Annotated in this window: 30 protein-coding genes and 3 pseudogenes (1 of these 33 running past the window's edge); 29 read left to right on the forward strand and 4 right to left on the reverse strand. The window is 49.1% G+C overall.

Annotated elements, in window-relative coordinates; translation table 11 throughout:
• The 4 genes and pseudogenes from AC0LWN_RS28900 to AC0LWN_RS28915 all read left to right on the forward strand — a co-directional run.
• Positions 1–383: pseudogene (locus AC0LWN_RS28900) on the forward strand (TetR/AcrR family transcriptional regulator); the annotation flags it as partial.
• Positions 384–407: 24 nt separating this feature from the next.
• Entirely contained in the window at positions 408–1,112 is a 705-nt protein-coding gene (locus AC0LWN_RS28905; protein ID WP_474671492.1) for an NAD-dependent epimerase/dehydratase family protein, read from the forward strand.
• Positions 1,113–1,141: 29 nt separating this feature from the next.
• Positions 1,142–1,975, forward strand: coding sequence for an SDR family oxidoreductase (locus tag AC0LWN_RS28910; RefSeq protein WP_474671494.1), 834 nt, complete (start codon positions 1,142–1,144; stop codon positions 1,973–1,975).
• A gap of 74 nt (positions 1,976–2,049) precedes the next feature.
• Positions 2,050–2,853 (forward strand): SDR family NAD(P)-dependent oxidoreductase, encoded by an 804-nt coding sequence (locus AC0LWN_RS28915; protein WP_474671496.1) that lies wholly within the window; start codon positions 2,050–2,052, stop codon positions 2,851–2,853.
• 241 nt (positions 2,854–3,094) lie between these two features.
• Here AC0LWN_RS28915 and AC0LWN_RS28920 read toward each other — a convergent pair whose 3' ends face one another.
• Entirely contained in the window at positions 3,095–4,105 is a 1,011-nt protein-coding gene (locus AC0LWN_RS28920; protein WP_474671498.1) for an AraC family transcriptional regulator, read from the reverse strand.
• Positions 4,106–4,398: 293 nt separating this feature from the next.
• Here AC0LWN_RS28920 and AC0LWN_RS28925 point away from each other — a divergent pair, with 293 nt between their 5' ends.
• From AC0LWN_RS28925 to AC0LWN_RS28955, 7 genes and pseudogenes are all read left to right on the forward strand, one after another.
• Positions 4,399–7,092, forward strand: coding sequence for a glycoside hydrolase (locus AC0LWN_RS28925; protein WP_474671500.1), 2,694 nt, complete (start codon positions 4,399–4,401; stop codon positions 7,090–7,092).
• A gap of 91 nt (positions 7,093–7,183) precedes the next feature.
• Positions 7,184–9,157: a beta-glucoside-specific PTS transporter subunit IIABC gene (locus tag AC0LWN_RS28930; RefSeq protein WP_474671502.1), complete on the forward strand. Its 1,974-nt coding sequence runs from the start codon at positions 7,184–7,186 to the stop codon at positions 9,155–9,157.
• A 34-nt stretch (positions 9,158–9,191) separates the two neighbouring features.
• Positions 9,192–10,652: a glycoside hydrolase family 1 protein gene (locus AC0LWN_RS28935; RefSeq protein WP_474671504.1), complete on the forward strand. Its 1,461-nt coding sequence runs from the start codon at positions 9,192–9,194 to the stop codon at positions 10,650–10,652.
• Between the two features lie 385 nt (positions 10,653–11,037).
• Positions 11,038–18,882, forward strand: coding sequence for an endo-1,4-beta-xylanase (locus AC0LWN_RS28940; RefSeq protein WP_474671506.1), 7,845 nt, complete (start codon positions 11,038–11,040; stop codon positions 18,880–18,882).
• A gap of 546 nt (positions 18,883–19,428) precedes the next feature.
• A pseudogene (locus AC0LWN_RS28945) lies at positions 19,429–19,815 on the forward strand (carbohydrate-binding protein); the annotation flags it as partial.
• A gap of 18 nt (positions 19,816–19,833) precedes the next feature.
• Positions 19,834–21,093 (forward strand): annotated as a pseudogene (locus tag AC0LWN_RS28950) (carbohydrate-binding protein); the annotation flags it as partial.
• Between the two features lie 195 nt (positions 21,094–21,288).
• On the forward strand, positions 21,289–28,002 hold the full coding sequence (locus AC0LWN_RS28955; RefSeq protein WP_474671563.1) for an endo-1,4-beta-xylanase: 6,714 nt from the start codon (positions 21,289–21,291) through the stop codon (positions 28,000–28,002).
• Positions 28,003–28,038: 36 nt separating this feature from the next.
• Here the strand turns inward: AC0LWN_RS28955 and AC0LWN_RS28960 are convergent, their stop codons facing one another.
• Positions 28,039–28,920, reverse strand: a complete 882-nt coding sequence (locus AC0LWN_RS28960) for an AraC family transcriptional regulator (RefSeq protein WP_474671508.1) — start codon at positions 28,918–28,920, stop codon at positions 28,039–28,041.
• Between the two features lie 147 nt (positions 28,921–29,067).
• Between AC0LWN_RS28960 and AC0LWN_RS28965 the strand changes: the two genes are divergently transcribed.
• The 18 genes from AC0LWN_RS28965 (at position 29,068) to AC0LWN_RS29050 (ending at position 56,115) form a co-directional block, all read left to right on the forward strand.
• A complete protein-coding gene (locus AC0LWN_RS28965) occupies positions 29,068–31,965 on the forward strand; it encodes a glycosyl hydrolase 115 family protein (RefSeq protein ID WP_474671510.1) in 2,898 nt (965 codons plus the stop codon).
• The gene (locus AC0LWN_RS28970; RefSeq protein ID WP_474671512.1) at positions 31,965–33,434 is read left to right on the forward strand and encodes a glycoside hydrolase family 43 protein; all 1,470 of its coding nucleotides are present in this window, start codon (positions 31,965–31,967) and stop codon (positions 33,432–33,434) included. Before AC0LWN_RS28965 ends, AC0LWN_RS28970 begins: the two co-directional genes overlap by 1 nt.
• Positions 33,435–33,497: 63 nt before the next feature.
• Positions 33,498–35,093, forward strand: a complete 1,596-nt coding sequence (locus AC0LWN_RS28975; RefSeq protein ID WP_474671514.1) for a response regulator transcription factor — start codon at positions 33,498–33,500, stop codon at positions 35,091–35,093.
• 12 nt (positions 35,094–35,105) lie between these two features.
• Positions 35,106–36,845: a sensor histidine kinase gene (locus AC0LWN_RS28980; protein ID WP_474671516.1), complete on the forward strand. Its 1,740-nt coding sequence runs from the start codon at positions 35,106–35,108 to the stop codon at positions 36,843–36,845.
• Between the two features lie 116 nt (positions 36,846–36,961).
• The gene (locus AC0LWN_RS28985; RefSeq protein ID WP_474671518.1) at positions 36,962–38,659 is read left to right on the forward strand and encodes an ABC transporter substrate-binding protein; all 1,698 of its coding nucleotides are present in this window, start codon (positions 36,962–36,964) and stop codon (positions 38,657–38,659) included.
• Between the two features lie 101 nt (positions 38,660–38,760).
• Positions 38,761–39,732, forward strand: coding sequence for an ABC transporter permease (locus AC0LWN_RS28990; RefSeq protein WP_474671520.1), 972 nt, complete (start codon positions 38,761–38,763; stop codon positions 39,730–39,732).
• A 17-nt stretch (positions 39,733–39,749) separates the two neighbouring features.
• On the forward strand, positions 39,750–40,670 hold the full coding sequence (locus tag AC0LWN_RS28995) for a carbohydrate ABC transporter permease (RefSeq protein ID WP_474671522.1): 921 nt from the start codon (positions 39,750–39,752) through the stop codon (positions 40,668–40,670).
• Between the two features lie 134 nt (positions 40,671–40,804).
• The gene (locus AC0LWN_RS29000) at positions 40,805–43,132 is read left to right on the forward strand and encodes a glycoside hydrolase family 95 protein (RefSeq protein ID WP_474671524.1); all 2,328 of its coding nucleotides are present in this window, start codon (positions 40,805–40,807) and stop codon (positions 43,130–43,132) included.
• Between the two features lie 232 nt (positions 43,133–43,364).
• On the forward strand, positions 43,365–44,834 hold the full coding sequence (gtfA, locus tag AC0LWN_RS29005; RefSeq protein WP_474671526.1) for a sucrose phosphorylase: 1,470 nt from the start codon (positions 43,365–43,367) through the stop codon (positions 44,832–44,834).
• Between the two features lie 29 nt (positions 44,835–44,863).
• Positions 44,864–46,393: a glycoside hydrolase family 43 protein gene (locus AC0LWN_RS29010; protein WP_474671528.1), complete on the forward strand. Its 1,530-nt coding sequence runs from the start codon at positions 44,864–44,866 to the stop codon at positions 46,391–46,393.
• A gap of 99 nt (positions 46,394–46,492) precedes the next feature.
• The gene (locus AC0LWN_RS29015; protein ID WP_474671530.1) at positions 46,493–47,449 is read left to right on the forward strand and encodes a carbohydrate kinase family protein; all 957 of its coding nucleotides are present in this window, start codon (positions 46,493–46,495) and stop codon (positions 47,447–47,449) included.
• Between the two features lie 26 nt (positions 47,450–47,475).
• Complete coding sequence (locus tag AC0LWN_RS29020; RefSeq protein ID WP_474671532.1) at positions 47,476–48,291, forward strand: alpha/beta hydrolase; 816 nt, start codon at positions 47,476–47,478, stop codon at positions 48,289–48,291.
• 97 nt (positions 48,292–48,388) lie between these two features.
• Positions 48,389–50,122 carry a sensor histidine kinase gene (locus tag AC0LWN_RS29025; protein ID WP_474671534.1) on the forward strand — a complete coding sequence of 578 codons (1,734 nt, stop codon included), beginning with the start codon at positions 48,389–48,391 and terminating at the stop codon, positions 50,120–50,122.
• The gene (locus AC0LWN_RS29030; protein ID WP_474671536.1) at positions 50,103–51,698 is read left to right on the forward strand and encodes a response regulator transcription factor; all 1,596 of its coding nucleotides are present in this window, start codon (positions 50,103–50,105) and stop codon (positions 51,696–51,698) included. Before AC0LWN_RS29025 ends, AC0LWN_RS29030 begins: the two co-directional genes overlap by 20 nt.
• 140 nt (positions 51,699–51,838) lie before the next feature.
• Positions 51,839–53,383 carry an ABC transporter substrate-binding protein gene (locus AC0LWN_RS29035; RefSeq protein ID WP_474671538.1) on the forward strand — a complete coding sequence of 515 codons (1,545 nt, stop codon included), beginning with the start codon at positions 51,839–51,841 and terminating at the stop codon, positions 53,381–53,383.
• Positions 53,384–53,451: 68 nt separating this feature from the next.
• Positions 53,452–54,375 carry an ABC transporter permease gene (locus AC0LWN_RS29040; protein WP_474671540.1) on the forward strand — a complete coding sequence of 308 codons (924 nt, stop codon included), beginning with the start codon at positions 53,452–53,454 and terminating at the stop codon, positions 54,373–54,375.
• Between the two features lie 12 nt (positions 54,376–54,387).
• Positions 54,388–55,281: a carbohydrate ABC transporter permease gene (locus AC0LWN_RS29045; RefSeq protein WP_458963448.1), complete on the forward strand. Its 894-nt coding sequence runs from the start codon at positions 54,388–54,390 to the stop codon at positions 55,279–55,281.
• A gap of 27 nt (positions 55,282–55,308) precedes the next feature.
• Complete coding sequence (locus AC0LWN_RS29050; protein WP_474671543.1) at positions 55,309–56,115, forward strand: Nif3-like dinuclear metal center hexameric protein; 807 nt, start codon at positions 55,309–55,311, stop codon at positions 56,113–56,115.
• A 57-nt stretch (positions 56,116–56,172) separates the two neighbouring features.
• On the opposite strand, the gene AC0LWN_RS29055 is transcribed toward AC0LWN_RS29050, so the two are convergent.
• The gene (locus AC0LWN_RS29055) at positions 56,173–56,844 is read right to left on the reverse strand and encodes a LutC/YkgG family protein (protein ID WP_474671545.1); all 672 of its coding nucleotides are present in this window, start codon (positions 56,842–56,844) and stop codon (positions 56,173–56,175) included.
• Positions 56,844–57,671, reverse strand: the 3' portion of a protein-coding gene (locus AC0LWN_RS29060) for a LutB/LldF family L-lactate oxidation iron-sulfur protein (protein WP_474671547.1). The gene runs 597 nt beyond the window's last position; the window shows 828 of its 1,425 coding nt (coding positions 598–1,425); its start codon lies off the right edge, out of view — the gene reads right to left on this strand; its stop codon occupies positions 56,844–56,846. Before AC0LWN_RS29060 ends, AC0LWN_RS29055 begins: the two co-directional genes overlap by 1 nt.

Raw genomic sequence — 57,671 nt, forward strand, 5'->3', positions numbered from 1 at the left:
TCATGGAATTGGTTGACCAGAATCCTCTTTACGTCAAGCTGGAATCCATGCGCACAGCGGTTTTCGAGAAGAATGTGGATGCGGAAACCATGCTAAACCAGAAAATCAATTTGTACAAACTAATGTCAGAGTTAGTGACCAATATTTGCGAATCTCAAGCAATAACCCCGGAAGATGTAATGGAGATTCTTCAGGCTGAGGCCTCCATTATAACCGGCTGCAAACTATCAGCCACATTGCCCAAGGAAGTTATGGATATCATCGAGCAGAATGATCTGGATGGACTTCAGCGTGATTTTAAAGAAGATGTCCGGAAAACGATGATTTGTTATCTGGATGGGTATCATAAAAATTATATCGTTATTCGTACAACCGGACAATAGGTCGTGGGAGAAACGGAGGTCAGGATGACAAACAGAAAACAGACTGCCACAGCTGTTGTAGCTGGTGCTACAGGAATGATGGGAAGGCAGCTTGTACAGCTCTTGCTTAAGGACCCGGCATATCGGAAAGTCATCGTACTAGTACGTCGGAGGATGGGCATATCCCACCCGAAGCTGGTAGAGAAACAGGTTTCTTTTGACAGGCTGGAAAGCGAATTGGATGCTACTGTGCTTAAAGACGCCGATGTCTTTTGCACCTTAGGAACGACAATGCAGCAAGCAGGCTCAAAGGAAGCCTTCCGCAAAGTAGATCATGATTATCCGTTGGCTCTGGCTAAAGCCGCTCTTCAGCATGGTGCTGCCAGTTATGTCATTGTTACCGCAATGTGGGCCTCAAAGAAGTCATGGATGTTTTATACACGTGTCAAAGGGGAATTGGAGCAAAAACTATTGTCCCTCGGACTACCGCGTCTTGCCATCCTGCGTCCCTCGCTCTTGATAGGGGATCGTGAGGATGAAAGCTTTGGGGATCGGGCTACGAACATGATTTTTCGCTGGATTGACCCCTTATTGATGGGACCGCTAACCAGAATGAAAGCCATCCCTTGTAAGGATGTGGCTCAGGCTATGATTATGTTGGCGCATGAATCAGGTCCGGCAGTTGAAGTGCTGGAGTCTGAAGTGATCTCACGAACCATTAAGAAGAGCTCTCGGATCAAGAGACAATAAGAACTTTTATCATCTGGAGGAGGATTTATATGAAAACATGGTTTATTACTGGAACTTCAAGTGGTTTTGGACGGAGTCTGACGGAGCTTTTATTGGAACGGGGGGATCGGGTTGCCGCTACAGTTCGCAAAGAACACGTATTGAATGATTTGAAAGAGCGATATGGCGAGCAATTATGGGTTGCTACATTGGATGTAACGGATAGTCAGGCTATTCGAAGCGTTGTCGGTCAGGCATTCAAGGATTTAGGGAAGATTGACGTTGTGGTTAACAATGCAGGCTATGGATTGTTTGGAGCCGCAGAGGAAGTGAGTGATGAACAAATTACGCATCAATTCAATACGAATGTCATCGGGTCCATTCAAGTTATTCGTGCGGCTCTTCCTTATCTGCGTACTCAAGGCGGCGGGCGGATCATACAGCTATCCAGTATGGGAGGGCAAGTGGCATTTCCAGCTCTGAGCATCTATCATGCAACGAAGTGGGCAATGGAAGGCTTTATTGAATCTCTCGTTCAGGAAGTAGCTCCCTTCAATATCCAGGCTACACTCGTTGAACCTGGTAGCGCAAGAACCAACTTCAGCGGAAGCAGTATGATCGCCGGCGAGCCGATGAGCGAATATGAGACTACTCCTGTAGGCTACATTCGACAAATGTCCCAGCAAGCGGGGGCTGAGAACTTCCCTGGCGATCCGGCCAAAATGGCTCAGGCCATCATTGTTGCCGCAGATTCTGACAAAGCTCCACTTCGGCTAACACTGGGAAGTGACGCTTACGATCTCGTTCATAAGAGCTTGAGTTCACGCATAGCTGCATTAGAAGAACAAAAAGAGGTAGCTTATTCCACGGACTATAAGGATTAACGGGGACTTAATTTCCCATGAACAACAGTATAGTAAAAACCAAACACAAATTTTAGAAAGAAGAGGTATAAAAAATGAGTAAATCAAAAAAGACAGCACTAATAACAGGATCTTACGGCGGACTCGGAACACGCTTTGCAGATATTCATGCGGCATCAGGTGGAGATCTGATCCTAGTAGGCAGAACTCAGACGAAACTTGATGCACAAGCAAAGGAAATGGAGAAAAAATATCATGTGACAGCACACACGATTGCAGCAGATCTTTCATCTCCAGATGCAGCACAGCAGATTTATAACACATGTAAAGAAAACGGATGGAATGTAGATTATCTGATCAATAACGCAGGCTATGGTGGACAGGGTGATTTTGCCCGTGAGCGTACCATGGAACAGGATCTCTCTATGATTGCGGTGAATGTAGAAACTCCTACAAGGCTTTGCAAACTCTTCCTTCCAGATATGATAAAGAGAGGAAGTGGGAAAGTTCTGAATGTCAGCTCAACGGCAGCTACCATGCCAGGACCACTTCAGGCATGTTATTACGCAACAAAAGCCTATGTGACAAGCTGGTCAAATGCAGTATCGAGAGAATTGAAAGACACAGGAGTAACGATGACATGTCTTATGCCAGGGGCTATGAGCACTGGATTCGCAAATGCTGGTGGACTTTCCGATACAGCACTTTTTGCCAATGCAACTGATCCAACACCTGTTGCGCAGGCAGGATATGATGCAATGATGAAGGGGCAAATGAATATCACAGCAGGACTTGTAGGAATTCAGAAGATTTTTATGAAGTTGACACCAATCCTTCCTAAGAAAATGCTGATGAACAATGTTTATAATATGCAGATGAGAGGAAGTGCAAAGAAATAACGCCAGAGAAAAAATGAAAATAAAAAACTAGAGAATGATGATAAGATAAATGATTTTATTACAATACACGGAGCTACGTTGTAGACATGGCTTATAATTTCTTTCATCGAAGTACGAAAAAATCAAGATATACGATATAGCCAAGTAGATGGGCATGTCAAACGGTTATATGTTTTTTATTTTGGAGCTTTCCCAACTGGGCGAGCTCTTTTTGTTTGATGAATTATCGAGCAATTCCAGTTCAATCGTACCCGTTGCCACCAGACATATGCTGGTCGCGATATTGCTGCGGCGTTTGGCCGAAGCGTTCCTGAAATTTTTTATAGAAAAAACTAAGGTTATTCTGCCCTGTGGTACTGGCAATGTCGTAGATTGGATGATCGGTATTCACCAGCAGGAAGGAGGCATATTTTAACTTTTCGCTGAGCACCAGATCCTTGAAGGTGTGACCGGTGGATTTTTTTATCAGGGTGGACAGGTAGTTGGGATTGAAGTTGAAATGCTCTGCCGTGGAGGCAAGCGAGCAATCCAAGTAATGCTTTTCGATGTACTTCAGTATTTCGATAATGGTGACTTTGCTGCCGGTGATTGCCTCTGGACGATTGGTGTCGTATTGGAACACGCGCAGCAGCTCATAAAAAATCAGCAGCATATAGGAATTCATGATTTCCGATGACCCGAGCGATTTGTCGTAATATTCGCAGAGCAATTGTTTGATCAGAATGGGCAAATTGGCGTTATTTTCACTATGGAAAATGATGTAGCGGTTATGATTTTGCCGGTCGGAGATGGCTCCGGCCAGAAAGTGGGACAAAATTCCGTTATTCGCCAGCCTGCTCAGAAACGACGAAGTGAAGTATGGTTTGCGGATCAGGATGTTGATGATAATATCGTCCTCCGAGGTGCGCAAAATTGAATGGGGCACTCCGGTATCCAAAATGCAGATTTGTCCGTGCTTCAGCATTATCTTCTTCCCGTTGATGATCTGTGAACACTGCCCCGAATAGACGAAATTCAGTTCGATATACGTATGCATGTGCAGCGGTACTTCCGCGAAGCGGATGTGTTTGGATATGGCGATATTGTCCTGGACGGGGATTGTATCCGGAAAAACGTAAGCCTGATGGCCGTTCTCAAGAACTTTTTCCGGTAATGACAGGTATACTGAGGAGATTTCGAGAGGGTGTTCCCGATAATACAGCTCCCGGTCCGTGAACTCGCGGAGCTTCGCATCCAATTGTTCGTGATTCATGGTCCTGCCTCCGTTCGTGATCAAAACTAAATGTATGAATTTTTGATAGTGTAGTTCCAATGTTTTGATATTTCGCACTTGATCTGAAAACGCTATATTAGACGTGTGATCACCAAGTTACACCTGTTTTCTTTTATTTTAACTCAGTTATTGTGGTTTTTATAATTATTTTTGCTTGTTTTTTATGTTTTGTAGCCATGGTTATATTTAATCTTCGATATGTAATTTTGTTATTGGAGAACACTCGGGATTAAGCAGCATGAATGGTTGATTGCCGAAGGGAAGGAAGCCTGATGAAAAAGATAAACGAAGTTTTGGAGCGGCAGGAGAGCAACTATATTTTGCCATTTTTCTGGCAGCATGGCGAGGGGGAAGCCGTGTTGCGCCAACATATGCAAGTGATCCATGAGAGCGGTATTCGGGCCGTCTGCGTGGAGTCGAGACCGCATCCCGATTTTGTCGGGCCGCAGTGGTGGCATGATCTGGATATCATCATGGATGAAGCCCGCGCACGTGGCATGAAGGTATGGATATTAGATGACTCCCATTTTCCTACGGGGTACGCGGCAGGGAAAATCAAATCCGATTTTCCGCAGTACCAGAAATTGTTCCTAAAAGTGCACCAGCAAGACTTCGTCGGCCCGCAGCGCCAAGCCGGGATCATGGTGAAATGGGCGATGCAGCGTCCAGGAGAACATGGCATCAGTGTTAGTGCGGACTCGGAAGCACAGGCCGGGCAGGCTAAGCCTATGACGGTGTTTGTGCCGCAGGATCGCATCGTCGGTGTCGTTGCTGCGCTCAAAACCGGACCGGACGAAATCAATGCTAAAACACTGGTCGACCTTACCGGTCATCTGCATGAAGGGACGGTATATTGGGATATGCCCGAGGGCCGCTGGCGCATTTTTACGCTGGTGCAGACGAGTGAAGGGGGAGAGCAAGCAACGGAAGGTTATCTCAATCCGCTTATGCCCGAAGCGACGAGAGTGTTGATCGATACGGTATATGAGACCCATTATGATCGTTATCAAACCGATTTTGGTGGAACGCTGGCCGGATTTTTCTCGGATGAACCAAGGTTCGGTAACATAAAAGGTCCGCTGGCCTCGATTGGGCGCCTGGACATGGTTCTTCCTTGGCGCGAGGATCTGCCGGGAATGCTGCAGGAGCATTTCGCCGAGGGGGACGTCATTCGCCATCTGCCGTTGCTCTGGGCTAATGCCGGGACGGAGGGGCATCGGATGCGCTACCGGTACATGGATTTGATTACCGGATTATATGCGGAGCATTTCACGAAACAGCTCGGCGACTGGTGCCGGGATCATGGAGCCCAGTATATCGGACATGTCATTGAGGATAACAATGCCCACGCCAGATTGGGTTACGGGGCAGGACACTTTTACCGCAGCCTGTGGGGACAGGATATGTCCGGTATTGACGTGGTGCTGCATCAGATCATGCCCGGTATGGACGATGGTTATTTCAAATCGCTCACGTCCACCGGATGGGATGGGGAGTTTTTCCATTACGGCTTAGCCAAAATGGGCGCTTCCCTGGGCCATCTGGACCCCAAAAAGCAGGGACGCACGATGTGCGAGGTATACGGGGCTTACGGCTTTGGAGAGGGGCTCAAGCTGATGAAATGGCTGACGGACCACATGCTCGTACGCGGGGTGAACCATTTCGTGCCGCACGCCTTCTCGCCGAAAAAATATCCGGACCCGGATTGTCCGCCGCATCTGTATGCGAATGGGCATGATCCGCAATACCGGTATTTGCCTGTCCTGACGCATTACATGAACCGGGTCAGCCATCTGCTGTCTGATGGAATGCACATCGCTCCGGCAGCGATCCTGTATCATGCCGAAGCCGAGTGGTCTGGTGATTACATGCTGTTCCAGAAGCCGGCGAGAGAGCTGACGCAGCATCAGATTGATTTTGACGTGATTTCTGCAGATTTGGTTCTTTCGGCCGAGGTGCAAAAGGGAAGGTTCGCCATCAACGGCGAACGATTCTCCGCACTTATCATTCCGTTCGCGGAGGCATTGCCTGGGCAGCTCGTAGAGCGCCTGCGTACTTTTGCCGAAGCGGGCATAGCGCTTTACTTCGTGGATGGTCTTCCGAATCGGGGCAGTGAGGGAGATGACTTGGCCGATGCGCTTCAGCATTTGGAGTCGCACGCTAACGTAAACGTATTGGGACTTGATGGACTTGCTGCAGCGCTGATCGATGCGGGCGTGAATGAAATTTCGGTATCGGCCTATCAGCCATACCTGCGATATTATCATTACCGTCATGCAGACGGAGACGTGTACATGTTTTTCAATGAGGACCCGGCCAAGGCGATCGCTTCCACCGTGAGCATTCCAATGCTGGAAGGCGTACGTGAACTGTTCACTTACGATGCTTTCACGAATGCGTTGTTTCCGCTTGAGGCTTCTGCCGATGGGGGGGAACACTCCTTCCCGCTGAAGCTGGAAAAACATGAGTCTGTGATCATTGTGCAAAGCCGCGGTATCACGGGTAAGCTTGCGCAAGTAACGAAAGGGCAGCGTGCCCATACCAGTATGCATCGGATCGCGGGGGAGTGGCAGGTGTCGCTTGCCACGGCGATGCAATATCCGAACTTTGTGCAACACGGAACATGTACGGAGCTTCGTTCCCTTGCTTTGCCGGACGAGCTGCCATCATTCTCCGGTACGGTACGATACGAGATCGAATTCGTCATGAACGATGTTCCGGATCAGGCGCAATTGGTAATCGACGAACCATATGAAACTGCCCAGGTTTGGCTTAATGGCCATAATCTTGGCACCCGGATCTGCCCGCCGTATGCCTATGATGTCCGGGGATATCTTCAAAAAGGCATTAATCGGCTGGAGATCGAGGTGACCAATACCCTGGTGAAAGAGCAACAGGATTTTCTGTCTCAGTACCTGATTCAGGAGCCGACAGGTATCGTAGGCAACGTGTTTTTACAATACTAAGAATGGTTATGAAGTGAGCGGCATATGGCAAGTGCCGAAGGTAGAAGGAGGCTGCTCACTTCATGGCCGACTTGCAGAGGAGTGACTTGACATGAATCATCGTCAATTGGCAGAAGAAGTACTACGCGGTGTTGGCGGCCAGGAGAACATCAACAAGGTAACGCATTGCGTCACGCGGCTGCGATTCGAATTGAAGGACAACAAGCTTCCCGACTCGGAAGAGATCAAAAAAATGAAGGGCGTTGTGACCGTCATCCAGCAAGGAGGACAATATCAGGTCGTCATCGGCAACGAAGTCGTGCCTGTATTCAAGGAGCTGTCTTCGCTGATGGGAGGTATAGCAGAGCCGGAAGCGGAATCTGAAACGACAGGTGAAAAGAAGAAGCTGTTTGATCGTTTCACCACCATGATTTCAGGCCTGTTTATGCCAATTATGGGAGCGTTTGCAGCAAGCGGTATCATCAAGGGGCTGCTCGCGTGTCTATCCGCGTTCGGTGTTCTCACCGCAACGGATGGTACGTACATTGTGCTCAATGCCATTGGAGATGCTGTGTTCTATTTCTTCCCTATTTTTCTGGGCGGCTCGGCAGCTAAATATTTCGGCTTAAATCAATACGTGGGGATGATGATCGGGGGAGCTATGGTTTACCCGAGTCTGATTGGATTTGTTGGAGCGGAAGAAAAGCTGACCTTTCTGAACCTGCCAATCAACATGGTGAATTACTCTTCATCCGTGTTTCCGGCCATAGTTGCCGTTTGGTTTGCTTCGTTGCTTCATCGTTTGATTGACAAGCGAATTCCCAAAGGCTTTCGGTACTTCCTGACACCATTGATCGTGGTATTAGTTACCATACCTCTGACTTTGTTCGTCATTGGTCCGCTCATTACGTATTTAAGCAACGGACTGGCAGAAATTACGACAATGATTTATGATTTTAACCCGATTTTGGCAGGTCTCGTACTGGGTGGACCGTGGATTCTCATCGTCATGTTCGGATTACACTGGGCGTTTGTTCCGATTTTCGTAAATAATATGATGACTTTGGGCCACGATCCTATCATGGGACTATTAGTCGCCAACCAGTTTGCGATGGCTGGTGCTGCATTTGCTTATGGACTCCGCGCCGTAGATAAACAACAGAAATCGCTCGGTATCTCTACAGGTGGTACAGCCTTGTTGGGTGTTAGTGAGCCTGCACTGTACGGGGTATTACTCCCGAATAAAAAACCTTTAATTATGGCCATTATTGGCGGTAGCCTCGGTGGGGTAATCGGTGGAATATTCTTGTCGAAAGTGTATGCGTTTGTTCCGTCTGGCGTGTTCGCTATTACGGGGGCAATAAATCCAAAGGGCATTGATACTGGATTTTATGGATATTTGCTGGAGATGTTGGTAGGGCTGATCCTGGGTTTTATCCTCACTTATTTGTGGGGTACCAAAACACGTTCCAATGGCACCGATGGGGCAAAGGCCGGCTCGTTTAAAGGTGAAACGAAACCTTCAAATCCAGTAGGCTCTGGCATGAGCACAGACGCAAACGAGCCGCTGCGCATGCAAAATCATGCACAGCGTCCAGACACGGAGCTTCGATCCGTAGCTGCCACGATTACCGTGTACAGTCCGCTGTCCGGTGAAGTCGTGAAGCTGTCCGAGGTCGCAGACGAAGCCTTTTCAAGCGAAGCAATGGGTAAGGGATTCGCCATCATCCCCTCAAGCGGAACGGTGGTTTCCCCGGTAAACGGCATCGTAACGACCGTCAGCAAGTCGAAACACGCCATTGCGGTCGTCGGTGATCAGGGCGAAGAAATTTTGATCCATGTCGGGCTTGATACCGTCAAAATGAAGGGAGAGGGCTTTGCTCCCCAAGTGCAGGAAGGCGATGCCGTCAAGGTCGGCGACGTGCTAATGGAAGTGGATCTGGGCAAAATCAGAGATCATGGCTTCGAACTGATCACGCCTGTCATCGTGACCAATAGCTTCAATTATACGGCGATTGTCTCCGCGAATGAACCGATTGAACGTAGCATCACTGCGGGTTCTTCGCTGATGATCATCAAGGCTTGAAGTTAAAAATTATGGAATGATTGGAGTGTGGCGGATGAGTAACAGCAGCAGCAACGGAACCGGGAGTGAAATCCGTTTTCCGGAAGGTTTCTTATGGGGGGGCGCCGTCGCGGCCAACCAACTGGAGGGCGCCTATAAGGAAGACGGCAAAGGTTTATCCGTACAGGATGTGACTCCCCAAGGGCTGGTTGGCCCGGTAACGGAAGCTCCGACACCCGACAACCTGAAGCTGGCCGGCATTGATTTTTATCACCGTTACAAGGAAGACGTCAAGCTGTTTGCGGAGATGGGCTTTAAAGTGTTCCGCACCTCGATTGCCTGGTCGCGGATTTTCCCTAAAGGGGACGAGACTGAGCCGAATGAAAAAGGGCTGCAATTTTACGACGATTTGTTTGATGAGTGCCTGAAATACGGGATCGAACCGCTGGTCACTTTGTCCCATTACGAGACCCCTTTACATCTTGCCAAGGAATACGACGGTTGGGTTAACCGGAAGCTGGTCGAATACTATAAGCGCTATGCCTCCACGGTATTTAAACGCTACAAAGGAAAGGTAAAATACTGGTTGACCTTTAATGAAATCAACTCCATTCTTGAGGCACCGTTTATGAGCGGGGGCATTTATACGCCAAAGGACAAGCTCAACAAACAGCTTCTTTATCAAGCCGTGCATCATGAGCTTGTGGCCAGCGCTTCCGCGGTTAAACTGTGCCACGAGATTGATCCAGAGGCCCGAATCGGCTGCATGATCCTGAGCATGCCCACCTATCCGTTGACGCCTAGTCCGGATGACATGGTAAAAGTGATGGAGTTTGAACACCGGAACTATTTCTTTGGCGATGTTCATGCACGCGGCGTATATCCGGGATATATGAAACGTTTCTTCAGAGAGAACGGAATCGAAATCAAATTCGAGCCCGGCGACGAAGAAGTACTGCGGCATACCGTTGATTTTATTTCGTTCAGCTACTATATGAGCGTGTGCCAAACCGCCGACCCGGAGAAAATCGCCGCCGGCGAAGGGAACATCCTCGGCGGGTTTCCCAATCCGTATCTGAAATCCAGCGAATGGGGCTGGCAAATCGATCCGCAAGGGCTGCGTCTTGTCCTGAACGCCTTCTACGACCGTTATCAAAAACCGCTGTTTATCGTGGAAAACGGTCTGGGAGCGGTCGATGAGCTGATTGTGAACGAAGCGGGGGAGAAAACGGTTGAAGACGGCTACCGCATTCAGTATTTGAACGATCACCTCGTACAGGTGGCGGAAGCCATTGCGGATGGCGTGGAAGTGATAGGATATACGACCTGGGGCTGCATCGATCTGGTCAGCGCCTCGACGGCCCAGCTTAAGAAGCGTTACGGCTTCATCTATGTGGACCGTCATGATGATGGCTCCGGTACGCTGGCACGTTACCGTAAACAATCTTTCCATTGGTACAAGGAAGTAATTGCGACAAACGGTAAAAGCCTCAAACGGCAAATTTGCTTGAAGTAAACCGGCATTTTCATGATTTGCCCCTGATGGAATTTAACTTATAGGACAGATGAAAAAAACCGGAACCCGCTTTACACAAGGGATTCCGGTTTTTTTTGACTTTTCGAGCCGCGCCGCCAAGAAAAATGATCCTGGCGAATGGCTACTCCTGCTTAGCTGCGGGCGACGATGACGATTATTGCCAGTGTTCCGATTCTGCTGGTCCAAAGCCCGGTGAAAATCTTTTACGGCGTACGAAATCCTGTTTATCGTATAATTTTGAAGCATTATAGAGTTATTTTATAATCATTCGTGCATCCTTCTCATACAAATTCACATTTTGACTTGTTAAGCTATTACCAAGCAAGGCAATGTAAGCGTATACAAAAAAGGAGGAACAACTAGAATGAGTAAAAAAATCTGGAGAAAGACACTTGCGGTTTCAATGGCTGGCGCGCTGCTGCTGTCCGTTATTATCCCTGTGCCGTTTTCCGTCCCAGCTCAGGCTGCTGAGGCAGTGGCCGCCCCGGCACAGGTAACCGCCGACTGGTACAAGACCTACCAAACGATGGATGGTGTTGGCGCTGCCTATGCATACACGGATTCCATCCATATGATGCAGCTGGCTACAGCCGGTCATCAAGCTACAGTGAGGCATCTGCTGGATCTGACCTTTAGTGAAAAAGAAGGTACAGGCCACGACATTGTCCGGGTCATCATCGGCGATAACGGAGGTCTTACCACCACGAACGCGACAGCAGCCAGCCCAGGGTTTAACCCGCTAACCGGCCTGCTTGCAGATGCGGGCAATCCCGGCTTCGATGTTGAAGGAAATGCCATTCCCATGAGAGGCTCAGCCGGCCAGTATGGTTACAAAATAGAAGCGGAGAACCGTTATGCAGACGGCAACACCGACAGCATCTGGCCTGTCGAACCCGAACATGCTCCGGGTACATTGGTGCCCGTACAGGATTTTGTATGGGATTATCCGTCCTGGAATCAGCCGATTGCCAATGACGACGGTGGTCCAACCAATCTCCTTAGCGCACCCGGTGAAAATCCTGTTGTGATCAAAAGCTCGCCACGTACCCGGAAAGAGCTCTTCGATTTTGATCAGGTGTGGACGATGCGTCAGGCGATGCAGTATGGCGTTAAGCAATTCTACGCTTGCACGTGGACCGTACCCTACTGGATGAGCCAGTCTTCCACTAATTCTCCCAGCAAGATCGTCCGTGGAGACACAACCACTATCGACGGTAAACCGGTGAAAATTTATTATCAGGCCTATGCTGATTATCTCGTCAATTATATCCGGGGGATGTGGGAGCAGTGGGGGATTCCGATCACTCATATCAATCCCTTTAACGAGGTTGATCTTGCAGGCGGAACAGCTGCTTATGTTACAGAGCTTATTAACGGCTACATCGGCCCTACCTTGAAAAAATCAATGCAGCCAGGCGGTGTGCTCTACGATATCAAGAATCCGGACGGTAAGCTCATCGACTTTATCCCTCAGCTTGCCGGCGTGGACGGTACCAATCTAAGTGCCTCTCTAAGCAGAGGTGGCGAAGTGTTCTCCCAGACTGACCCGGATAATGCTTTGGACAAAAATCCGTATCTCGACGTATTTACCACTCACTTGTATGGTACAGTCGGCATCGGTACGGATGAAAATAAACTATACCATACGGGGGACTTTTCACAGAGTCCTTTGGATTATACGAAAGATGGAACCAAGTATCCCGAATACCTGAACAAGTATAAGCTCTGGCAGGCAGAGTTCATGAATCAGGATACCGGCGACGGTTCTGCCGGTGCTTACACGCAGCGTTATGGCAACCAGAATATTAATGACGCTGTGCGCTGGTCCAATCTGATGACCAATATGTTCAGCAGCAATCCTGGCTTTAACGGTTTCGTCTGGTGGAGCATGTGGGACAGCAACGGAGCGGACGGGTCCGATCTGATTCGCTTCGTGACCACGAATTCCCAACAGGAGCCGGGACGTATCAGCACGCTGACAGGTGAATACCGTTTGTTCAAGCGCTTCTACGGCTATGGTCATTTCTCCCGCTTTATGAACCCGGGCGACGTGCGCTTCGATGTTACACGCGTGCCTGTGGCAGATATCAATGTTGTCGGCTTCAAGAACCAGAACACCAATGATTTCTCGGTCACGGTTTCCAATGCGAAAAATGATGACAGCATCCAGCCGCTGGAATTCAATCTGAAGGACTTCCCGGCAGGCACTACAAGTGTAACTGTGTTCCGTACATCCGGAAGTGAAAATCAGAAGAAGCTGGGTACGATTCCGGTATCGAACGGCAAGTTCGTAATTGATATTCCATCTGCCAGTATTGTCACCATCGTGCCGTCACAGGGTACCTATGCCACGTATAACGGCCTTGACGGCGAGCGCGATATTTTCTCTACTCTTGAGGCAGAAGATAATGATAACAATGTGCTTGGCAACACCGCAGGAAATGCCGGCCGCGCCAACGAGGCGGTTACGCTGGGTGACGGTCAGTACCTTGCATACAAAAACCTGAACTTTGCGGATGGCTCCGCTAACGGCGGCGTTGTCCGGAGGCATTTGTTATATTTGAACGCCCAGACGAAGTCGGCGCAAGGCGGAAAACTTGCCGCTTATGTCCTTCCGGTGGGAACTGCTGTGAGCAGCAATGCCGATATACTATCCAAAGGTACGCGGGTAGCGGAAATCACGGTACCGGCAAATGATGTATACGGCAAATACCAGGACATGGTTGATACAGGCGATCTGAGCGCCTATGGCCATAAGGATCTGTATATTGTAGCGGAATCGAACGGTTCCTCCGGTACGATCACAATTGACCGCTTTCTCTTCGGCGCGGGAGATTCCGACTGGAGTCTTGCTGCCAATAACTCGACAGTTTCCATGCCGGGGAACATATTGCTCAATGGAGATTTCGATACAACAACAGCTTCTAATACAGACAATTGGTCCACTGGACGTTACAACAAGGGAGTCTTTGAGCAGGCAGTCACTGGACCTGTGTTAACTGCGGATACCATTCAGAGCTACTCGGGTCTTTCCCGTTACCTGAAAAACAACTCTACCTCGAAGGTTGCAGGTTCAGGGAAGATTTCGGGCCGTATTGACGCCGCTGACCAGTATGACGGGATGTGGCAGGATGTTACCGGAAAGCTGAACAAGGGAGAGAGCTATAACTTCAAGGGCTACTTCCTGTCTATGAAAAGCCGGCCGGAGAGCTATGATATCGCTGCAGAAAATCCGGGCGATGTGGAAGCTGCACTGGTGTATTATGACAAGAACGGCAAGCAGCTGGGCATAACCCCGATCAATGGCCGCGATATGCCTGAACCGTATGCTGCCCGTGAGGCTGGTGATCCTGCTTACTGGAGCAATGGCAAGTTTATCGGGCGCATACTTGAGGGCGGACCGCTCAGCTTAAGCTCCTTCCAGCCTGTTGACGTGAAGGTTGCTGACTGGCATGAAACACCTAATCAACCGTTTACGTATGATGAACCGGCAGGTACCTCAAAGGTGGTTATGGCGGTGTATGCAAAGGATGCCAACATCCTTTACGCCGATCAGCTGTCGCTGACCCCTGAGCTTGTAGCTTCATACAGTATTTTTATTGATGGTGTTCAACCCTCCAATTTTGATGCAACCAGATATGATTATACTTACCCGGTAGCTGGAAACACCGTGCCGAAGGTAACGGCGGTTTCAAACGATCCGGCTGAACTCATAAGCATTTCACAGGCGGATAGTAAGCAAGGAACAGCCGTTGTTCGATTTATAAAAGGAGAAAACGTGAAGACGTATAAAATCTCCTTTAGTACGAACGAAGTCATTGATTTTACGAGCGGGCTTCCGGCGGGTTGGGAAATCATGAATCCGGCGGATCCGCAGAATGCATTGAGCTATAGTGCTGATGGTGCGACCATTCAGACATTGAAGGGCGATACGGATTATCCGGCCAGCCATAATATGCTGCAGTTTCCGGGTTCTGCTGAAGGCAGCTGGACGCTGACGGCGAAGCTTACCGTAGATAAACCCCTTAATGATTCGTCAATGGGTGAGAACTCCCAAGTGGGACTTGGCATCAGCAAGGCTTCAAGCGGTGAGTTTTACAGAATAAATGCGAGAAAAGTAAGCACCAATATCAAAGTGAATAATTCAGGCAAAACCGGCAGCACCCCATTCACTAACAATACCAATCAAACCAATTTGAGCGGTACGAACTACTACCTCCGCATTGTTAAGGAAGGGAATATTGTTCAAGGGTATTTTTCAACGAATAACGGTTCTAGCTGGGTAGCAATGGGCAGTCCATCGACTTATAGCCCGGAATTCTTCAAGGATGCCAAAGTTCAATTGTATGGAACCAATGCCAGTGCTTCTACTGACTTCAAAGTGACCTTCTCCAACGTGACACTGATTAAGACATTAGGGCAAACCGGCGAAGTGAGTGCGGACCAGCTCGCTGTGGAAGCAGCAGCAGCTCTGATCGGCAACTCGATTACGGTTCCGAATGCAGCTGGTAATGACGCGGCTACACTGAAGACCAAAGCCCAAGAATATCTTAATAACAATGATGAGCTGAAAAAGCTTGGAGTGACCACAGCAATTTCCTACGAGAATGGTGTCTTTACAATGCTCATATCGAAAGGAAGTGCAAGTATATCAATTAACCCGCTTGCCCTTGTGGCCGGCGTGCAAACTACAAGTGATTTTGAGGATCAGACGGTACAAGGGTTCAAGCCAAAGGGAAGTAATACCGTAACGCTTACGCCAACGAATGAGGCCAACCATACTCCAGGCGGAGCTTATGCGCTCAAAGTAACCGGCAGAACTGCGAATTCAGACGGACCATCTGTTAATGTGAAGGATGCTGTCAAGAAGGGGAATGAATATAAAGCTGCCATCTGGGTCAAGCTCATTAGCCCGGAAAGCGCCCAGGTAAAGCTGACAGCACTGGTGAATGCTCCAACGCCTTATTATGTCAGTCTATCAACCCAGACCGTCAGTAATAGCGGAGACTGGGTCAAGCTGGAAGGCACCTATCGTTATCTGAACGATGATGTCACTCTTTATGTGGAAACCGTAGGCAGCAATACAGCTTCTTACTACATCGACGACTTTAGCTTTGAAGATACAGGTTCGGAGCCGACACCTTCGATCAAAGATGTCTATAAGGACTATTTCAAGATCACCAATATACCGGGGAACACCGCATTTCTGAATCCGGGTACCGGGGAAAATGCCTTCTATAACTATCATTTTAAAGGTGTAACCATCGGTAACCAGCTTAAACCGGATACCCTGCAAAAAAACAAGGGTACCTTTAACTTTAGTACTGCAGACAGTATGATCGCCAAAGCTCAAAGTCAGGGACAGGATATTCATGGACATGTGCTGGTGTGGCACAGCCAGACCCCGGCGTGGTTTAACCAGCAGGTGGATGCTTCCGGGAATGCATTGAAGGATGCAGCCGGGAATCCGATCTACCTCAGCCGTGATGAGGCACTTGCTAATATGAGAACTCATATTAAAACTGTAATGGAGCACTATGAAGGGATTCCGGAATCTTGGGATGTAGTGAATGAGGCAATGGAAGATGCTCCTCAAGCGGTCTCAGATTGGAAAGATGCCCTGCGTAAATCAGCCTGGTATTATTCCGTAGGACCTGACTTTATTGAACAGGCATTCCTTGCGGCAAGAGAAGTGCTGGATAATCATCCTGAATGGGGCGATATCAAGCTGTATTACAATGATTTCAATGAAGATTTTCCAGAGAAGCGGGACGCCATCCATGACATGGTCAAAGAACTCAATGACCGTTATGCATTGACTCATCCCGGAAAACTCCTCATTGACGGGATCGGTATGCAGTCCCACTACGATATGCGAACCAAGCCGGCCAATGTGGAAGCTTCAATTGAGAAGTTTGCTTCCCTGGGAGTCAAAGTAGCCATTAGCGAATTAGATATTCTGGCTGGAATGAATTCCTCGCTTTCTCCAGAATTGGCTGAGAAGCAAGGCAGTTTATATGCCCAATTGTTCCAGATCTACAAGAAACATGCCGATAAGATTTCACGTGTCACGATTTGGGGACCATACGACACTACCAGCTGGCGAGTTACTCAGAATCCGTGTCTGTTCGATGGTAAACTGGCACCGAAGCCAGCCTATTATGCCGTAATCAATCCGGAAAAATATCTGGCCGAGCATCCGCTCTATATTACACCTGAAACCAAGAGCTCTACGGCGCTCTATGGTACGCCGGACATTGATGGAACCATTGATGAAATTTGGAAGGATGCGCCTGAGATTCAAATCGACAACCAGCTGATGGCATCGTCCGGAGCTTCCGGAACGGCCAAAACACTGTGGGACGATGAAAACCTGTATGTGCTGTTCCAGGTGAAGGATACGCAGCTGAGCAAAGACAATGCGGATAAGACGAAGCAGGATTCGGTTGAAGCCTACGTGGACGAAGACCGCATCAATGCATGGCCGTACCGCGAAGATGACGGAGAATACCGGGTTAACTTTGCCGGCGAGCAGTCCTTCAAATTCCTCAGCAATTCGACCCCGGCGGTTTCTCCGGGATTTGAATCGGCAGCTGTAACCTCTGGAACGAATTATGCGGTGGAAATGAAGATTCCGTTCAAGACCATCACCCCGGAAAACGGGACGCAGATCCGGTTTGATGCACAGGTGAACAATGCAGCCGGAGCGAATCTGATCGGCGTGGCAACCTGGAATGATCTGCTAGGAAGAGCCACGAAGTCTACAGAGGTGTTCGGCAACCTGACGCTCAGCGGCAAGGGAGACCCGACCCCGCCGGCGTGGGCAGAGGGAAGCAAGCTTGAAGCATCTGATGTAACCAGCACCGGAGTCACCTTATCGTGGCCGGCGGCTGAAGATAACCTTGGAGTAACCGGTTACCGGATCTACAACGGTGTGGATAAAGAACCGATTACCTTGACCGGCCTTGAATCAAGTGAAACTGCAACAGGAGCGGTATATCGTCATGAGCTGACCGGATTGCTGCCGAATACACAATATACCTTCAAGGTGGAAGCCGGAGACGCTGCCGGCAATTGGAGTAAGGACGGACCTTCCGTTTCTGTGACCACACTGCCGACTGCAGACACCACGCCACCGGTATGGGCAGAAGGAAGTACGCTGGAGGCTTCGGGGATTACCAGCACGGGACTGACCTTGACGTGGTCGGCAACCGCAGCGGACGAAAGCGGCATCGCCAGATACCGGATCGCGGGTGGAGCCGATGACAAGCCGATTACGGTTACGGATGCCGTGTATGAGACGACAGTGACCGGAGCCGTGTACCATTACCAGGTAAGCGGATTAAAGCCAAATACGCAGTATAAGTTCAAAGTGGAAGCCGGAGATGCGGCAGGGAACTGGAGCACCAGCGGGCCTTCAGTTTTGGCAACGACCTTGCCAGCACCAACACCAACACCAACACCAACACCAACACCAACACCAACACCAACACCAACACCAACACCAACACCAACACCAACACCAACACCAACACCAACACCAACACCAACACCAACAACCCCGGCAGCAACGCCGGTACCAACGCCGGGAGCAACAGCAACAACGGCTCCGTCGCCAACGCCAACACCAACATCAACGCCAACGCCAACACCGGTGCCAGCGGGCAAATTCCAAGATTTGGGCAGTAAATACGTCTGGGCTACGGAGGCAATTGATGCGTTGTATGCGAGAGGCATCATAAAAGGAACCTCCGAGAACACCTTCAGCCCGGAGAAGAACATTACGAGAGCCGACTTTGTACTGCTGCTGGTGCGGGCACTGGGCTTGAAGGCGGAAGCTGGCGCTAGTTTTGCAGACGTAAGTCAGGAAGCCTATTATTATGAAGCCCTCAGTACGGCTAAGAAACTGGGAATTATCAATGGAATGGATGGCAACAACTTCAATCCGAAGGGCGAAATCTCGAGACAGGATATGATGGTCATTGCAGCCAGAGCGCTGAAGGCAGTGAACAAATTATCTGCGAGTGGAGGTGCTGAACTTTTAAGCGGCTATACGGATGGAACGAAGGTTGCGAAGTACGCTGTTGACAGTGTAGCGGCTCTGGTCAAGGAAGGAATTATTCAGGGGGATGGGAACTCCATTAACCCGGCCGGAACAGCTACGCGAGCGGAAGCGGCTGTAATCATCTATAGAATTTACGGTAAATAGGCTTCTAACTTGAATAAGGTTTGCCAATAGAAAGACAGAAGGGAGCTTAATAAGCTCTCTTCTCTTCTTACGAATAACTGGATACCTTATATCCCGAGCGTAGAACAGCCTTGCCAGTTAAAATCCAATTCTAAGGAGATGAAAATATTGCTATCACATGTGAAGCGATCAATGTGCGCATTTTTGGCATTATTAACTGCTCTTCCACTAACCCTGGCTGTCCCTGGGCCAACGAAAGCTCTGGCCGCTGCGTCAGGAAGTGAGGCAATCGTTAATTTATCAGCGGAAAAGCAAGTAATTCGTGGTTTTGGGGGAATGAATCATCCGGGCTGGATTGCAGACCTGACACCTGAACAAAGAGAAACTGCTTTTGGAAATGGAGAGAAGCAGTTGGGTCTATCTGTTCTAAGAATTCCTATTGAAGAAGATAAAACGAAATGGCCAAAAGTAGTAGATACCGCAAAAGCGGCGATTGAGCACGGAGCGATTGTATTTGCTACGCCTTGGAATCCTCCGGGTAATATGGTGGAGACCTTCACTCTTGGGATGCCCTCAGGCAACGGCACCACTTATGAAGCTGAAGCGGCTGCAACCCTAACCAGCGCTGCAATTGAAAATATCAATTCGGGCTACAGTGGTACAGGATATGTAGGTTTCCAAGCTGCTTCCGGGGCAGCTATTCAGTGGAATAATATTGTTATCGGCAGTACAGGGACTAAGAATATCAAAATAAGATATGCTTTGGAAACTGGGACAGCCGATCTGGATTTGTATTTGAACGGTACGAAAGTAGTCAGCAACCTCCCTTTTGAAGCAACCGGCAGCGTAACAGCCTGGAGAGAGAAGAACATCCAGGTACCCATGAATAATGGGACTAATATATTAAAACTGGTTACTACCGGTACGGGAGGACCGTATATAGACAACATCAATTTGACTGCATTTGTTCAGGATACAAAAGCTAAGCGGCTAAGGTACGATATGTATGACGAGTATGCGCAGTATTTGAATGAGTTCGATGCATACATGAAAAGCCAGGGAGTGGATCTATATGCGATATCCATTCAAAATGAGCCTGATTACGCCCATGACTGGACCTGGTGGACCCCGGAGGAAATCCTTCGTTTTATGAAGGAGAATGCCGGCTCCATCCATAACAGGGTGATAGCGCCGGAGTCATTCTCTTACACTAAATCAATGTCTGACCCTATTTTGAATGATTCGGAAGCGCTTGCAAACATGGATATCCTCGGTACTCATACTTACGGTACCCAGTATGCTGACTTCCCGTACCCATTGTTCAAGCAAAAAGGGGCGGGAAAAGAGCTTTGGATGACAGAGGTATATTATCCTAACAGCAACAATAATTCTGCAGACCTCTGGCCAGAGGCATTGGAGGTTGCGGAGCATATCCATCATGGTATGGCGGATGCGGAGTTTCAGGCATACGTATGGTGGTACATCCGCAGACAATACAGCCCCATGAAGGAAGACGGCACCATAAGCAAGCGCGGTTACAGCATGGCTCAATATTCGAAATTTATTCGTCCTGGCTATGTAAGAATTGACGCAACCAAGAATCCGGATACCAACGTATACGTATCTGCTTATAAAGGTGATAACAAGGTAGTGATTGTAGCCATTAACAAAGGCACGTCAGCAGTAAGTCAAACATTTGCTCTGCAAAACGGGTCCGCATCCAGTGTTTCTTCTTGGGTAACAGACGCTTCCAGAAATCTTGAAGCTGGAGCACCTCTGAATGTATCGAACAACAAGTTTACAGCAGATCTTCCTGCCCAAAGTGTGACGACTTTTGTATCAGAGTATGCAGATAGCACAGTTGATGGCGGCATTTATGAAGCGGAGACCCATACAACATTGACGAATTCCATCGTGGCAAGTAACAATTCAGGTTTCAGCGGCAGTGGATACGTAGATTTTCAAGCTGCATCTGATGCAGCCATAGAGTGGAACGGCATCAACGTGTCTGCGGCGGGAACCAAAAATGTTAATATCCGCTATGCGCTACAGGCAGGAACGAGAAATCTGGATGTATATGTGAATGGAACGAAGGTAATCAGCAATACTGCTTTTGCAGCAACCGGCGGCTGGAGCACCTGGGGCGAAAAAACCGTTCAGGTACCTATGAAGAGCGGGATCAATTCGTTCAAGCTGGTAACTACCGGGACGGAGGGACCGAACATAGACCATATTAATGTTACAGCTTATGTTGATGAGAACACGGCTGCAGTCAAAGGTGCTGTAAATCCTTATTTGCCATTATGGGAGCATATTCCAGACGGAGAGCCGCGAGTTTTCGAAGATCCTGACCATCCAGGCCAATACCGTGTCTATATTTACGGTTCACATGACACCCTGCAGACAACTTACTGCGGATATGATCTTGTGGCATGGTCTGCTCCTGTAGACGATTTAACGAATTGGCGCAATGACGGCAAAATTTTTGAATCTATTGTAAACGGGTCGCCCGATATTCTGTATGCGCCGGATGTAGTGGAAGTCAAGGAGTCCGACGGGTCCAAATCTTATTATCTATACCCGAACACTCAAGGGAGTGGACGATTAACGATGGTGGCAAAATCCAAAAGGCCGGACGGGCCTTTTGAGGTCATCAACTGGAAGGAAGGAAGCAATCAAACACAGACCACCGGCATCTTTGGATTTGATCCTGCAGCATTTGTTGACGATGACGGAAGAGTGTACGGATATTGGGGATTCCAAAGATCGTACGCAGCAGAACTGGACCCCGCGACAATGAGTTCAGTGAAACCAGGCACCTCGATCATTACCGATATGATCGGCAATAGCAACAACGCGCCGGAAGGCAACGTGTTCAGATTTTTTGAAGCTTCCTCCTTGCGAAAAGTAGGGGATAAATATGTATTGATATACAGCCGGAAGACTAAAGACGGTGAATATGGACTCAGCGCATCCAATAATACACTGGCGTACGCTTATGCGGATACTCCGCTTGGACCGTGGACCTATGGCGGTACGATCATTGATGCCCGCGGGCCGGTTGTTGGGGAGAATGGGTCCATGACGGCATCCCAGCCAGCAGGAAATACCCACGGAAGTATTCTGGAAATCAACGGGCAATGGTATGTGTTCTATCATAGAAGCATTAATAATGACGGATTTTCACGCCAGGGAATGGTTGCGCCGATTCAAGTGAATGTAACAGAAGATGGCAAGGTCGTAATTACAGGTTTGAAGACAGTGAAGGATGTCAATGGCAACGAATATGCCGGAGCAGAGGTTACCTCCGAAGGATTTCAAATTAACGGATTGAACCCATTTGAGTATTATTCTGCGGGTATTGCCTCGTTCTTAAGAAATAACTCCTTTGTAAAAGCTACCTATGATACATGGCAGAACGACGCTCCGGTGGTGAATATTAAGAATAATTCTATCGTAGGCTACAAGTATTTTAATTTTGACGGAAAGCCTGCCGATGGACAGAGCATGGTGCTTGAATCGTACGTCACTCCAAAAGGTGTTGACGGCACCATTGACATCATGCTGGACAGTCCCTGGACCTCGCAAGGCGGCAAAAAGCTCGGAACTTTGAACATTTCCAAGGACGCGGTACAGCAAAAGACAAAAATGACGCTTCCCGTTTCAGAATTGGATACTGTGGATGGAAAGCATGGGATCTATTTTGTTTTTAAATCCAGCAGCAGCAGCGAAATTGCCGAATTAAACGGCTTGAAATTCAGTCTGGCATCCACATCATTATTAAATGAAACATTCGCTTCAGCAGGCCTGGATAACTGGACTATCCTTGCGGGCAACCCGTTAGTGGATAACGGTCTGGTGTTGAACGATGCTGCTTCCATGATCTCAAAGAAGGGAATGGATTGGAGCAATTATGAATTTGTGAGCAGCGTTAGCCTTGAAAAAGGAGCCTTGGGACTCCAGTTCCTGCAATCGGATGAGGCGAATTATTATGAGCTTCTTCTGAATGACGGTAATCTGGAATTGTCCAGTGTATTGAACAGAACAAAGACCATTTTGAGCACGGCATCAGGTGCATTTATAACAAACAAAGCTTCTTCTGTCTCTATAGCGGTAGTCAACAATGTCATTACAGTCCGCATCAACGGAATTATTGTACTGCAGCTGCAAAATTCAGAACACAAAAACGGGACTGTAGGCATTTCCTCGTATGCGGCGACTTCAGCCAGAATTTCAAGTGTGCTGGTTCAGCATTCCACCGAAGATGAAATTTCTCCGATAAGCAATACGGTTTCAGTAAACGGAGTTCCATTGAACGGCTTTACCGTTTCTGCGAATGATTTTAATATCCGTGAGTATAGCTATAAGGTTCCGGCTAATACAGCCAACATTCCAACAGTAACTGCGTCTTCAAGCGATAAGGAAGTCAAAGTAAGTATTGCGCAGGCAGATAATCCGCTGGGTACCGCCGTCGTACGCTTTATTAAGGGAGAGCAGGTTAAGACGTATAAAGTATTCTTTTCAAGCAACGAATCTGTAAGCTTTGCGAATGGGCTTCCGGCAGGGTGGAAGGTACTGAATCCGGCTAATTCTGCCAATCCTCTGGGTGCAATTTCAACCTCAGAGAATACGGTAGCCATTCAATCTTATAAAGGCGACAATGAATATCCGAACGGGCATGATGTGCTGCAAATGCCGTATCCTGTCTCTTCGTACAAATGGACGATGACCGTAAATATTCAAACGGATAAACCGCTGCTTAATTCTTCTTCTTTAGCAGCCAACTCACAGGCTGGCATTGCAATCCGCCAAGTCTCGAGCGGTGATTCACTTAAGCTGAATGCAATCAATCGAGGCAGCACAACAAACGTGAATACGGTTGGTACGTCAGGAGCAGCTGTCTTTAGCAATAATTCCGGTACAGCTCTTCCCAATCCAAGCGGTTCCGCTCCTGCATCGTACTGGTTCCGTCTGAATAAGAATGGTTCATCGGTACAAGGAAACTATTCCATTGATAATGGTGCAACCTGGCGTAATATGGGGGGCCTTGGATTTAATGATGACTTTTTCAAGGACGCGAAGCTGCAGCTGTACACGACAAACCTCAGTACTTCAACAGATCTGAAAGCCGCCTATAATGTGAACCTGGTAATGTCTAATGGAGAGTCTAAAGCGGCTGCATTGGATCAACAGGCTGTGGAGCAGGCTGCAGCTATAATTGGTAACCGGATTACAGTTCCGAATGCAGCCGGTGATGATCCGGCAACGCTAATGACCAAGGCTGAAGAATACCTGAACAGCCTTAATGAGCTAAAATCACTCGGGGTTTCCAGTACAATTTCCTATGAGAATGGTCAGTTTGCGTTGATTGTAAAGAAAGGAACCGCAAGTATATTTGTCAATTCGCTTACCATTGCAGGGGAGGGCTCAACTAGCATAAAAAAGGATTTTGAGGATCAGACGGTACAAGGGTTCAAGCCGAAGGGAAGCGGTACCGTAACGCTTACGCCAACGAATGAGGCCAACCATACTCCAGGCGGAGCTTATGCGCTCAAAGTAACCGGCAGAACTGCGAATTCGGACGGACCATCTGTTAATGTGAAGGATGCTGTCAAGAAGGGGAATGAATATAAAGCTGCCGTCTGGGTTAAGCTCATTAGCCCGGAAAGCGCCCAGTTAAAGCTGACAGCACTGGTGAATGCTCCAACGCCTTATTATGTCAGTCTATCAACCCAGACCGTCAGTAATAGCGGAGACTGGGTCAAGCTGGAAGGTACCTATCGTTATCTGAACGATGATGTCACTCTTTATGTGGAAAGCCCTAGCAGTGCTTCAGCATCGTATTATGTTGACGACTTCAGCTTCGAAGATACGGGGCTACAGAATATTGCACCTCTTAAAGATGTCTATAAAAGTGACTTCCTGCTAGGAAATGTACCGGGTAATAATGATATTACCCCTGGCAACGGGCAGAACGCTTTCTTTAACTATCATTTTAACAGTGTGACCTTCGGTAATGAGATGAAGCCGGATGCGCTGCAGAAGAACAAGGGTACCTTTACATTTACTAGGTCTGATGAAATGGTAGCAAAATCTCAGGCTATGGGAATGAAAATACACGGACATGTGCTGGTATGGCACAGCCAGACCCCTGCCTGGTTTACACAGCAAGTGGATGCATCGGGCAATGCGCTGAAGGATCAGGCAGGCAATCCGATTTATCTCAGCCGTGATGAGGCACTCGCGAATATGAGAACCCACATCAAAACTGTTATGGAACACTATGGGGATAAGGTGATCTCTTGGGATGTCGTCAATGAAGCTATGCAGGATGGACCGCCGGCTGTTGCTGACTGGAAGGATGCGCTCCGGAAATCGCCTTGGTATTATTCCGTAGGCCCTGACTTTGTTGAACAGGCGTTCCTTGCGGCCCGGGAAGTGCTGGATAATCATCCTGAATGGGGCGGTATCAAGCTGTATTACAATGATTTCAATGATGATTTTCCAGAGAAGCGGGACGCCATCTACGACATGGTCAAAGAGATTAATGACCGTTATGCGCAGTCCCATCCCGGAAAGCTTCTCATTGACAGAATCGGACTGCAGTCCCACTACGACATGAGAACGAAACCTTCCAACGTGGAAGCGGCGATTGAAAAATACGCTTCCTTGGGCGTCGAAGTTGCGGTCAGCGAACTGGATGTCCTGGCTGGAATGAACTCCTCACTCTCTACAGAGTGGGCGGAGAAGCAGGCGAGTCTGTACGCCCAATTATTCCAAATCTATAAGAAACATGCCGACAAGATTTCACGGGTCACCATCTGGGGGTATACGGACAGCTCAAGCTGGAGAGCCAGCCAAAACCCGCTGCCGTTCATCAGTTCTCTGGCACCGAAGCCGGCCTATTACGCAATTATAGACCCGGATAAATACCTGGCCGAGCATCCGCTCTATACAGTGCCGGAGACCAAAAGCTCCACGGCTCTGTATGGTACGCCTGACATCGACGGAACGGTTGATGATATCTGGGACGATGCGCCTGAAATGCGGATGGATAATCATTTAATGGCAACGGCGGAGACCACCGGAACGGCTAAAACGCTGTGGGACGATGAAAACCTGTATGTGCTGTTCCAGGTGAAGGATACGCAGCTGAGCAAAGGCAATGCAGACAAGACGAAGCAGGATTCTGTCGAAGCCTATGTGGACGAAGACAGAATCAATGCGTGGCCGTATCGCGAAGATGACGGAGAGTACAGAGTCAACTTTGCGAACGAGCAGTCCTTCAAGTTCCTCAGTAATTCGACGCCGGCTAGCTCCCCCGGGTTTGAATCGGCGGCCGTAACGTCAGGAACGAATTATACAGTGGAAATGAAGATTCCATTCAAAACCATCACCCCGGAAAATGGTACGCAGATCCGGTTCGACGCACAGGTGAATAACGCAACGGGTGCAAATCTTGTAGGCGTGGCGACCTGGAATGATCTGCTTGGCCGGGCGACGAAATCGACAGAGGTATTCGGGAACCTCACCCTCGCCGGTAAGGGAGACCCGGCTCCACCGGTATGGCCGGAAGGAAGCAAGCTTGAAGCTTCCGGTGTAACCAGCACCGGACTCACATTATCCTGGCCAGCGGCTCAGGATGAACATGGAGTGACCGGTTACCGGATTTACAACGGAGTCGATGAAGAACCGGTTACGGTATCCGGCGGTGAATCCAGTGAAACCGTAACGGGAGCTGTGTATCGTCACCAGATTACTGGATTGACACCGAATACACAGTATACCTTCAAGGTGGAGGCCGGAGACGGGGCCGGCAATTGGAGCACGAGCGGACCTTCCGTTTCTGTGACTACACTGCCGGGCGTAGACATCACGCCGCCAGTATGGGCGGAAGGAAGTTCGCTTGAAGCCAGCCATGTAACCAGCACGGGACTGACCTTAACCTGGTCGGCAACCGCAGAGGATAAGAACGGCATCGCCGGTTACCGGATCACTAGTGGAGTCGATGACAAGCCGGTTACGGTTACGAATGCCGTGTACACGGTTACTGCAACCGGGGCTGTATACAGTCATCAGGTAACGGGATTAAAGCCGGATACGCGCTATACGTTCAAAGTGGAGGCCGGGGATCATGGGGGCAACTGGAGTACCAGCGGACCTTCGGCTTCTGCGACTACACTGCCAGCGCCGGACACAAGCGCACCGGCATGGCCGGCGGGAAGCAAGCTTGAGGCTTCCGGTATAACGGCCTCTGGACTGACCTTAACGTGGAGAGCGGCTGAGGATGACGCAGGAGTTACGGGCTACAAGATCTACAGGGAATCGGAAGTGATCGCTGCTTTGCCTGGAACGGCACTGCGGTACGATGTGACAGGACTTGCTTCGGGAACAAGATACGAGTTCTCGATCCAGGCAGGGGATGCGGCAGGGAACTGGAGTACAGACGGTCCGAAGACCACTGCAACTACGCTCAGTACCAGCGGAGATCCATCAGTACCAACGCCAACAGCGGCGCCAACGCCAACGGCGACACCAACACCAACACCAACAACGACACCGGCGCCAACATCAACGCCAACGCCGCTGCCAGTGAGCAATTTTACAGATGTGGGCAGCAAATACAGCTGGGCCTCAGAGGCGATTGACACGCTGTATGCCAGGGGCATCATCAAGGGAACCTCCGGAACGACCTTTAATCCGGAGAAGAATATCACGAGAGCCGACTTCGTGCTGCTGCTGGTAAGAGCTCTGGGCCTCGAGGCGAAAGGTGATTCGGGCTTTGCTGACGTACGTGAAGGCGACTACTATTACGAAGCGCTGAGTATTGCGAAGAAAATGGGCATAATCAACGGAGTGGCTGGCAACAGCTTTAATCCAAAGGGAGAAATCACGAGACAGGATATGATGGTTATCGCGGCCAGAGCGCTGAAGGCGGTGAACAAATTGTCTGCGGGCGGCAGCGCTGAAGCTTTGAGCAGCTACACAGACGCATCAAGAATAGCAGTCTACGCCAAAGAGAGTGTAGCAGATCTGGTGAAAGAAGGAATTATCCAAGGTACCGGAAACACACTTAATCCGGCAGGTACAGCAACAAGAGCTGAAGCAGCGGTAGTGATCTACAGAATTTACGGCAGATAGGCTGTTTTCGTATAACCGGAGAACCTCCAATGCTAATTACCGCGCAAGTCTCTCATCAGGAGAGCTTGCGCTTTTTTTGGCGAATTTTCCGGGAGGCATGCCGGCTATTTTTTTGAAGCTCCTGATGAAATTGGCATAATCACGGAAACCGGAAAGCTCACAGGCTTCAGTGACAGTTTTTCCTGCAGACAGGTACTTCTTGGCCAAAGTAATGCGCTGGTCGACAATATAGGCTCGTATCGTAAGCCCGGTATGTCTCCTGAACTGCTCGCTGATATACTTGCCGCTGTAATGAAATTCCTGCTCCAGCTGCTCTGAAGAAATGGATTCAATCAGATGTTCCTTGATATAGGTCATTATGTTGCTGACGAGCGCTGGCATAATGTTGTCAGAGCTGCAGGTAGGCGAATTATAAATCGTATTAATAAAAACAAGGAGCTGCGTCAAATAGGATTCCGCCAGAAGATCCTGCCCATAGCTGTCCGAATGCAGGCAGGCGATTAATTTGTCGGCAAGCTCCGTATATTCATTTATTTGGTCTTGGGAGAGCCTTGTAAGATTGTTCTGCCCAAAGGGACGGGAATCGAAACAGGTCAACAGATTGGAGCGGTGGCTTGAGAGCTTTTCCATCACTGTTTTTTTGAGATTAATACCTATCCGCTCGTACACCTGATCATCAATACAGACACTCCGGTGCATCTCGCCGGGGCTGATCATGATTAAATCACCCGGCACCAAATGGTAGCAGCTGTGCTCAAGATACATGTACGTATTGCCGCTCAGAAACAAATAAATTTCATACGCATCATGATGGTGATACGGCAGCGGCATATCAATCTGATTCATTTGCGAGGTGTTGTGAAAGCAGATAATATCCTCGGCAATGGGCACAAAAATATCATGTTTTTCCTGATTCATTGGCATCCAGTCTTTCTGGTTCATCTTGTGAAATATCAGTATTCACGCAATATATTGTCGCTTCTTTGCAAAGATTATATCGCGAATACTCATTATGATTCAAGAAAGGAAGGTGAAATCAGGACATAAGGAAATAGGAGGCTTTAAATGCAGTTCATTGTGGGAAAAGAAACAGAACCCGGAGAAAACATTGTTTTTTATAACGAAAAGGAAGCGTTTACAGGTGTTGCAAGGATTGCAGAAAAGGTTAGGCAGGACGTTAAGCGGGTTACCGATGTCATGCCTGCAACCGCTCAGGATGTGACGGGTCTAGGGAAGTATGCCGTAATCTATGGAACGATAGGTCATAGTCCTGTACTGGATGAGCTGGAGCAGAAAGGGAAAATAGATCTGTCGCCAATAAGAGGGAAATGGGAGGTATTCCTCTTTCAATTGGTGGAACAGCCCTTCTCCGGGGTTGCTTGCGCACTTGTCATTGCAGGCAGCGATAAGCGCGGTACGATTTACGGTTTGTTCCATCTGTCCGGGCTATTGGGGGTTTCGCCTTTGGTGGACTGGTCTGATGTACGACCTGAGAAAAAAGAAGCTGTGGTTATAACTGAAAAGGACAATTGGATTTCCAAGGAGCCGTCTGTGAAATACCGGGGAATCTTTATCAATGACGAGTGGCCGGCGTTCGGAACTTGGGCTACACATCATTTTGGGGATCTTAATGCAGAAATGTATGAGCATGTGTTCGAATTGCTGCTCCGCTTGAAGGCGAATTATCTGTGGCCGGCCATGTGGAGATCCAATTTCAACTGCGATGGTCCGGGCCTGTTAAATGCAGAACTGGCGGATGAATATGGAATTGTGATGGGAACCTCGCACCATGAACCTTGCATGCGTAACGGAGAAGAATACGGGCTTATGCGCGGTGAGAATTCCGTGTACGGGAATGCATGGGATTTTCGTACAAACCGTGAGGGGATTTCGCGGTTTTGGCAAGACGGTCTGAAGCGTAACGGTGCCTTCGAGAATGTGATTACCCTTGGCATGCGCGGGGAACAGGATACAACGATACTTGGGGAAGCAGCGACACTGGCGGATAATGTGAACCTGCTGCGGGATGTAATCCGTGAACAAAACCGGTTGATCCGTGAGAATGTATGTGAAGACTTGACGCGGGTGCCGCGTGATCTTGTTCTGTTTACGGAAGTGGAAGCCTTCTTTTATGGGGATGAAGAAACACCGGGCCTGATGGGCGATCCGGAATTGGACGGCGTAACGCTGATGCTCAGCGATGACAACTTCGGAAATCTCCGAAGCGTTCCGACGGAAGAAATGCGCAAGCATAATGGCGGGTATGGGCTGTATTATCATTTTGATTTCCATGGAGGCGCTCACGCCTATGACTGGATGAATACCAATTATTTGCCGAAGGTCTGGGAACAGCTCACAATGGCCTATGATCATGGGATTCAGGAGATATGGGTCGTAAATATAGGCGACATCTGCTTTCTGGAATATCCGCTATCCTATTTCTTCGAGCTGGCCTATGACATGGACACTTGGGGCTCTGCCAAGCCGAACAAGACCGGGGATTTCACGAAGCAGTGGATAGATAGACAGTTCGGTGGAGCTATTGATGAAGAAGACCGGAAGCTTGTCCAGGAAATCCTTGATGGGTATACCCGGATTAATCATAATCGTAAACCGGAAGTCATGAATTCGAAAATCTACCATCCCGTGCATTACGGTGAGGCGGAAAGCTTGCTGCAGCAAGTGGAGCATATTATGAGGCTTGCCGAAGGGCTGAAAGCGAAATGCCCGGCTTGGGCGCTGCCTGCCTATTATGAGCTTGTCTATTTCCCTGCGGCCGCGTCTATGAATTTGCAGCGAATGCAGATTATTGCAGGCAGAAATGAATTTTATGCACGGCAGAACCGCGTAGAGGCGAACGACCTGGCGGATGAAATTGCAGGATGTATCCAAAAAGACAGAGAGCTAACGGATGAGCTGCATTGGATCAACAATGGCAAGTGGTACGGCATGGGGCTTTCCGAGCATGTCGGTTTTGTCCACTGGAACGAGGAAGGCAACCGCTATCCGCTGATGATAAGGCTTGAGCCCGCGAACAAACCGCGGATCATCGTGGCCAAGTCCGATTCTTCCAATTATACAGAAGGGTATCATTGGACTGGCAAGCCGCTGGATATTTACGATGGTCTGCGTCCTGATGTGAATGAAGTGAACATCGACATTGCCTGCGGCAGCCGGATGCCGGTCGCGTATAAGATCACTACAGATTGCCCGTGGCTGATCTTGTCCAGATCGGAGGGGTTAGTTACGCGAAAAGATGTGCTCACTGTGACAATTGATCGCCGTCTGCTTCGGGAAAGAGAGCGAGGCGTAGTCTGCATTGAAGCACCGGAAGCTAACGTGAAGATCAACGTTTGGGCCGAACCAGCGGAGCTTGCAGGACTTGAGCCGATGACCTTCCTTGAGCGCGATGGTTATATTGCGATGGAAGCCGAGCATTTTAGCCATAAGCATGATGTGGCTGGCTTCGGGTTCACAACACTTGAGGATTACGGACGAACGCTATCGGGGATGAAGGTGCTACCTCCACTTCATGATTTTACGGATACCGGGGACAGACCTTATCTGGAATACCGGTTTGTTGCTGCACAAACAGGAATTTATAAGGTGGATTATTATTTGGCGCCGTCCAATACGGCCTACATGGATCGTAAGCTGTGTCTCGGTGTGCAAATCAATGGCGGCGGGATTCATATTGAAAATGCGGTTAGCGGCCGCTTCCGTTCACTGGACACCCGCTGTCCCGAATGGGTCAATGCAGTAAAAGATAATATCCGTATTTACAGCAGCGAGGTCTCCTGTAAGCAGGGAGTAAATTCACTGAGGATTTACGCAGTAAGTCCTACGCTGGTGCTTGAGAGGATTGTACTCTATCCGGCAGCAAGCCAGCTCGCCCCATCCTACCTGGGGCCAACAGAAAGCTTTTATATTCAGGAGAATCATAATCAGGAGGGAGATCAATAATGAAGTCCACAAAGGAGTCCGCAGCTGGCGGCCATACCTCTATAGGCAAGCTTCCGCCGAACGGCAACCCCCTTGTCGCGCATAAATTTGGTGCAGACCCGTATGCTCTAGTGTTCGCCGGCCGTGTCTACCTGTATATGACAAGTGATACATTGGAATTTGATGAAGAGGGCTGCGCCAAAGAAAATAGCTACAAATCCATCAACAAGATTACGGTGATCTCCTCTGCCGACCTGGTAAACTGGACGGATCATGGAGAAATTCAGGTGGCCGGACCTGAGGGCGCTGCAACATGGGCTACGCAATCTTGGGCACCGGCGGCTGCTCATAAGGTCATCAACGGTCAGGATAAGTTTTTCCTTTATTTTGCCAATAATGCGAGCGGGATTGGGGTATTGTCTGCGGACAGTCCGGTTGGGCCCTGGATAGACCCCATTGGAGAAGCGCTGATAACTAGAGCAACCCCAGGTGTAGAGGATGTTACCTGGCTCTTCGATCCTGCGGTATTGGTTGATGACGATGGCAAGGCCTATATCTATTTTGGAGGCGGAGTGCCCGAGGAGAAATATGATTGGCCGGATACCGCGCGGGTGATGGAACTGGGCAGTGACATGATCAGCGTGCTTGGAGAAGCTGTGACCATTCCGGCTCCCTATATGTTCGAAGATGCAGGGATTAACAAATATAAGGGCACCTACTATTATTCCTATTGCTCGAATTTTTACAAAGGCGCCCGCACGGCAGGAAGTCCACCCGCTGGCGAGATTGCGTATATGACCAGTGACAGACCGATGGGTCCGTGGAAGTACAGGGGGAGCATACTTAAGAATCCCGAGCACTTCTTCGGAACCCCAGGCAATAACCATCATGCCATGTTCCAGTTCCATGATGCCTGGTATATCGCCTATCATGCCCAGACTTTATCCCGGTTCATGAGTATTCCAGACGGCTACCGTTCTACGCACATTAACCGGATATCCTTTGACGAAACCAATGGTTCTATTCTGGAGGCCGCTGCGGATCTAAAAGGTGTGGAACCAGTGTCGCTATTTGATCCTTATGTCCGTGTTTCAGCGGCTACAATGGGATGGAGTGCGGGGGTGAAGACGGAGCCTGTTGCTATAAATGACAATACCGCCTTAGCGCATGAAGGTATGGCTGTAACGGATATTGATCAAGGCGATTGGATTGCAATAACCAATGTCGATTTCGGCAGCAGAGGGGCCTCTGCATTTACAGCCTTTGTAGCTGGAGGCGGGATGGACGGCGCTATAGAGCTTCGCCTTGACCAGCCGGACGGCAGGCAGATTGGGGAGCTAGCTATCCCTGCGGCCATTCAGCCGGATCAATGGACCGAGCTAAGGACTGAGATTTCAGATGCGGAGGGGATACATTCGTTATATTTTGTGTTCACAGGAGCAGCTGGCAGGAGCTTGTTCAAGCTTAAATCTTGGAAATTTAGTGAGTAAATCATATAAATAAACATAACTTCCGTCGGCAGGCTTTACCGGCGGATTTTTGTGTAGTGACACTTGGAGGGGATCATTGATGAACTGGAAACGGTGGTGGCGATTATTTTCAAAGTATTACTGGTAGACGATGAGGTGTTTGTGCGTAAAGGGCTGCTCGAAATCATTCCGTGGGATGAACTGAAGCTCGACATAGTGGGGGAGGCGGACAATGGAAAAGAAGCTCTGCACATGATCGAGGAATTGCAGCCGGATCTGGTCATTACCGACATCCGAATGCCAATATTGGACGGGCTGGGTCTGATCCGCAGTGTAAAAGAGAATGCCAAAGCAGACCCGATTTTCATCATTATCAGCGGATATCACGATTTCAAGTATGCCCAACAGGCACTGCGGTATGAGGTTCATGACTATATTCTGAAGCCCATAGACGAAGAAGAAATGACGGCTGCCCTACGAAAGCTGGTTTATAAAATAGGCGAGAAAAGAAACGCAGCCCTTGCGAATGATGAATACACAAGCAGTTTGATGCTGGAGGCGCTCGTGCAGGAGAATCTTCGCCTGGAGGATGCGGAGCAGTATTGCGCAAAGCTAGGATTGAAAGGGTTTTCATATTTTAGGTATATACTGGCCGATATTCATGTTGCTCCCCGGGAGAAGCAAGCTGGAATCAAGCAGGTACAAGAAGTGCTACGTTCTCTTGAAAAGAGGACCGATATTCCCGTGTTCGAGCAGCAGCCGGGGAAATTCGGAATGCTGCTCGGTGCGGACAGGGTGAACGGCAAGGCTGACGGACCTCTGCAAGATTTGAATAGGCTTCGTGTCGCGCTTTCCTGCCGGTTGGATGCCGAACTCAGCATTTATGCAGGCGGCTTTGTCGATAGCTTAGCCAATATTCATCGCTCCTACCTCGAAGCCAACGAAGCGGCCAGGCATAAATATGCCGAGAACAGCGGCGTCATTTTGTACGAGCAGATTAAAGATAAACCCTTGTATGTATTCGATATGCCTCCCGCCCTTTCGAGCAAGCTGATCATGCAGCTGGAGGAGGGCGATAAGCCTGAATACCAACAAACTGTGGACAGCATGTTTCAGCTCTTCCACACCCAGCGGTTCACCCCGCAAGCTGTTACCGGCTCCCTCTCCCGGTGTATTACAGGCATCATAAGCGTAATCAAAGAGATGGAAGGCAGTGATGAAGGAGTCCGGCGGCTCAAAGAGCTGGCGGAACGGGAGCACGGCAACTGGAGTCTGCAAATGCTGAAGGAGCATTTCATGCTGGCCATGAAGGAAGCAGAGGAATATATCGCCCGGCTCCGCAAGGAGCAGTTCAAGGGCAGCATTAATCAGATCAAGAAATATATCGACACTCATTACTGCGAGAATATTAGCCTTAAGAGCATAGCTGCCGAGTTTTATATGAACGCGGTTTATCTGGGCCGGTTGTTCCGCAAAAACTACGGGGTCTATTTCAACGATTATTTACTGAAGCTGCGTGTGCAGGAGGCCAAAAAGCTGCTCAGGCAGACCGATCTGCGGATGTATGAGATTGCGGCCAGAGTAGGCTTTCAGAATGCGGACTATTTCGTCACCCAGTTCGAAAAACTGGAAAATGTGTCGCCTTCTGAATACCGGAACATGCTAATCGAGAAAAGATAGCGAGGCCTTCAGATGAAAAAACTATTGAATTATATGAAACTGCGCGACAAGCTGCTGCTTATGTATTTGCTGTCGGTATTCATACCCATTGTGGTAACCAATATCGTGTTCTACAACGTGACTACCGCCAATATCCGGAATCAAAAAATCCGTGATGCAGATATGGCCTTGGACAATCTCAAAACCGACCTGCGGGTAACTATCGACCAAGGTGTGGGTTTATCCTACTCTTTGTATGCCGATCCCATTTTCAACAAATTGATTACCCGGCGTTTTGTCAGTCAGATGGATTATGTAGAGACGTATAACTCTTACCTGCGGAGCACGCTTACCGATCCAAATGAGCAGGGAGTGCGCTGGTATCAGGTGTATACAGATAACCCTACCGTGCTGTCTTCCGGGTATATCGATCGTTTGAGGGATGAGGACCGGAAATCCGACTGGTACATTCAATCCAAATCCTCTTCCGCACCGTATCCGAGCTTTATCTATTCGGACCAGAAGTTCAGTCTCATTCAATGGTTAAACAACTACCCCACCGGTGGCATCGAGCAACTGGTCAAAATCGACTTGAACATGGATTTGATTCGCCAAAAGCTTCAGAACAGCGCCTTTAACGGCAAAGTTTATTTGGTTGACCCGCATGGCCGTATCCGGTTTGCGAATGCTCCGGGGGGAGAGTGGTCACAGAAAGCTGTCCAGTTTGATGACATCGCTCTTCCGAAGAACTCGCTGTTGTTCGAATCTGCTTATACCGGAATCAATTACTTGGAGGGGTGGAGGCTGCAAGGTGTGCTGGATGAGGAATTTGTCCTCAAAGAGGTTCGAAAGTCACGTTTTTTCGTCATTTGGCTCGCATGCATCAACTTTGTGCTGCCTTCCATCATTATAGCCGCTATGTCGAGATCCCTGCATGTTAGGCTGGTGCGGCTTCTTAAGTATATGAAAAAGGTGAAGAACCAGAACTTTCAGGCGATTCCTCATGAAGAGGCCAGGGATGAAATCGGGCAGCTGACGATCGAGTTCAACCGGATGACTGAGACGATTAACAATCTCATCAATGAAGTTTATGTGGCGGATATCCAGAAGAAGGATCTGGAGCTGAAGCAGCAGCAGGCACAGCTACATGCTCTTTACAGCCAGATCAATCCCCACTTTCTGTTCAATGTCCTGGAATCGGTCCGTATGAGAAGCATCATCAAAGGGGAAAAAGAGACCGCTAAAATCATTCAGCATATGGCGAAAATGTTCCGTAAGTCGATCTCCTGGAACCAGAATTATGTTGCGGTACGCGAGGAATTGGAGCTCATCGGCAGTTTTCTGGATATTCAGCAATACCGCTTTGGCGACAAGCTGGAATACAGCATTGTAGCAGACCCGGCGGCTCTTGAGCAGCGGATTCCGAAGATGGTTCTGCTGCCGTTCGTGGAGAATGCAAGTATTCATGGCATCGAATCGAGCCCGGACAAAGGGATCATCACAATCACTGTCACTGTACAGGAGGATAACCTGAACTTCAGATTGCAGGATAACGGCATCGGCATGTCTCAGGACAAGCTGGAGGAGCTGAAGCGGTATCTGAAGGAGAACGATGACATGGGTGAGCGTGTGGGTATGAAAAATGCCTATTACCGGCTTAAGTTAAGCTACCAGGAGAGGTTCACATTTGCGATAGATACCCGGGAAGGGATAGGGACAACCATTGAAATCTCATTGCCGGTTATGGAGGGGAAGCTCAAAAAGACAGAATGAATGTATATGCTTTTCAAAGTACAAGGTATGGTTTATCGGGTAATCAGGAAAGCGTTTTCTTGTTATATTGAAAGAGCTTACAAGCCAGAACTCAAATTAAAGGGGGAACAAGTCGAATGTTCAAAGGCAAGTTATTAACCATTGGAATGGCAGTAATGTTGGCCGCAACTTTAGGGGGGTGCAGTAAGGATAACAATAATTCCAATACTGCATCGGACAATACGTCCGCTCCAAATGCTGCGGCCTCTGAAGGGGGCGACAATACACCGGTGACCTTCAAGTACTTTACCTTTGGTGCGGGGAAGAAGGATGTCCTGGCAAGTGAAACAACCATCGGCAAAGAATTGCAGAAGCAAACCGGCGTTGACTGGAAGATGGAGTATCTTGTGGGTGACGGTGCTACCAAAGCGGGAGTTATGATTGCCAGCGGAGACTACCCGGATATTATCGACTCCAGCGGGCAAATGGCAAAGCTGATGGATGGCGGCGCTTTTATTCCCCTGGATGATTTAATTGAGAAGTATGGCCCTAATATCAAACGTGTGTATGGTCCTTACATGGATAAATTCAGACAGGCAGACGGAAAAATTTACTTTTTCCCTTATGGCGCCAACATTGGTTATGTTTCCGAGCCGAATTTTCAGACTGGCTTCTATATTCAGCGCTCCGTATTGAAGGAGTTCAATTACCCCAAAATCACCACACTGGACGAATATTTTGACCTGATCAAGCAATACCAGAAAAAGCACCCGCAGGTGGACGGCAAAGAAACCATTGGTTTCGCAACCCTGGCTGGTGAGCAGGGCAGCTTCTTTACCCTGCAGAATCCGGCCATGCACCTCGCTGGTTATCCTAACGACGGCAGCGTCATGGTGGATATGAAAACGCATGAGGCTAAGCTGGTGGCGGGATCGGATTATCAGAAGAGATGGATGCAGAAGCTGAATGAGGCGAATGCCGAAGGGTTGCTGGACCCGGAATCGTTCACGATGAACAGAGACCAATATTTAGCGAAATTAACCTCTGGACGTGTGCTCGGTTACTTCAGCTATTCCTGGCAGGTTGGGGATGCCACCAACAACTTGAAGAAAGCCGGCAATGATGATAAACGTTATGTTGCGCTGCCGATCGTATTTGATAAAGGCATTAAGGATCAATATATTGACCCGCCTGGATTTGTCAACAATTACGGAATTGGCATCACCGTTAAAGCCAAAGACCCGGTCCGTATTATTAAGTATTTCGACAACCTGCTGAAAGAGGAGAATCAGATCCTGGTTCAGTGGGGAATCAAGGACCAAACCTATGCTGTTGATGAGAAGGGCCGCTTCACCTACGCCAACGATGAACAGCGCAAAATGCATGAAGATCCTGAACTGAGTCAAAAATTCGGGTTCGACTATTTCAACTACAGCTGGCCGCGTTACGGCAACAACTCCGTTCTGGCGGACGGCAATGCCTATGGTCCGGGCAACCAGCCGGAGGTGGCGACCTTTGGTTACACTGATGGCGATAAGGAATTGCTTGCGAAATATGGACATCAGACCTTTAGTGAATTCTTCGCAAAGCCTGATGAGCGTCCATGGTCCCCAGCCTGGTCTATTGCGCTGGAGCAAGGATCGCCGGAGCAGATGTTTATCACCAAAGCCGATGATTTGCAGCGAAAATATCTGCCTTCAATGATCTTGGGATCATCGTCCAACTTCACTAAGTCATGGGATGAATACATCGGAGAGTTGAACAAGCTGGACAAGAAAACGTATGAAGCTACGATTACCAAGGGTGTACAGGATCGTATTGCAGGCAAATGGTAAGATAGCGTTCTTGGGAGCGCTTCAAACAACTAGGGGGGCGGGGTCGCACAGGCGTTTCTGCCCTCCGCGTTATTGCAATGATTAGGAAGGAGTGGAGTCATATGGAGAAACAAATAAATTCCGCAAGCCCGGTAATCAGTGCCGACGGAGCGGAAATAAAAAGAATAAATCTGTTCTTCAGACGCTTAAAAGGGCAAAAAACCTTGGCATTGATGTGCCTTCCTTTTGTTCTTTGGGCCTTTGTCTTTAAATATCTTCCTTTATGGGGCTGGACGATGGCCTTTCAAAAATTCAAGCCGGCCAGAAGCTTTGCCGAGCAGGAATGGGTAGGGTGGCACCATTTTCGTATTCTGTTTGAAGACAACACCTTCTACCGGGTTCTGCGCAATACTTTGGTCATGAGCTCCATTAACCTGGTGCTTGGTTTCTTTACAGCGATCACGCTGGCGCTTCTTCTGAATGAGCTGAAAAATGTCATCTTCAAACGGGTTGTCCAAACGGTCAGCTATCTGCCGCACTTTATCTCCTGGGTCGTGGCCTCCAGTATTGTTCTGACGGTATTATCGCCGGACGGTATCATTAATCTGCTGCTGACGAAGCTGCATCTATTGGATAAACCGGTGCTGTGGATGGGAAAAGGGGAATATTTCTGGGGCATCCTCGGGGCAACCGAGGTCTGGAAAAATGTAGGCTGGAACACTATCATTTATTTGGCGGCAATCACCTCAATAGATCCTGCCCAATATGAGGCAGCCGAAATCGACGGAGCGAGCCGCTTCCAGCGGATGCTTAGAATCACCCTTCCCGGACTGAAGCCGGTTATCATTATTTTGTTGATTATGAATATGGGCAATATTCTCGAATCCGGGTTTGAGCCGCAATATTTGCTGGGCAACGGGATGAACCTCGATTATTCGGAGAATCTTGATATATTTGTGCTGAAGTATGGGCTAGGCATGGGCAACTATTCCTTGGGAACGGCTGCCGGCATATTTAAAACCGTAGTCAGTTTCATCTTTCTTTTCTCTGCCAACACCATTGCGAAGAAGATGGGAGAAAACAGATTATTTTAACAAGGAGGCCCTGAGCCATGAAAGTAAGAAAAAAGTCCCGCTCACGCAACGCCAGCTTAGGGGACAGAGTGTTTGATGCTTGCAACATCATTGCTATGGTGTGCCTGATGATCGTCACGATGTATCCCTTCATTAATATGATCGCCGTTTCCTTCAATGACGCCAATGATGCTGTCAGAGGGGGGATTTATTTATGGCCCCGGGAATGGACCTTGGACAACTACAAGTATATCTTCGGGGAATCCGATATCTATCACGCTACATTGATTTCGGCGCTGCGCACCGTAATCGGAACCGTGGTAGCTGTTTTCTGTACAGCGATGCTTTCTTACACCCTCAGCCGTCAAGAGTTTGTGTTGCGGAAGTTTGTCACTATATTTTTTGTGTTTACGATGTATTTCAGCGGAGGTTTGATTCCCAGCTATCTGCTTATCCGCAATTTAGGTATGATTGATTCCTTCTGGGTCTATATCATTCCGGGCATAATCGGGGTATTCAACATGATTGTCATCCGCTCCTTCATTGAGGGTCTTCCGGAGGGCATTCTTGAATCAGCCCGGATTGACGGCGCCGGAGAGTTTACCACCTTCGTTCGTGTCGTATTGCCGCTGACCATTCCAGCCATGGCGACTGTGTCGCTGTTTGTAGCGGTAGGACAATGGAATTCCTGGTTTGACGTCTTTTTGTACAATTCCTCGAATATCAAATTAAGCACGCTGCAGTATGAGCTAATGAAAATTCTGCAAACTACCAATACAACATCGACCTCATCAGTCGGGGACCTCTACCAGTCGGCGAACAGCAATGCCATCATGGTTACTCCCACTTCGATCCGGGCTACCATGACGATCGTTGCCAGTGTTCCGATTCTGATGGTATATCCCTTCCTGCAGAAATACTTCGTTCAGGGGATGACTGTCGGAGGCGTGAAGGGCTAATTTCGGTATGAAGTAAGGATTATACAAATGGAAGTTAGAAATATATATTCATCTATAACCTGTTCCGTTGCTAGGATAAGAGAGGAGATGGGCGCTACAAAGGGGCGCTATATGAGATTTAAGGGAGCGGTAATATGTATAAAAATCAAATTTGGTATGACAAGCCTGCAGAACATTGGGAAGAAGCTTTGCCTCTTGGCAACGGAACACTTGGGGGCATGGTGTTCGGGAAACCAGGTATCGAACGGATTCAATTGAACGAAGATAGTCTTTGGTACGGCGGACCGATGGACAGGAACAATCCCGACGCTAAGGAGCATTTGAGCGAGATTAGGAGGCTCTTGTTATCGGGACAGATCCGGGAAGCGGAGGAGCTGGCAGCAAGAGTCCTGATTGGTGTGCCGGATGGACAGCGCCATTATGAGACCTTGGGCGATCTGTACTTGGATAGCTGCGATTCAGAGAAGAGCGTGGAAGATTACCGGAGGGAATTGGACCTTGAGCAAGGAATTGCCCGTGTAAAATATACCGTCAATCATGTTGAATATAGCCGCGAATACTTCTCAAGTTACCCGGATCAGGTGTTGGCCGTTCGCCTAACAGCAAGTGTACCCGGTAATCTGTCCTTCAGGTTATTGTTTGGCAGAGGTTCGGTTCTGGAGCCTTCGCCGTGGTCGGATATCCTGAAGCACCCTGTCGGATTTCACGCTTATCTGGACCGGATTGGTGTAAATAAGCAAGGAGACATGATTATTCGCGGCAGAAGCGGCGGAGAGGAGGGCATCCGTTTTGTCTGCGCCATCCGGGTGTTGGCAGAAGGCGGCCGCCTCTCCTATACCGGGGGGCAGCTTGTGCTGGATCAAGCGGATGCAGCGACGATTCTGGTCTCGGCATGCACGGATTTTCGGATGATGAAGGAACAGATGGAAGATGAATGCGTGCGGAGAATTGAGCTTGCGGCGGCCAAATCTTATGAACAATTGCGCGCGGATCACGTCGTGGATTACCGGAAGCTGTTCAGCCGGATGGAGTTAACGCTGCAGGGCAGTGAAGAAAAATCGTCTGTGTCTGAGCTGCCTATGGACCGCCGGTTGGACAGAATCCGCAGCGGAGAGGACGACCCGCAGCTCGTCAGTCTGTATTTCCAGTTTGGCCGTTATCTGCTGATCTCGAGCAGCCGTCCGGGCTCGCTGCCGGCTAATCTTCAGGGCATCTGGAACAAGGATATGCTCCCGATATGGGACAGCAAGTATACAATCAACATAAATACGCAGATGAATTACTGGCCTGCGGAAAGCTGCAATCTGTCCGAATGTCATGAGCCGTTATTTGATTTTATCGGGAGGCTGCGGGAGCGGGGCCGGGAAACTGCCAAGGTGATGTACGGGTGCCGGGGTTTTGTAGCCCATCATAATTCCGATATTTGGGCAGATACCGCCCCGCAGGATGTATGTGTCACTTCTACCTTCTGGACGATGGGAGCCGCTTGGCTGTGCCTGCATTTATGGGACCATTATGAATATGGAAGAGATGCCGTGTTTCTTCACAAAATCTACGGGACCATGAAGGAGGCAGCTTTGTTCCTGCTTGATTTTCTGGTGGAAGATCCGGGCGGAGCTCTTGTCACTTGTCCCTCCTCGTCCCCTGAGAACCGTTACGTTCTGCCAAGCGGGGAATCGGGAGCATTATGCTACGGCGCTTCTATGGATAGCCAGATCACGCGTGAGCTTTTTGCCCGCTGTATAGAGAGCACAGAAATCCTGCAAGCCGACCTTGAGTTCGGCGAGACCTTGCGCAGAGCGCTGGAGCGGATTCCACAGCCCGCTATCGGGCAATACGGTCAAATCCAGGAGTGGAGCATCGACTATGAGGAAGTGGAGCCCGGTCACCGGCACATCTCGCATTTGTTCGCGCTGCATCCCGGATCGCAAATCACGCTGCAATCTACGCCTGATTGGGCCGATGCCGCCAGAACGACGCTGGAGCGGAGATTGAAGAACGGAGGGGGACATACCGGCTGGAGCCGGGCCTGGATTCTTAACATGTGGGCGAGATTGGAAGCGGCTGAGCAAGCGTATGACAATGTAATGGAGCTGCTGCGCTCATCGACTTTGCCGAACCTGTTCTGCAACCATCCTCCATTTCAGATTGACGGCAATTTCGGCGGAACCGCCGGCATTGCAGAGATGCTGGTGCAAAGCCACGCAGGAGTGCTTCGTCTGCTCCCGGCATTGCCAGCAGCATGGCCGTCCGGGTCAATCCGCGGTGTTCGGGCACGCGGCGGATACGAGCTGGACATGGAGTGGAACGGCGGCCAATTGCAAAATGTGAGCATACGAGCCTTGGAGCAAGGCAGTGTTGCACTATCCTACCAAGGACAAAGGCTAGAGCTGCATTTTCCAGAACCGGGATTCTGCATACACTTGAAGCCGGAAAGCTGGACTTCAGGCGAATTTTTGTAAAAAAAGGACTGATTTTTGGAAGCAATCGTGCCTCATGCCTGGCTAAAATAATATTGTCTATATCAGTTGAACTAAAGAAAATATAAAAGGGCAGAAGTGACGGAGGGGAAGTCCAAACATTCCCCGCAGTTACGACCAGTGCCCTAATATGAAAATCTAAAGTTCAACTTATATAGAAGATGTAACACTGAAACTTGAAGACATCCAGGCATATTGCAGGAGGTTATAGACTATGGCTATCCAAAATAAAGTCCAATTGATTACGTATCCCGATTCCATGGGCGGAAATCTGAAGGTATTGAATGAACTGCTGCAGAAGCATTTCACAGATATTTTCCCCGGCGGCATTCATATCCTTCCTCCGTTCCCTTCTTCCGGGGACCGGGGATTTGCTCCGCTCACCTATCTTGAGATCGAGCCAAGCTTCGGTACCTGGGAAGATGTCCGGGCCATTGGGGAAAAGTTTGATGTGCTGGTGGATTTGATGGTGAATCACATCTCCCGGCAATCACCGTATTTTCAAGACTTCCTTGAGAAAGGGCGGTCTTCCGAATTTGCCGATTTATTTATGACACTGGACAAGATCTGGGACAATGGGAGCCCTGTTCAAGCTGACATTGAGAAAATGTTCTTGCGCAGGCCCATGCCCTATTCGACCTTTCAAATTAACGGGAGCGGTGAGGAAGAGAAGGTCTGGACGACCTTTGGAAAAACAGATCCTTCAGAGCAAATTGATCTGGATGTCCATTCACCGCTGACCCGGCGGCTTTTGCAGTCATTTTTTGAAAATTTCAAGAAGCAGAACGTCAAAATTGTAAGACTTGATGCTGTCGGGTATGTCATCAAGAAGCTGGGGACCAGTTGTTTTTTTGTGGAGCCGGAAATATATGAATTTCTCGATTGGATCAAAGAAATGGCGGACTCGCTGGACATTGAGCTGCTGCCCGAAGTGCATGCACATTATAGTACCCAATACAAATTGTCGGAGCACGGGTGCTGGATATACGATTTCATCCTGCCTTACCGGGTGCTTGAGGCGCTTACCGGCAGGTCCAATACGGAACTCTACTCCTATCTGAAGACCCGGCCGCACAAGCAGTTTACAATGCTCGATTGCCATGACGGGATTCCGGTTAAGCCGGATCTTGACGATCTGATTGACACGAATGAAGCCCGGGAGCTGGTCGGGCTTTGTGTGGAACGGGGCGCTAATCTGAGCCTTATCTTGTCGGATGAGCACAAGGCCGCAGACGGATTTGATGTCCATCAGATTCGCTGCACGTATTATAGCGCACTGAATGAAGACGACAATGCCTATCTCGCCGCAAGAGCGATTCAGCTTTTCACACCGGGTATCCCGCAAGTGTACTATGTGGGCCTGCTCGCCGGCGGAAATGACATGGAACAGGTAGCAGCAACGGGAGAAGGACGTGAAATCAACCGCCATAACTATACCGTAGAGGAAGTTGAGCGTGCGCTCGAACAAGAGGCCGTGAAAAGATTGATGAAGCTGATTCGCTTCCGTAATACGTACAGTGCGTTTGACGGGGAGTTCCACGTACTGGATGCGGCAAACGATGAGATCCGGTTATTATGGCAGCAAGGCGAGAAGTATTGCAAGCTGGTTATTAGCCTGCAGACGTACCAGACCGTTATTGAATATGTGAATGAGGACGGAATTCCTGTGAATTATTTGGTTTAATCCGAACTCTGTTAAGGAGGAGCAATACAGTGAGTACAACCGTCATAACCAATCCCATTATGTGGGCGGATGTCCCGGATGTAGATGTAATCCGGGCAGGTCAGGCTTTTTATATGGTCAGTACCAGTATGCATTCTATGCCGGGATGTCCGATTATGAAGTCGGTTAATTTGAATGACTGGGAAATCGTGAATTATGTGTACGATACCTTTGAGGATAATGACGCCCACCGGTTGCTGGATGGGAAAGGGATTTATGGAAAGGGATCTTGGGCGGCGTCCCTCCGTTTCAAGGCCGGGGTGTATTATGTCTGCTTCTCATGCAATGATATGGACCAGTTCTACATATACCGGACGGAGGATATTGAGCATGGGCAATGGGAACGTTCGGTGATACCGGGACTTCACCATGACCCGGGTCTGCTGCTTGATGACGATGGCCGTGCCTATGTGATTTACGGGAACGGCGATATTTGGATCAAGGAGCTGACGGAAGATCTGACGGCTGTGAAACCCGATGGAATCCATCAACTGCTGCTCGAAGGTGAGCGGGATGGTATTGGTCTGCGGATCGAAGGGTGTCATGCCTATAAGCTGAATGGCTATTACTATTTGTTCTTTATTGAGTGGCCGCGAACCGGCAATCAGCGGAGACGCCAGCTTTGTTATCGTTCGCGTGAGCTTCTGGGCCCTTACGAGCGCAAGGTCATTCTGGATGACGCTATGGGTTACCATAATAACGGAGTTGCGCAGGGCGGTATTGTCGATACACCGGATCATGACTGGTATGCTGTACTATTCCAGGATCATGACGCCGTTGGCCGAATTCCCTGCGTGTTTCCCGTTGCCTGGGAGGATGGATGGCCGGTCATCGGGGAGAACGGTACGGCGCCTCAAGTCTTTGCGACGAAGCTTCCTGCCGCGGAGCCGAAGCCGCTTGTCATCAGCGATGAGTTCGAATATGCGGGCAATCGGCTGGCACTGAACTGGCAGTGGAACCATAACCCGGACAACGGGCTGTGGTCCGTCACGGAGCGCCCGGGATATCTGCGGCTCTACACCGGGAATTTGGCTGACAGTGTTCTGCGTGCCCGCAACACGCTGACGCAGCGGACGGAAGGTCCGGCCTGCAGCGCAGAGACACTGCTGGATATTTCCCGTATGCAGCCGGGGGACCGGGCAGGGTTAGTCGCGCTGCAGAATTGGTTCGGCACCGTAGAGATTGAAGCCGGGGAGAATGGCGATTTCCGTGTTGCCATGTGTGTCAATGGCGGCGAAGGCCGCGAAGAGACGGTGGAGAGTGTTCCGTTCGCCGGGGAGCAAATCTATCTCAGAATTGATTTCAATTTCGAGGACAGTCTGGATCAAGCCAATTTCTTCTATTCGGAGGACGGGAGTACGTGGAAGCCGATCGGCCGGACTCTGCAAATGAAGTATACACTGGATCATTTTATGGGCTACCGGGTTGGCCTGTTCAATTATGCAACCAGGCAGTCTGGCGGCTACGCCGATTTCAATTACTTTCATTATAAGAGAGAGAATCCGCCCGTATTTTTGTAAAAAAAGAACTGATTTTTGGAAGAAATCATTCGTGGAGTCCGGCTACACTTATAGGTGTCCGCTAGATGTGGCGCTTATATATAGCAAGGGGGCAACGAAATGATGGATTTTCACGACAGACTGACCTTTGAGGATAAATCAAATGACCTTTTGGCGGTCGGAGAACTGCTCGTTGACATGATCTCCAATGAGTATGATGATACGTTTCAGTCTGCCGGATATACGAAGTTTCTGGGGGGCTCTCCCTCCAATATCGCAATCAACGTGAAGAAGCTTGGGATCAGCTCCTTTATGGTTTCCGCTGTGGGTGAGGACGGCTTTGGCGAGTTTCTTGTGGACAGGCTGCGCAGAGAAGGAATGGAGCCGCAAGGCATCCAGAGAAACCGTGAATCCACCAGCTTAGTGGTCTTATCCAAGAGCAAAGCGACTCCGACTCCGATTTTTTATCGCAGCGCAGACTATCAGTTGGCCTATACCCCAACGCTTGAAGATGCTTTGAAGAATTCCAAGATTGTTCATTTTTCCTGCTGGCCCGTATCCAGAATTCCCGCCAGGCATACCATCGAACGGTTGATAGAGGAGGCGAGAAATCAGGGAACGCTGATTGGCTTCGACCCTAACTATCATCCGGGCATTTGGCAGAAGGGCGAAGATGGTGTACAGTATGTGAAATCCTTGTTCTCCAAGGTGGATATCATCAAGCCATCGGAAGACGATGCCGAGAGGCTGTTTGGCAAAGATACCCCATCCAATCAGCTGGATAAGTTTCTGGAGCTTGGGGCCAAGCTGGTCATTTTGACGTTAGGCAAGGATGGGGCTATCGTATCGAATGGAAGAGAGGCAAGAATCTTCGATACGCTCGCTACGGACATCGTGGATACTACAGGGGCCGGAGATGCATTCTGGTCCGGATTTTATGCGGCAGCCGTTAAAGGGCATACACTGCAGGATGCTCTGAATCTCGGGTTTGCTGTAAGTGCTTTCAAATTGAGATATACTGGAGCTGTAGTGGATCTGCCGAAGCTTGAAGACATCCAGGCATACTACAATTTGTAAGAGATTAATCCGAATTCAGTTAAGGAGTGATTATTTTGGCAACACTGCAAATTAGCTTTCATTCGAAATGTCTGAAGCGGGAAGTAACGTTCAGCGCTTTATTGCCGGTCGACCAGCCCGAAGCATTCAAACCACCGGCTCGGGCTGGACAACCGCTGAGAGCAATGTATCTGCTGCATGGTTATTCCGGAAGCCACAACGATTGGCTGAACTTCTCACGGATCAGGGAGCTGTCGGATAGATATCACATCGCCGTCTTTATGCCTGCTGGAGAGAATCAGTTCTATCTGGATGATGAGAACAGGGAGGAACATTTCGGGGAGTACATCGGCAAGGAGCTGGTGGATTTCACACGCCGGCTGTTCCCGCTGTCTACGGAGCGGGAGGATACCTTTATTGGCGGTTTGTCTATGGGAGGATACGGTGCGATTAGGAACGGCCTGAAGTATGGGCAACAATTCGGCCGCATCATCGCCTTGTCATCGGCACTTATTCCTTATAAAATTGCGAACATTCCCCCGGATTACAACGATGGCATCGCCAGCTACAAATATTACACAAGTGTCTTTGGCGATCTGAGCCAGCTGCTTGGCAGTGACAAAGATCCGGAGAGGCTTGCTCTTGATTTGAAAGAGAACGGACTTAAGCTGCCGAAGATTTATATGGCCTGCGGGACAGAAGATTTCCTGCTGGATGTGAACCGCCGGTTTCATAACTTCCTTGAAGAGGAACAGATCGAGCATACTTACGTTGAAAGCGGGGGAGCGCACACCTGGGATTTCTGGGATAAGTACATTGAAGCGGCACTAGAGTGGGCCGAGGAAGACAGCACCTCTATATAGATTAACTTGAAGTCTAATACACCTATGCCCCTGGGCTCCGATCAATTATGGATCGGCTCAGGGGCTTGCTGGATTCCGGGGAGGAAGATGTGGGAGTATGATTCGAACGAACAGCATCGTATTCAAATTTTCTGTACAGTTGACGGCTATCCTTGCGATCCTGCTCTCTGTCCTCGTTCTGAGTAATATTTACTCGCTTGAGGTTGTTCGGAACAATGCCCTTACGAGCTCGCGGAATACGCTTGCCCTCTATCAGGCGAACATTCATAATAATTTCAACAATTTTTCCAAAGACTTAACCGAGGTATTCAATAATAACATTGATGCTGCAGTGAATTTTGCCTACCTGGATGAAAGCAGCCGTTACTTCAAAGCGCAGGAGCTCAAAAATACGCTGCTGTCTAAAATGTCGAACGATTATTCCAGCGATGGCATGTTTATCAGACTTTCCGATGAACTCGTGCTTGAGCAATTCAGCAACCGGATTCAATCTGAGGATAAGCTGGCTCTGACGGATTTCATCAACCAGAAAAAGTTCAATTCCGGGCCTTCAAGTGAAGCGGATGAATGGAAGGTGCTTCAGATCCAGGGTGAATACTATTTGTTCAGGTACATCACCTATTCGGACGTCAGCTTCGGTACGTTAGTGAAAGCAGACACTCTATTAGCGATGGTTAACAGGGGCGGGAATGATCAGAACCGGTATGTATTGAGCAATAAAGAAGGGATTATTTTATCCGCGAACAATATCGTCCTGAAGGATGGCGACACTACCTTAGGCAGCCTAACAAATGAATATCAGCATAATTATCTGATCATTTCCGAACCGATAGCGGAATTTGGACAGATCACCAATATGGTTGCCAAGGGAAATCTGTTGTCGGGATTAAAGCTGATCCAGTGGATCATCGCCTTATTGGCTGTTCTATCGGCCATCGTCGTCCCGCTCGTGCTGCGTTTTTTCACAAGGGATGTATTGAAGCCGATCCTTGAGCTGGTGAAGGCGGCTAAAGTGGTTGAGCAGGGACAGCTTGAGTATCAGGTTCCCGCAGGTACCCCGTATTCTCTGGAGTTTATGAAGCTATTCCACGCATTTCAATCTATGGTCAGCGAAATCAAGGATTTGAAAATTCAATCGTATGAGGAACAGATCGAAAGAAGCCGGGCGGAGATCAAATATTTGCAGATGCAAATCAGACCCCACTTTTTTCTGAATGCGATCTCGACGATCACCAGTTTGACATATCAGAATAAGAACGAAGAAATCCGGCGTCTCATTCACTGTTTGTCCGAGCATCTCCGGTATATGTTCAAGGGAGGGCTTGTGGAGGTTTCGATTGAGGAAGAGATCAGGCACGCCGAGAATTATATCCGAATGCAAGAAATCCGATATCCTGATCAAGTATTCTATATGACAGAGATCAGTGATGAAGCACGGCAGGTGCGCATCCCTCAATTCATGATCCAGACGTTCGTTGAGAATGCGTTCAAGCATGCGATGTTCTATAAGGAGATGCTTTCGATATTCATCCGCGCCCGTACAGAGACAAGAGACGGAAGCCCGTTCGTCAAAATTGTGATCGAGGATAACGGAGGAGGCTTCTCTTCCGGGTGGCTGAAAAGCACGGAACCCGAAGAGGCAGGCGAGGACGGAGGCCGGGTTGGAATAACCAATATTCGAAAAACACTGCAACTGCTCTACAAACGCGACGATTTGCTGAAGCTGTCAAATGCTGAACAGTCCGGCGCAAGAGTGGAATTGTGGATACCCATACAAGAAGCCGAGCGGCAGACAGAGTCGGAGGGAAGACATGCGTTGTTTGTTGATTGATGATGATATACCTACGGTTGAGGCTCTTCTCGGTATTGTGAACTGGAATGAATATGGAATTACCGAAGTACTGACCGCTTATAACATACAGGATGCGAAGCAATTATTCGATAGCGGCGCGCCCGATCTGATCATATGCGATATTGAAATGCCGAGAGGCTCCGGTATTGATATGATCAAGTGGGCCAGAGAGCACGAATATGATGGCGGGTTTATATTTTTAACCTGTCATGAGAGCTTCAGCTTCGCTTCCAAGGCGATCTCGTATAATGCCGACTCTTATTTGGTTAAGCCGCTGGATAAGCAGGAGCTGGAAGCGGCGCTGCGCAAGTCCATTGAGGCGCTGAAGAAAAAGATGCTGATGGGCGAATACAGTAAAATGGGGCTTGCGTGGCTGAAAAATAAAGATTTGGTAGAGAAGGGCTTCTGGAGTGATGTGCTGACAGCGGCTATCTCTCCCAGAATCAACCTGATTCAGAGTGAGGTGCAGAAGCGGGAGCTGTCCTTGTCTGTGAACAGCGGCTATATTCTGCTTCTCGTGAGTGTTCCACGCTCTCAAATTGAGAGCAGGTGGGACGAAAGCCTGTTCCATTATGCCCTCTCCAACCTGATTTCCGAGATTCTGTTCAACCAGGTGAGTCATGGCCGAATCATCGCCTATCAAGCCGATAATGTGTTCTACAATGCGGTCATTATTGAGGGTGAGACCGGGATGCCGTGGTTGCGGCAAAGCGCCGAGAATATCATTCTGATGTGCAGGCAATATTTGAAGTGTACGGCTACCTGTTATTTCAGTGAGAAGGTGGCTGTTTCAGAACTCTCGCAGGCAAAGCTGGAACTCGAGCAACTGGATGAGTCCAACATCATTTTCCGGGGCAAGGTCCATTTCCAGAATGAACCCTTTCATTATGATACTGCGGAAGGCTTCACCCTTGATGCTGAGCTTTTCACCATGCTGTTCGTTCAGAAGGAGAAGGTTCAGATTGTCAATCGGCTGAAAAAAGAGCTGGAAGTGCTGACCAGCCTGAATAAGCTGAACTCAGCTACGCTCCATTCGATCCGGGAGGACTTCCTGCAAGTAGTCTATTCGCTTCTCTCCCGGCATCATATCCAGGCGCATCGGCTCTTCGCCGATGAAGTGACCCAGCAATTGGCCCAGAGTGCCGAGAGCAGTGTGTTTGACTTCATGAAGTGGGCCAGGGTGGTTACGGACAAAACGGTGGATTCCATCAAAGAGGTGCTGCAGTCCGAAGGAGTAGTTGAGAGAGCGAAGCGGTTTATCCATGAAAACTACCGGCAGGAGCTTAGTCGCGAAGATGTTGCTGCAAGCGTATATCTAACTGCGGATTACTTGGCTAAGGTCTTCAAGAATGAGACGGGGCAGACCGTCAAGGAGTATCTGAACGACTGCCGGATCAACGCGGCCAAGCAATTGCTGATTGAGAGTACGGCAAACATCGGCCAGATCGCGATGGAGACTGGTTTTGATACGATATCTTATTTCTCTACGGTATTCAAAAAGCTGACAGGAGAAACGCCGATTGCTTATCGTTCGAAGCATAAGTCCGTTCGATAACACGAAACTCCGCTTCCACATTAGAGGCGGAGTTTTTGCTGCAGTGCGGTTTTTCGAAAAAACATACCGTCTTTTTGAAAGCCCGGAATCCTTCAAAAAAGTAAAATGAAAGCGAAAACACAGAACGAGGAGGCATCATCATGAAAAGTAAAAAGGGGATAAGCCCGCTGCTGTTGTCAACGGTATTAATCGGTTCACTCCTTTCGGCTTGCAGCAGCAATTCGGGTACATCTATAGCGGATTCTAAGAATTCAGCAGCGGATGCTAAAGTAGCTGAAATCGTATTTGCCCTGCCGTCTTTCAACCGGATTCCCGATGATCTGAGCAAGGTGACGAACGCGATCAATGAGATCACAACCAAGAAGATCGGCGTGAAGGTGGATTTCCGCCTTTACGGTCCGTCCGATTATGCCCAGAAAGTTAATCTGGCCCTTCAGAGCGGCGAGAAAATGGATATCTTCACAACACTGGGCCAATTCTCCAACTATGTGTCGAAAAATCAGCTTGCTCCGCTTGAAGATCTGCTGCCGAAATACGGAAAAGAAATGAATGCAATTCTGGAGAAGGATTTTGGCCCTGATATCCTCAAAACTACAACGATGGATGGACATATCTATGGCATTCCGGTCAATAAAGGGATGGCTGTGCCCAGCAATATTATCTATAACACCGATATGCTGAAGGAAGCGGGCTTAACAGCCGACAAGATTCAATCGGTGGAGGATCTGCCAGCAGTCTTCGCAGCCGTTAAGAAGAAGTTCCCCGATGTGGTTCCGTTTGGACCGATTAGTGTCAATCCGACGGATACGGGACTTATTAATCTGCTGAAAGGTTCGAACAAGGTGGATTATCTGACAGATACAACCGGAGTCGGTGTGGTGATCGGCGATAGCGGAAAGGTCGTCAATTACTATGAATCCGATGTCTTCAAGAACGGGATTAAGATGATGAGAGACTGGTTCAATGCAGGTTATTTGCAGAAGGATACGGCAACGACAACGATAACAGCAACGGAGATGATGTCTTCCGGACGCGGCTTCTCCTACATTGGAGGCTACAGTGGTCAGGAGGTAGGCAAAACGCTGAGCGCCCAAGTCGGAAAAAAGCTTGAGACCAAACGAATTACTCCCTTCTACTTTGATACGAGTGCCGTAAATGCCGTTACCTGGATGGTGTCCAGCACCTCCAAGGAACAGGAAGCCGCTGTCAAGTTCCTGAATCTGCTCTATTCCGACTCTGATCTGATCAATACTATCCTCTTTGGGATTGAAGGGGAGGATTACCTGAAGGTCGACGAGCACCATGTGAAATTTCCGGAAGGCAAAGACGCCAATACAGTACCGTATACTGCATTTCTGAGCTCCGGGATTGTGGGTTCGGAGTCGCTCCAGGATCAGTTTGAGGGGATCAATTGGTCAGATGTTGAATTTAAGCTGAAGGAAAACAAGGATACAGAAAGATCGCCTTATTTCGGATTTATCTTTGATCAAAGCGGGGTGAAGACGCAGATCAGTGCCGTGAACAATGTAGTGAATCAATACTTGCCGGCGCTTGTCAGCGGATCGGTAGACCCGGATACGATTATTCCAAAATTCATCAGTGCGCTGAAAGATGCAGGTGCCCAAGCGATTATCGACAGCAAACAGAAACAGCTCGATCAGTGGATTGCTGCGAAAAACAAATAACTCAAAAGAACCTGCTGAAAGTAGAGTCGTAATCTGGCTCTATTTTCAGTAATGGAGGTGAATCCGATATGATAGCCAACCGTAAATCCAAGCCTCTCAAAAAAACACTTCCATTATTGATATTAGCTGCTCCAGGATTGCTTTATTTTCTGATTAACAGCTATTTTCCCATGTTCGGGGTGTTTATCGCCTTCAAGGATGTAAATTACGCTAAAGGAATCTTCGGCAGCGACTGGATCGGGTTTAAAAACTTCAACTTTTTGTTCCAGACAAGTGATGCCTGGATTATGACGAGAAATACCCTTCTTTACAACCTGGCCTTTATTGCACTCGGGACAATCGTGTCGATTATCATTGCCATCCTGATGTCGGAGCTGCTGAGCAAGCTGTACTCGAAGCTGTTCATGACAGGTCTGATTCTTCCGAATCTGATCTCGATGGTTGTCCTGTCCTTGCTCGTCTTTGCGTTTCTTAATGCCGACAGCGGTTTCGTCAACCATTCCATTCTTCGTCCGCTCGGTCTTCCGGAGATCAACTGGTATTCGGAGCCGAAGTACTGGCCTTACCTGCTCGTGTTGATTCAGATTTGGAAAACGGCAGGTTATGGCTCCATTGTCTATTTTGCTTCCATTGCAGGAATCGACAAGAGCATATATGAGGCGGCGAAGATTGACGGCGCAGGGAAGCTGAAGCAGATTCGCATGATTACCTTGCCGCTGCTGAAGCCAACGGTTATTGTGCTGGTGCTTATGTCCATGGGGCGGATTTTTAATTCCGACTTCGGTCTGTTCTATCAGGTTCCTATGAACTCGGGAGCGCTGTTCAGCACTACACAAACGATTGATACGTATGTCTATCGCGCCTTGATGCAGCTTAATGATATCGGAATGTCGGCGGCAGCCGGCTTGTATCAATCTATCGTCGGATTTGTGCTTGTGCTTGCGGTAAATGCCATCGTCAAGAAATTCAACTCAGAAAATGCTTTGTTCTAGGAGGAAATACTTATGATACAAACCAGAGGGGAACGAACATTTGTTATTTTCTCTGCGATCGTGATGATTTTGCTGACCGTGTTTGCTTTTTTACCGTTCCTTCTGATTGTCATTGCTTCGTTCACCGATGAGACGACCTTGCTCCGAAACGGATATAGCTTTTTTCCTGAGAAGACAAGTCTTGAAGCTTACTTATACATCAAATCCTCGGCGTACACCTTCATAAGAGCCTATGGGGTCTCCTTTCTGGTTACGATACTGGGCACCGGGTTTGGACTGCTTATAACAAGCATGCTTGCTTATCCAATGTCCAGGTCAGATTTCAAATACCACAATGTGCTGGCTTTTATCATATTTTTCACGATGCTGTTCAGCGGGGGGATCGTTCCTTCGTATATCATGTGGACCCAATATTTTCATATCAAGGATACGCTTTGGGCGCTGATTGTTCCGAACCTGCTGTCGAACGGCTTCAATGTGCTGCTGGTTCGAAATTACTTTAAGAACAACGTACCGCTGGAAATCATTGAAGCTGCCCAGATCGACGGCGCGTCGGAATTACGGACATTTTTCCGGATTATGCTTCCCTTGTCTATGCCGGTTATGGCGACTGTCGGGCTGTTTATGGGGCTTGCCTATTGGAATGATTGGATCAATGCGCTATATTTTGTCTCGAAGCCGCAATTCTATGGCATTCAAAATCTGCTGATCCAGCTGATGAACAACATTCAATTCCTGAACTCCGGCCAGGCCAGCAGTGTGGTCGGGGCAGAAGCTGTACAGCTGCCGAGCACAGCCGTGCGGATGGCTATGGCGGTTCTGGGCATTGTGCCGGTCTTGTTTGTTCTCCCGTTTATGCAGAAATATTTAACCCGCGGGGTTGTAATAGGTGCGGTTAAAGGATAAAGATAGAATGAAAAGGAGATACAGCTTATGAATGTGCAAGAAGTGATTGATCGAATTCTGCTGGATTGCTGCGGAGGCCGCAAGCTGGAGATGACCTGCGATGTGCTCGCGAGCGGTCATCCAGGCATGGAAGTCACCGGAATCGTCACAACATTTATGGCGACTGTGGATGTAATCCGGGAAGCGGTTGCCGCTAAAGCAAACCTCATTATTACCCATGAACCGACCTACTTTACCGGAATGGATACGCTGGGTTGGCTTCAGGAGGACCCTGTGTATCTGGCTAAGCGAAAGCTGATTGAGGATCATGGAATTGCGATCTGGAGATTTCACGATCATATGCATTTAGCTGACACGGACCGGATTTACGACGGCTTGCTTAAGGAGCTGGGATGGGAGGACAAGAAGCTGGACGAGAAGGATTCCTGGGGCTATTTGATCGAAGAGACGACGGTTGGAGCGCTGGCCCGCTTCCTGAAGCAGCGACTCGGCATGGATGTGATCCAGATCGTCGGCAATCCTGAGACGCCTTGCTCCCGCATAGGGATACTGGTCGGAGGCGGAAGTCTCGGCCTGGGCAGAGAGCAAATGCCTATGGAGCTTATGCGGGACAAGAATCTGGATGTCATGGTCTGCGGAGATATCACGGAGTGGACATTATGCGCTTATGTTAACGACGCCGCTATGCTCGGCATGAACAAAGCAATGATTGTTATCGGTCATGAGCGGTCCGAGGAGTGGGGAATGAAGTATATGGCCGAATGGCTGAAGCCTTTGGTGAGCGGCCTCCCGGTTACGTTTGTCGATGCGAAGGAGCCCTTTATATATCTGTAAAATGAAGCCGTGCGGATTGCCCGCACGGCTCTTGTCATTGCACAAAGTGCTAATAAGCTAGATAAGCACATAAGTTACTCTCAAGGGACCATGCACCCCGACGACGAGCTGCATTTCAATATCGGCAGAATTCGAAGGACCGGAGATGAAATTGATGGAGGAGCCCACCGGCTCACCCGCTTGAATCCGCCGGTTCAGAGCTGCTGCAGCCTGGGTGGAGCGGAGCACAAGCCTCTCTTTTTCAATAATGGCAATATAATGGGCAGGCAGAAAATGAAGGGAGCGGCCTTGATCCGGACGGCTCTCCACGACAATCGTTCCAGACTCGGCCAGCGCGTAGTCGGCGAAGACAATCGCCGTATTAGCCGCTTCGGAGCGACGGATATTCATCTCCCTTCCTGCCGTTTCTTCCCAAACGGACGAATTCGCGAATTGTAGCCCATACTTGGCAAACCGGGGATCTCCGGAAGTGATCACAGCTCCTCCGCCATTCGCATCTATCAAATCAGCGAGTGTTCCCTGCAAGGTCTCCGGGTTCGCTTCGACCACCTGAGTGTGGATGTGTGAGCACTGCTCCTTAAGAATCTCTATCAGATCGTCTGTGGTTAAGCTGTCGTAGCTGCCCGGGATCAGGTCTCTCAGGTTCGGACGCTTAACGTTATATATACGTTCCCGTCCCAGCTTGAAGGCGATGTGGTTCAGAAAGGAATCCTTGTTCGATGCAGCCATTATACAGACCCTCCTTTCCGTTGATCAAGCCAGGCCCGGAAGCTATCCTGCTGCTTGACAGGCTGCCTGAGATCACGGGCGCTGATCCAGCCGCGGATGAGTCCCGGTCCTCTTACAATCCGCCCATGCCTGCTGATCAGCCGGCTAGCCGGGTTCGCAAGCCGCAGTGCTTTGCCGAACAACGCCTGGGAAGACAGCAGACGGCCTGCCGCTTTCATCTGGAGTCTTTCCGCTGCACCAGTTCTTTTCTCCGCTACAATTTTCTGACGGTGCAAGATAAGCTGCTCGTGCAGCGGGATTTTTACCGGGCAGACATCCGTGCAAGCTGCGCACAGACTGGAGGCAAAAGGAAGCTCTTTGTAGTCATCGTATCCGCCCAGCAGCGGAGTAATCACAGCTCCAATCGGACCCGGATAAATGGACCCGTAGGCATGCCCGCCAATATGGCGGTAGACCGGGCAGACGTTAAGACAGGCACCGCAGCGGATGCACTGCAGGGCTTCGTTAAATTCGCTTCCCAGAATATAGGAGCGGCCGTTGTCTACGACAACCAAATGGAACTCTTCAGGACCATCCGACTCCCCGGCTGCCGAGGGGCCCATCACGGTAATATAGCTGGTCAATTTTTGCCCTACGGCACTCCGGCAGAGCAGATTATCCAATACCTCCATTTCCTCAAGCGTTGGCACGATTCGTTCCATGCCCATCACAGCGATATGCGTTTTCGGTATGGCGGCTGTGAGATCACCGTTGCCTTCATTGGTCACCAAATTGATGGCTCCCAGATTAGCGACGGCAAAGTTGCAGCCCGTTATCCCTACATCCGC

Source organism: Paenibacillus sp. sgz302115, from assembly GCF_056120445.1.

Excerpts from the sequence above, each read along its gene's own strand:
- AC0LWN_RS28905 (WP_474671492.1), top strand. The coding sequence starts at position 408 with ATGACAAACAGAAAACAGACTGCCACAGCTGTTGTAGCTGGTGCTACA.
- AC0LWN_RS28910 (WP_474671494.1), top strand. The coding sequence starts at position 1,142 with ATGAAAACATGGTTTATTACTGGAACTTCAAGTGGTTTTGGACGGAGT.
- AC0LWN_RS28915 (WP_474671496.1), top strand. The coding sequence starts at position 2,050 with ATGAGTAAATCAAAAAAGACAGCACTAATAACAGGATCTTACGGCGGA.
- AC0LWN_RS28920 (WP_474671498.1), bottom strand. The coding sequence starts at position 4,105 with ATGAATCACGAACAATTGGATGCGAAGCTCCGCGAGTTCACGGACCGG.
- AC0LWN_RS28925 (WP_474671500.1), top strand. The coding sequence starts at position 4,399 with ATGAAAAAGATAAACGAAGTTTTGGAGCGGCAGGAGAGCAACTATATT.
- AC0LWN_RS28930 (WP_474671502.1), top strand. The coding sequence starts at position 7,184 with ATGAATCATCGTCAATTGGCAGAAGAAGTACTACGCGGTGTTGGCGGC.
- AC0LWN_RS28935 (WP_474671504.1), top strand. The coding sequence starts at position 9,192 with ATGAGTAACAGCAGCAGCAACGGAACCGGGAGTGAAATCCGTTTTCCG.
- AC0LWN_RS28940 (WP_474671506.1), top strand. The coding sequence starts at position 11,038 with ATGAGTAAAAAAATCTGGAGAAAGACACTTGCGGTTTCAATGGCTGGC.
- AC0LWN_RS28960 (WP_474671508.1), bottom strand. The coding sequence starts at position 28,920 with ATGAATCAGGAAAAACATGATATTTTTGTGCCCATTGCCGAGGATATT.
- AC0LWN_RS28965 (WP_474671510.1), top strand. The coding sequence starts at position 29,068 with ATGCAGTTCATTGTGGGAAAAGAAACAGAACCCGGAGAAAACATTGTT.
- AC0LWN_RS28970 (WP_474671512.1), top strand. The coding sequence starts at position 31,965 with ATGAAGTCCACAAAGGAGTCCGCAGCTGGCGGCCATACCTCTATAGGC.
- AC0LWN_RS28980 (WP_474671516.1), top strand. The coding sequence starts at position 35,106 with ATGAAAAAACTATTGAATTATATGAAACTGCGCGACAAGCTGCTGCTT.
- AC0LWN_RS28985 (WP_474671518.1), top strand. The coding sequence starts at position 36,962 with ATGTTCAAAGGCAAGTTATTAACCATTGGAATGGCAGTAATGTTGGCC.
- AC0LWN_RS28990 (WP_474671520.1), top strand. The coding sequence starts at position 38,761 with ATGGAGAAACAAATAAATTCCGCAAGCCCGGTAATCAGTGCCGACGGA.
- AC0LWN_RS28995 (WP_474671522.1), top strand. The coding sequence starts at position 39,750 with ATGAAAGTAAGAAAAAAGTCCCGCTCACGCAACGCCAGCTTAGGGGAC.
- AC0LWN_RS29000 (WP_474671524.1), top strand. The coding sequence starts at position 40,805 with ATGTATAAAAATCAAATTTGGTATGACAAGCCTGCAGAACATTGGGAA.
- gtfA (WP_474671526.1), top strand. The coding sequence starts at position 43,365 with ATGGCTATCCAAAATAAAGTCCAATTGATTACGTATCCCGATTCCATG.
- AC0LWN_RS29015 (WP_474671530.1), top strand. The coding sequence starts at position 46,493 with ATGATGGATTTTCACGACAGACTGACCTTTGAGGATAAATCAAATGAC.
- AC0LWN_RS29025 (WP_474671534.1), top strand. The coding sequence starts at position 48,389 with ATGATTCGAACGAACAGCATCGTATTCAAATTTTCTGTACAGTTGACG.
- AC0LWN_RS29030 (WP_474671536.1), top strand. The coding sequence starts at position 50,103 with ATGCGTTGTTTGTTGATTGATGATGATATACCTACGGTTGAGGCTCTT.
- AC0LWN_RS29035 (WP_474671538.1), top strand. The coding sequence starts at position 51,839 with ATGAAAAGTAAAAAGGGGATAAGCCCGCTGCTGTTGTCAACGGTATTA.
- AC0LWN_RS29040 (WP_474671540.1), top strand. The coding sequence starts at position 53,452 with ATGATAGCCAACCGTAAATCCAAGCCTCTCAAAAAAACACTTCCATTA.
- AC0LWN_RS29045 (WP_458963448.1), top strand. The coding sequence starts at position 54,388 with ATGATACAAACCAGAGGGGAACGAACATTTGTTATTTTCTCTGCGATC.
- AC0LWN_RS29050 (WP_474671543.1), top strand. The coding sequence starts at position 55,309 with ATGAATGTGCAAGAAGTGATTGATCGAATTCTGCTGGATTGCTGCGGA.
- AC0LWN_RS29055 (WP_474671545.1), bottom strand. The coding sequence starts at position 56,844 with ATGGCTGCATCGAACAAGGATTCCTTTCTGAACCACATCGCCTTCAAG.